Source organism: Kitasatospora sp. NPDC041988, assembly GCF_055588525.1.
Map to the genome: position 1 here is coordinate 1 of NZ_JBVJCO010000057.1, position 52,845 is coordinate 52,845.

Consider the following 52,845-nt stretch of genomic DNA (forward strand, 5'->3'; position numbering starts at 1 on the left):
ACCAGGGGGGAACAATCTCTTTCCCGGAAAAGCTGTTGTGATCCTTGGGGGGCCCCACACCCCCCTCCCCCCGCCACCCCCCCCCCCCCGGGGTCCCGGCGCGTTACCGTGAGGCACGTGCACAGTGAGCTGCCGGCTGCCCCCGGCACCACCCCGATGCCCGAGCACCGTGTCGCGATCAGCGAGCGCGGTTCCTTCTGCTTCGCGACCTGCAGCTGCGGATGGTTCTCTCCGGCCCGCCGCTCCCGCGACCTGACCAGACGAGAGGCCGCCGACCACCTCGTGGAGAACGGCGGCGGGTCGTAGCCGTCAGGGACGGCGTTCAGGGGAGCAGGCTCCGGGACAGCGTTCCGCGTTCCTGGACGGATCACGGGGACCGGCCGCGAGGACCGGCCTCAGGCCGCCAGGTCGGACTCCGGCGGCTGCTCGTCGGCCCGGACGGGGCCGCGACCGCCGCCGCGCCGCCGTCCGCCGCGCGGGCCGCTCTGCGGGGCCCGGATCAGCGGGGCGGCCGCGGTCCGGGCCAGCGCGTGGCAGAGCGGGACCAGGACGGCCATCGCGATCGGTGCCAGCAGCAGGACGACCGCGGTGGCGAGCGCGAAGCCGCCGATCACGTCGGTCGGGTAGTGGACGCCCATGTACATCCGGCAGAAGCCCTGCAGGAGGGCGAGCCCCCCGGCGATCCAGCCGAGCCGCCGGTTCACCAGGAACAGTGCGACCGCGATGCCCATCGACATCGTCGAGTGGTCACTGACGAAGGAGTGCGTGCCGGCCTTGCCCTCCACCAGCACGTCCAGCCCGGTGTGGTCGACGAACGGGCGCGGGCGGTCCACGATGGCGGCGATCGGCAGGTTGGCCAGCTCGGCGATGGCGACCGAGAGCGGCGCCCAGAGCAGGCCGGCGACGGCCACCGGGGCGTCCGGGCGGCGTCTGGCCTGCAGCCAGCCGACCAGGCCCAGCAGGCCCAGGCCGATCAGGATGCCGTACTCACCGATCCAGGAGACCAGGTGGTCCAGCCACTCCGGGGAGCGCTTGGCCAGGCCGTTGACGGCGTAGAGCAGGCCGAGGTCGGGGTTGGTCGTGTCGGCAAGCGGCGTCGACACGCCGCACCTCCTTCTGGTCCGCAGCACCTGGTCGTTCCGGCCGTGGCCCGCCCGTCCCTCCCGACCGGGAAGGTGACGCGGGGCCATCGGACACAACGTCATAACCGGGCCACAGCGTTCCACGGAAACACGCGGTTATGGAAACTTGACTCAGCGTCCACAGCGCACGCACACCCGGCGGCCCGGGGCGGATCAGCTCTTTGCAGGCGCTTGACCTGGACCTGTCGGGGCGGGGCCGGCCGCGACGGCCGCCCGGGTCGTCGGGCCGGCGGCGGGAACCCCCAGGGCGGAGAGAGCCGAGGGGGCGGGCGGGGTCGGAGTGGGGGTCGGTGCCGGGGTCTCCGGAGCGGTGGTGCCCGGGCGGCTCGGGGCGGTGATGCTGCCGTCGGCGTTGCGCCCCGGCAGCGCCTGGGCGCCGTCCGAGGTGACCCGGGTTGCGCCGATGTACTCCCGGGTGTCGATCTTGTCGTAACGGATCACCGCACCGGTGTGCGGCGCGTTGATCATGTACCCGCCGCCGACGTAGATGCCGACATGGTGGATGCTCCGCGGATCCGTCAGGTCCGTCGCCCAGAACACCAGGTCCCCCGGGCGGAGCTGGTCGCGCGAGGGGTGCTGCCCGGCGTACCACTGGTCGTTGGCCACCCGGGGGAGCGTGATGCCCACGCTGGCGTACGCGGCCTGGGTGAGCCCGGAACAGTCGAACCGCCCGTTCTGCGAAGGCAGCCCCTCGCCGCCCCACAGGTACGGGGTGCCGAGCTTGGTCTGCGCGAAGTAGATCGCGCCGGACGACTGCTGGGAGACCTCCACCGGCGCCGTCGGCGCCGTGAAGCTGCGGGCCATCGCCTGGATGTTCTTCACATAGCCCTGCGTCTCCTTGTACGGCGGCACCCCGTTGTACTTCGTCACCGCGTACGGGCCGGCGTTGTAGGCGGCCAGCAGGTTGGCCTGGCGGTCGCCCGGCACCTTGGAGACGTCCTTGGCGAGCGCGCAGTCGAACGTGGCCGCCGAGGCGATCGCGTCCATCGGGTCCCAGACGTCCTTCTTGCCGTCATTGTTGCCGTCCGTGCCGTATGTTCCCCAGGTCTCCGGCATGAACTGCGCCATTCCCTGCGCGCCCACGCCCGACCGGGCCCGCGGGTCGAAACCGCTTTCCTGGTACAGCTGCGCCGCGAGCATCGGCGGCGAGATCTCAGGACAGAGCGCACCCCACTGCTGGATCGGCGCCTGGTAGGCCGCCGGAACGGTGCCCGGGGAGAGCGCGGAGCGATTGGCCGACTGCTGTGGCGTACCACTCGCCGCATACGTCGCAACCGTGACCAGGCAGACGAAGCCGACCGCGACAACTCCCGCAGCGGCGGCGGCCGTACCGGCCTTCCGGAGTACCATCAGCACCATCCCGACGAATCGTCAGTCGAAGTGTCCCGGAAGGCGTTGCTCACCGCAATCATCAGAGATACAAAGAGTGAGCGCTATCCTTCGTACGGTGGACATCCTCGCGTACGTGTCCCATACCTCACGACCAATCCGCGAGAAGCAGCCAAGTCGACATCAGATCTGGCCAAGAATAGGTACCGACCCTTCGCGCGGGCGGGGTCTGGGCCCTTGAATTTGCCTGATCGGGCGGTGAGATGGAAATGAACCTGAGCAGCGTGAACAGCATCGCGATCGGCCACCTGGCCGAGGACCCTCCTAAGAAGCCGAATATCGACACCATCATCGGCGGGATCGCCCCGGACTGGGGCCCGTTCGCGAGTCTCGGGTCCGAGGCCCGGGTGATGGTCGAGGTCGTCATGGCCGTGGCGATCCTGGCCTGCCTCGGCATCGCCGTCTGGGGCGCGGCCAAGCAGCGCATCGGCGCCACCGCCATGCGCGACAGCTTCGGCGCCGAACAGGGCAAGGGGCTGATCATCGCCGGGCTGACCGGCGTGTTCATCATTGGATCACTCGGCACTCTGTTCACCATTGTGTACGGCATGGCCATCTGACGATCAGACAGCGTGGACGAGACAGGCGGTGAGCCCGCCCGGCCGTCCGGCCGTCACGATCCGCCGGAATCCCCGCCGGGAGTCCACCCACCACCCCGCCCTCCGCGCCCGCCCACGGGCGGAGGGGCCCCGGAGCCGCCCCGGCTCCCCGCACCAGGAGGGCCGCCGTGCCGTTGTCCGACGACCAGCCGCACACCCGTACGCGGCTGCCGGTCGGTGAACAGCCCTCCTCCCAGCCGAACGCCCGTCAGTCCAGGCCGCTGCGCACCATGCTGACCGTCCTGGTGGTCGTCACCCTGCTCGTGGTCGCGATCTCCATCGCCAACCGTGGCAAGGCCGATCCCGGCAGCTCCGCCGGCCGCTCCGCCGACGCCGCCCCCACCGCCGCCTCCGGCGCCGGACCCGCTCCCAGCGGCGACCAGCCCGTCAGCACCACCACCAACGGCATCGGCAGCGGCTTCCCGCACACAGACCAGGGCGCACAGTCGGCCGCGGCCAACTACGCGGTCGCCATCGGCTCCGCCGACATGTTCCGCACCGACAGCCGCCACACCATCGTCGTCACCATCACCGACCCGTCCGCCACGGCAACCCTCCAGAGCCGCCTGGACCAGGGGTTCGGCGGCGATACCGCCACCCGCTACGGCCTCGACGCCCAGGGGCACGCGCCCAAGGGCCTCACCTTCGTCAGCCGCACCGTCCCGGCCGGCACCAAGTCGGTCGGCTACAGCGACAGCGACGCCAAGGTCGAGGTCTGGTGCACCGGCCTCACCGGCCTCGCCGGCGAACGCTCCGTCCAGCCCGTCACGGAGAACTGGTTCACCCTCACCCTGACCCTCCACTGGACGGGTACCGACTGGAAGCTCACCGACTACGCAAGCCGGCAGGGCCCAGCCCCGATGCCGGGCGACCAACAGGCCGCCACCGCCGAGGAGATCACCGGCGCCGTCCAGCAGTTCGGGGGTTTCCGCTATGCCCGTTGATGCCGTTACGAGGAAGATGTCCCGGTTCGGTGGGGTGCTGGGGGTGCTGGTCACTCTTCAAGTCACCTCCCTGGCTCTGGCCTCGCGGGCACTGGCCGAACCCAGTCCGAGCCCCACGGCTTCGCCTAGCGGGAACGACTGCGATGTGCTGCCACTTCCCGGTAGCGGTGTCTACTGCGCCTCCAAGCCCGGCGGCAGTGGATCCATCCCCGGAGGCTCGACCGTCGGCGGTGTCACCGACCCGCTCGGGTCGTTGGCGAAGGGGTGTGCGCAGGCGGCGGCTTGGGTGGTGCGGAGCCTGTCGGGGGCGATCGACGGGACGACGCAGGTGGACTTCACCAATGCGTCGTTCCTGCAGCAGTACGCGGTGGTGTTCGCCGCGTCGACGATCATCACGCTGGTGCTCTGGCTGCTGGCGGTGACGAAGCGGGCGGTGCGCGGGGCGCCGTTGACGACGGCGATCTCGGAGGCGATCGGCTTCCTGTGGCTGACCGTGGTGGCGTCGGCGTTCACGCCGCTGATCCTGTACACCGTGGTGAGCGCGACGGACGGGCTGACCAAGGCGATCGCGGTGGGGACGAAGTCGGACACCGGGACGTATCTGGGCGGGTTCGCGGACACCCTGGAGAAGGGGTCGATGGGCGGCGGGCCGCTGATCCTGATCATCGTGTCGCTGGTGGCCGTGCTGGCGGCGGCGGTGCTCTGGGTGGAGCTGCTGATCCGGGCGGCGATGCTGTACGTGGGTGCGCTGCTGGGGACAGCGGTGTACGCGGGGCTGGTGGACAAGCAGCTGTGGAAGCACGTGCGCCGCTGGGCGGGGGTGATGCTGGCGGTGGACCTGGCGAAGCCGATCATCGTGATCATCCTCGGGCTGGCGGGCGCGGTGGCGACCGGTGCCGGCGCCGGTGACGACTTCGCCCGGGTGCTGTCGGGGCTGGCGATCCTGTTCCTGTCGATCTTCGCGAGCGCCTCCGTCTACCGTTTCGTGCCGGGCTTCGGCGACGAGATCATGACCATGCGCAACGCCCGGGCCAATGCGGTGTCGGCCGGTTCCGCGATGATCAACGGGACTGCGAACCTGGTGAAGCAGGGCATCAGCACGCACGGCGACCGCGGCCCGCAGGGCGCCGGCGGGGGTGGTGCGGGCGCGGGCGGTGGCTCGGTCGCGCCGGGTATCGCCGCCCATGCCGCGCGCACCCCGGCGCCGCCGCCGCAGGCCGCACCGCCGGCTTCGGTTCCGATCCGCGACAGCAATCCAGCGAAGGGAGGGTGACGGGTAAGTGAGCAGCGAACCACTCGGTCAGTACGGTGCCCAGTACGCCCAGCCGTACGTGCACCAGCGCCGCACCTACCTGATCGGCAAGGCCCGCCCGAACGCGCCGATCGGCCGCAACCGGGAGTCGGGCGAGATCGTCCTGATCATCTTCGGGGCGTTCCTCGGCATGCTCTGGGGTCTGATGATGCCGATCCTGCCGCTGCGGATCGCGGGCCTGGTCGGCCTGCCGATGCTGGCGATCGCGGCGGTCTACGTGCCCTACCGGCGCCGGACGTTCTACAAGTGGGTGGAGATCAACCGCACCTACCGCCGGACGGTCCGCAGCGGCCGGGCGGTGTGGAAGTCGGACGCGATGGATGCCGGCACCCGGCTGGACGGCCGCGAGGTCGAGGTCGGGCCGCCGCCGGGGGTCGGGCGGCTGCGCTGGCTGGCGGCGCCGTTCGGGCCGGACGAGGTCGGGGTGCTGATGCACCTGGAGCGGCGCACGGTGACGGCGGCGATCGAGATCGAGGGCCCGGGCGTGGGCCTGCGCGACTCGGAGGACCAGGAGGCCCTGGTCGACCGGTTCGGCACGCTGCTGAAGCACGTCGCCAACGGGGACGGGTTCGTGACCCGGCTGCAGATCCTCGCGCGGACGCTGCCGGCCGACCCGGACGCGCACGCCAAGGACGTGGAGCGGCGCGGCGACCACGACGCGCCGCGCTGGCTGCAGGACTCGTACGACCAGTTGCAGTCGATGGTGTCGACCTCCTCGGAGCAGCACCGCGCGTACCTGGTGGCCTGTATGCACTACACCCGTGACCTGGCGGCCGAGGCGCACGCGATGGGCCGGACGGCGACCGGGCGTAGGGCCCGGGACGACGAGGGCCTGGCCGCGGTGATGGCCCGTGAGCTGACCGACATCTGCGCGCGGCTGGCGGAGGCGGACATCCGGGTGCGCCAGCCGCTGGGCCAGGCGCGGCTCTCCTCGCTGCTGCACTCGATGTACGACCCGGACCACCCGATCGACCACATCCAGGCGATGTCCCGCCGCAACGCCTGGCCGGCGGAGCTGGACGCGACGCACCCGCAGTTCCTGCAGGCGAAGACCCGGGAGTCGGTGACCCGGGCGCCGTGGTGCCACGCCACCGCCTGGATCAAGGAGTGGCCGCTGACCCCGGTGGGGGTGAACTTCCTGGCTCCGCTGCTGGTGCACACCCCGGACGTGATCCGGACGGTCGCGGTGACGATGGACCTGGAGCCCACCGACGTCGCGATCGAGCGGATGCTCACCGAGAAGACCAACGACGAGGCGGAGGCCAGCCGCGCCGCCAAGATGAACCGCACGGTCGACCCGCGCGACCTGGCGCACACCGGCCGGGTCGACCAGCGCGGTGACGACCTGGCGTCCGGCGCGGCCGGGGTCAACCTGGTCGGCTACATCACGGTGTCCTCGCGCAGCCCGGAGGCGCTGGCCCGCGACAAGCGGACGATCCGTGCCTCGGCCGGCAAGAGCTACCTCAAGCTGGAGTGGTGCGACCGCGAGCACCACCGCGCGTTCGTCAACACCCTGCCGTTCGCCACCGGCATCCGCCGCTGATCCACCTGGAGGCCCCGTATGGCGATCGGCAACCTCACCGACGCGTTCACCAGCCTGATGTTCGGCAAGGTGGAGACCACGCGCCTGCCGGTGCGCACCTCCACCGGTCAGGCGCAGGCGGTCTACCTGCCCACCGCGGCCCCGGGGCTGGGTGATTCGGGTGTGATCATCGGCCGCGAGGTGTACAGCGGCAAGGGGTACGTCTACGACCCCTTCCAGCTGTACGGGCAGCAGCTGCCGGCCCCGCACTGGCTGGTGCTGGGCGAGTCCGGCAACGGCAAGTCGGCGCTGGAGAAGACGTATGTGCTGCGCCAGCTGCGGTTCCGTGACCGGCAGGTGGTGGTGCTCGACGCGCAGGGCGAGGACGGGGTCGGCGAGTGGAACCTGATCGCCAACGCCCTGGGCATAAAGTCGATCCGGCTCGACCCGATGGCGGCCCGGGACGGCGGGGTGAAGCTCAACCCGCTGGACCCGGCGATCACCCAGACCGGCCAGTTGTCGTTGTTGCGCACCATCATCGAGGTCGCGATGGGGCGCGGTCTGGAGGAGCGGGCCGGCTTCGCGCTGAAGGCGGCGCACGCCCATGTGATCGCGACCGTGAAGGATCGCCAGCCGGTCCTGGACGACATCATCAACACGCTGCGCAGTCCCGAGCTGTCCTCGGTGGACTCGCTGGGCGTGGCGGTGGACGAGGTGCAGTCCTGGGGCCTGGACGTGGCGCTGGTGCTGGACCGGCTGGTCGATGGTGACCTGCGCGGCATGTTCGACGGTTCGACCACGGACGGAATCGACCTGGACGCGCCGCTGATCGTCTTCGACCTGTCGCACATCGACCGCAACTCGATCGCGATGCCGATCCTGATGGCGATCGTCGGCGTCTGGCTGGAGCACACCTGGATCAGGCCGGACCGGAAGAAGCGGATCTTCCTGGTCGAGGAGGCCTGGCACATCATCAACAGCCCGTTCGTGGCCCAGCTGTTCCAGCGGCTGCTGAAGTTCGGGCGCCGGCTCGGTCTCTCCTTCGTGGCCGTGGTCCACCACCTGTCCGACGTGGTGGACGGCGCGGCGGCCAAGGAGGCCTCGGCGATCCTCAAGATGGCCTCCACCCGGACCATCTACATGCAGAAGGCCGAGGAGGCGAGAGCCACCGGCCGGGTGCTGGGTCTGCCCCGTTGGGCGGTGGAGATCATCCCCACACTTTCGCCGGGCATCGCGGTCTGGGACGTGAACGGCAACGTCCAGGTGGTGAAGCACATCATCACCGAGACCGAGCGCCCACTGGTCTACACCGACCGCGCGATGACCGAGGATGCGGTGGCCGAACGGGTCCGCGCGGAGCGGCAGTTGGCAGCCGAGCCGGGCGTCTGACCGGCGCCTCGCAGCAGGCCGGGGCGGTCCGGGGCGCTCCCGGGTCGCCGTCGGACCGGGTGGACCGGCCGGTTCGACAGGCCCCGTGCGGTCGGATGTCCGGCGACGATTCGTCAGTAGGTAACCCTGTCGTTACGTTCAGGGGCCTGACAGCTACGCGCGTTGACTCTAGGCTGCACTCGCGCAACGACACCGTCGCCCGCCCGGACCTGTCCACAGCTGGGCGCTCTCTCAAGGTGCAGGGGACCCCTCAGAATGTTCACCGTCAGATCCCGACGTGCGGTGCTGTCCGCGGTCGCCGCAGCCGGCCTCGTCGGCACGGTGGCCGTGCCGACCGCAGCCCAGGCCGCGGACACCAAGCGGCACAAGACCGTCAACCTCCAGCTGCTGGCGATCAACGACCTCCACGGCAACCTGGAGCCCCCGGCCGGCTCGTCCGGCACCATCAAGGAGATCGACCCGGCCACCGGGCAGGTCGTCTCCACGCCGGCCGGCGGAGTCGAGTACCTGGCCACCGCGCTGCGCCAGGCCCGGATCCCGGCCGACGACTCGATCACCGTCGCCGCCGGTGACATCGTCGGCGCCTCCCCGCTGACCTCGGCGCTCTTCCACGACGAGCCGACCATCGAGGCGATGGACAAGCTCGGCCTGGACGTCACGGCGGTCGGCAACCACGAGTTCGACGAGGGCGCCAAGGAGCTCATCCGCCTCCAGGAGGGCGGCTGCCACCCGGTGGACGGCTGCTACGAGGAAGGGCGCAAGTTCAAGGGCGCCAACTTCAACTACCTCGCCGCCAACGTCACCAACGAGAAGACCGGCAAGCCGATCCTGGCCCCGTACTGGGTGACCAAGTCGCAGGGCGTGAAGGTCGGCTTCATCGGCGCCACCCTGGAGGGCACGCCGAACATCGTGACCGCCGAGGGCGTCAAGGGCCTGAAGTTCGGCAACGAGGTCGCCACGATCAACAAGTACGCGGCCGAGCTGAAGAAGCAGGGCGTCAACTCGATCGTCGCGCTGATCCACGAGGGCGGCTACCCGGCCAGCAGCACGTACAACTACGACTGCGGCACCGCCGGCCAGGGCATCTCCGGCCCGATCGTCGACATCGCGAAGAACCTGGACCCGGCGATCGGCGCCATCGTCACCGGCCACACCCACAACGCGTACGCCTGCACCATCCCCGACCCGCAGGGCGTGCCGCGCTCGGTGACCAGCGCCGCCTCCTTCGGCCGGCTCTACACCGAGATCGACCTGAAGCTCGACAAGACCACCGGCACCATCGTCCGCCCGTCGGTCAAGGCCGAGAACCACGTCGTGCGCCAGAACGTCGCGAAGGCCCCGGACATGACGGAGCTGATCGCGCACTACTCCAAGCTGGCCGCGCCGATCGCCAACCGCCCGGTCGGCTACATCGCCTCGGACCTCAACGGCCGCGGCAGCAGCGACCTGGAGAAGCCGCTCGGTGACGTGATAGCCGACGCGCAGCTGGAGGGCCTCGCCCCCGCCGACAAGGGCGGCGCGCAGGTCGCGTTCATGAACCCCGGCGGCATCCGCTCCGACCTGGTCTACAAGGCGAGCGCCGCCGAGGGCGACGGCGTGGTGACCTACGGCGAGGCGTTCACCGTCCAGCCGTTCACCAACATGATGCAGGTCAAGACACTGACCGGCGCCCAGCTGATCCAGCTGCTCCAGCAGCAGGTGAGCGGCCCCAACGCCGCCGCGCCGAAGATCCTCCAGTCGTCCAAGGGGCTGACCTACACCCTGGACATGCGCAAGACCGGCGCCGACCGGGTGCTGGTGGACTCCGTCCGCCTCAACGGCGCGCCGATCGACCCGGCCGGCAAGTACCGGGCCGCGGCCAACGAGTTCCTGGCCGGCGGCGGCGACGGCTTCCCGGCCTTCGCGGCCGGCACCGACAAGCTGGTCGGCGCCTCGGACCTGGACGTCTTCACCGCCTACCTCGGCGCGCACAGCTCGGCGGCCTCGCCGCTGAAGGCGCCGGCGCAGGACCGGATCAAGATCCTCGGCCCGGGCAGCGACATCGACTGACCGAGAGCCGGAAGGGACGGGCGGGGCGCTGTCGGGGCGCCCCGCCCGTTCTGCTTCTCCGGCCCGGCTATGTGGGCGTGGGCCCTCCCGGCAGGCGGACGGTGGCGAGAGCACCGGGGCCGCCGTCCGGGGCCGGACCGAGAGAGACCTCGCCGCCGGACTCCCGCACACTCTGCGCGACGATCGACAACCCGAGGCCGGAGCCCGGGAGTTGCCGCGAGGACGGCGAACGCCAGAACCGGTCGAAGACGTACTGCAGTTCCTCCGGCGGGATGCCCGGGCCGTGGTCGCGGACGGTCAACACGCCCTGCTGGAGGCCGATGTCGATGGTGCCTGCGGGCGGGCTGTACTTGACCGCGTTGTCCAGCAGGTTGATCACCGCCCGTTCGAGAGCGGCGGCATCGCCCCGCACGAACCACGGCGCGACATCGGTCTCGAAGACCAGCCCGGGGCCGCGCAACTTCGCCCGGGCGACCGCCCGTTCGGCGATCTCGTGCAGGGCGACGACCGCCAGGCTGCGGACCGGCTTCGGCGAGTCCGGGCGGGAGAGCTGGAGCAGATCGCCGATCAGGAGGGTGAGTTCCTGCATCTGCGCCTTCATGTTGCCGAGCAGCTTGGTCTTGGTCGCGGGCGGCAGCGGGCGCCCGGTCTCGTCGCTGCGGATGAGGAGATCGACATTGGTGCGGAGGGAGGTCAGCGGCGTGCGGAGCTCGTGTCCGGCATCGGCGATCAGCCGGGTCTGGCGGTCACGGGAGTTGGCGAGCGCGGTGCTCATGGAGTTGAACGAGGCGGAGAGCCGGGCGATCTCGTCGCTGCCGTGCACGGGGATGGTGGTGCCGACCTCCTCGGTGCGGGCGATGTGCTCGACCACGTCGGTGAGTCGGTCGACGGGCTTGAGCGCGGACCGGGCGACCAGCCGGCCCGCGAGGCCGGCGAGGATGATGCCGCCGACGGCCACGCCGCCGAGGATGAGGGCGAGTTGGTTGAGGGAGTCCTCGACGATGGCCACCGGGTCGGCTACCAGGTAGCCGTACACCTTCCCCTCGTACGCGAAGGTGGACACGCGGACCCGGACATCCTCACCCGTGGTGAACGTCCCGTCGCGGTAGGCGTAGTGGCCGAGCCTGGCGGTCCCGTGCAGTGCCTTCAGGTCGGATGGTGTGAGGGTGATGGCGTGGGTGGCGCCGGTGGGCAGGCACGGTTGGCCGTCCGGCGAGATCACCTGGACGGACCACCGGGGAGCGCCGACCATGATCCGGCCACCGTTCCCCGGGGTGGTGGCCGCAGCTGCCGCGGTCGCGGCGGCGAGCGCGCCGCTCGGCGTCGGGGCGCACCAGTAGTAGTCCTGGAGTAGCCGTTGTGGCGGTTTCACTCCGGGCGGTCCGTCCTGGACCGGCGAGGGAGCGGCGGTCGCCAGATTGCGGTCCACCTGGTCGTACAGCCGCTGTTCCACGATGAACCAGCACGCCAGCGCCGACAGCGCGATGGCCACCGCGACCGCCGCGGCCGTCAGGAACGTGAGCCGGCTGCGCAGGGACTGGGCGCGGTACCAGTGGGCGAGGCGTTGGCGTCGGGGGACGCGGGGCGGGGTGAGGGGCGGCGGCGGTGGGGTGGTGGTGCCGCTCATGCGCCCTCCTCACTCCGCTCGGAGGCCGCTTCGCGAGACGCGCCCCTGCTCTTGGTTCGCTCGCTGCACTCGCTCACGCGGGGATGCCGGCGGCCGGGCGGAGGGCGTAGCCGACGCCGCGTACGGTCTGGATGAGCCGGGGCATGCCGCCCTGCTCGGTCTTGCGGCGCAGGTACATCACGTACACGTCCAGGGAGTTGGATGAGGGCTCGAAGTCGAAGCCCCAGACCGCCTTGAGGATCTGCTCGCGGGTGAGTACCTGGCGGGGGTGGGAGAGGAACATCTCCAGCAGCATGAACTCGGTGCGGGTGAGCTCGACCGGCTTGCCGGCGCGGGTGACCTCGCGGGTGGCGGTGTTCATCCGCAGGTCGGCGAAGGCGAGGACCTCGGTGTCGTCCTCGACGGCCGCGGCGCGGGCGGCGGCTTCGGTGGCGAGGGCGTTGCGCCGGAGCAGGGCGCGGACGCGGGCGAGCAGTTCGTCCAGTTCGAAGGGCTTGGCGAGGTAGTCGTCGGCGCCGACGTCGAGGCCGGTGACCCGGTCGCCGACGGCGTCGCGGGCGGTGAGCATCAGGACCGGGACGGTGTCGCCGCGCGAGCGCATCCGGCGGACGGCGGTGAGGCCGTCCATCCGGGGCATCATGATGTCCAGCAGGACGAGGTCGGGCTTGTCGCGTTCGACGGACTCCAGGGCCTCGTAGCCGTCCGTTGCGGTGGCGACCTCGTAGCCCTCGAAGGCGAGGCTGCTCTCCAGGGCGTCCCGGAGGGCGGGTTCGTCGTCGACCACGAGGAGCCGGGCGGAGGCCTGTCCGGGCTCGGCGGGGGTGCGGTCGTCGGCGGACGGGGTCATGGGCGGTTGCCCTTTCTCATCGTCGGAGAGCCTGCTGGCGGGGCGTGCGGGGGGACCTGCTGGGGACCTGCGGTGGGCGTGCGCGGCGGAACCTGCTCGGAGTAATTGTCCGTCTAGATGTTCTGGCCGGCCTGCAGCTTCGGCAGCACCTGCTTGATGTCGTCGATCGGGATGGCGAAGCCGAGTCCGACGCTGCCGGCGCTGCTGTTGCCGGCGGTGGAGCTGGAGCCGCTCGCCGAGTACATCGCCGAGTTGATGCCGATGACCTGGCCGCCGGCGTTGATCAGCGGGCCGCCGGAGTTGCCGGGGTTGAGGGCGGCGTCGGTCTGGAAGGCCTTGTAGGTGGCGGTCTCGCCGCCGCTCTGCGGGGTGCTGCCGCGCAGGCCGGGCAGGTTGGGGAAGCCGAAGCCGCCGTTGCCGCTGGTGGTGCCCTCGTCGACCTGGACGGTGACCTCGCGGTTCTGGGCGCTGATGATGCCCGAGGTGACGGTGCCGGTGAGGCCCTCCGGGTTGCCGATGGCGACGACCGGGTCGCCGACGGAGACGGTGGAGGAGTCGCCGAGGGTGGCGGGGGTGAGGTTCTCGGCGCCGCTCGCGGTGATCACGGCGACGTCGAGGGCCTTGTCGGTGCCGGTGACGGTGGCCTTGGCGGTGGAGCCGTCCTTGAAGGTGACGGTGACCTGGCCGCCGTCGGCCGCGCCGGAGACCACGTGGTAGTTGGTGAGGATCCGGCCGTCCTTGGTGAGGACCACGCCGGTGCCGGTGGAGGTGCCGTTCGCGGTCTTCACGGTGATCTGGACGACGCTCGGCGAGACGGCGGACGCGATGGCGGCGACGTCGGCGCTGCCGTCCGAGCGGGCGGAGACGGGGCTGGCGACGGTGGCGGTGCGGCCGGTGGAGCCGTGTTCCCCGGCGGCGATCACGCCGCCGGTCACCCCGCCGAGGACGGCGGCGGCCGCGGCGACGGCGGTGACCAGGGCGAGCCGGCTGCGGAGAAGGCCTCGCCGGCCCCGGCCGCCGTGTGCGGAGGGCCCGCCGCCCGTGGGCGGGACGGGGGGCATGGGCGGCCCCGCGGGCGGGGGAGGGGGCGGGGTCCCGACCGAGGGGGTCTCGGCGGCGGGGTACCCGAAGGCCTGGTGGCCGCCGGCCGACTGGTACCCGGAGGCCGGTTCGTACCCGCTGGTCGCGCTGTCGAGCACGGTTCCGGGGATGACCTGCCCCTGGGCGGGGCCCGGGTACGCCTGCGGGTGCCCGCTGCCGTACTCGTACGGGCCGTCGTACTGCTCGCGGTGGTGCTCGCTCCGGTGCTGCTGCCGATCGCTCATGCCGACCAACGTCCGCCCGGTGGATGAGGATCCGATGAGAGCGGGCTCAGAAGGCCCCGAGAAGCCCGTTGACTTCTCATAAAGCCTGGTCAGGCCGGGGTCGGCGCCCCGGTCGGGTCGCAGCCGCAGGAACGGCGGATGACCAGGCGCGACGGGAACTTGCGGACCCGTTCGGTGTCCGAGCCGGGCACCATCAGCGAGTCGTCCAGCACGAGGTCCACGGCGGCCCGGGCCATCGCGTCGCGGTCGGAGGCGACGGTGGTGAGCGGCGGGTCGGCGAGGGCGGCCTCGGGCACGTCGTCGAAGCCGGCGACCGCGAGGTCCTCCGGCACCCGCAGGCCGACCTCGCGGGCGGCCCGCAGCACGCCGATCGCCTGGTCGTCGGTGGAGCAGAAGATGGCCGGCGGGCGCTTCTCCGAGCGCAGCAGGCCGAGCGCGACCTCGTAGGCGCCGTAGCGGTGGAAGGGCGCGTCGATCAGGTACGGCTCGGTGGGCAGGCCGTGGGCGTCCATGGCGCGCTGCCAGCCCTCGACGTGGTCGATGACCGGGTCGCCGGGGGCGGGGGACTCGACCGGGCCGCCGAAGCAGGCCACGTACGGGTGCCCGTGCTCCTCCAGCAGGTGGCGGACGACGGCCTCGGCGCCGCCGACGTCGTCGGTGACCACGGCGACGTCGTCGATGGCCTCGGGGCGGCGGTGCAGCAGCACCACCTTGGCGCCCTCCATCGCGGCGAACTCCTCGGCGGCCCGCTGGGAGGGGCCCTGGCTGACCAGGATCAGGCCGGAGACCCGCATGCCGAGGAAGGCGCGGACGTAGTGCACCTCGCGGTCGTCCACGTAGTCGGAGTTGCCGATCAGTACGAGCTTGCCGCGCTCGGAGGCGGCGCGTTCGACGGCGTGCGCCATCTCGGCGAAGAACGGCTGGCGGGCGTCGGGGACGACCATGCCGATCAGGTTGGTGCGGCGGGAGGCCATTGCCTGGGCGACGCTGTTCGGCCGGTAGCCGAGCTGCTCGATCGCCGCGAGCACCTTCTCCTTGGTCGCGGGCGCGACCGGGCGCGGCCCGTTGTTGATGACGTAGCTGACGACCGCGGTCGAGGTCCCAGCCAGTCGGGCTACGTCGTCGCGCGTCACTTTGGCCACGGGTGGAGTCTACGCGTGTGGCGTCCGCCCGGGCAGTGTGAGCTCGGCTACCGGCCGATGTCCGCAGGACAGCCCGGGGCGAATGCGGACAGGCCGGGCGGCGGCACCCGCCCGGCCTGCGGTCCGGGCGTGTCTTGTGGATCAGGGCGGACCCGGCCTGATCCACAGGACACGCCCTATGCCTCCAGCGGGGCCGAGGCGCGCTGGGCGAGGTCGGGCCGCTCGCCCTTGTCCGGCTTCTCGGGCACGACGAAGCGGTAGCCGACGTTGCGCACGGTGCCGATCAGCTGTTCGTGCTCGACGCCGAGCTTGGCGCGCAGCCGGCGGACGTGGACGTCGACCGTCCGGGTGCCGCCGAAGTAGTCGTAGCCCCACACCTCCTGGAGCAGCTGCGCCCGGGTGAAGACCCGGCCGGGGTGCTGAGCGAGGTATTTGAGCAGCTCGAACTCCTTGAAGGTGAGGTCGAGCACCCGGCCCTTGAGCTTGGCGGAGTAGGTGGCCTCGTCGACCGAGAGGTCGCCGTTGCGGATCTCCATCGGGCTGTCGTCGGTGACCACCTGGAGCCGGCCGAGGGCGAGCCGCAGCCGGGCCTCGACCTCGGCGGGGCCGGCGGTGTCCAGCAGGACGTCGTCGATGCCCCATTCGGCGGTGACGGCGGTCAGACCGCCCTCGGTGACCACCAGGATCAGCGGACAGCCGATGCCGGTGGAGCGCAGCAGCTGGCAGAGGCTGCGGATCTGCGGCAGGTCGCGTCGGCCGTCGACCAGGATGACGTCGGCGCTGGGGGTGTCGACCAGTGCCGATCCCTCGGCCGGTGCCACCCGGACGTTGTGCAGCAGCAGGCCGAGGGCGGGCAGCACCTCCGCTGAGGGCTGCAGTGCGTTGGTGAGGAGGAGCAGAGAACTCATACCCGGTTAGTCCCCTTTCCGGGTCGTCGCGGTCGCGTTGCGGCTGCCGCCACAGCCGGATGGCGCTCGTGCAGGGTGGTGTCGCGCGCAGCGCGCCCCGGGAAGGAGGCGGCGGCGGGTGACGGGTGGGGGAGGAAGGAAGCCGGGTGCCCACCGGAGGACTCGCCGGCGCGCACGACGGAACGGCTTTCGCGCCAGAGGTCCCGCAACCCCTGGGACACCGTTTCTGCCCTGCTCATCCCGCGAACCTTCCGGTCTGTCCCGTGCCGGGCGGCGGCCCGGCGCCGGGTGTCCGTACACCCCTGCCGGGCCCGGGCACGTCGTTGTGCCGCGAATGGCGGGGCCGTTCCAGCGGCGCGCCGGGGGTGGACCGACGAATCGCAAGAACGTCCGTACTGGCGTCCTGAAAGCACAAAAGGATCCGGGGGCGACTCTGCCCGGATCCCTCAGGGCACGAGGATAGCCGACCGGCCCCCGCGCCGGGAGGGCCCGAAAGCGGCGGTTCGCCTATTCCGGGCGTGTCCGGGGTGAGCCTGGCCACAGCTCCGGCGGCCGCCTTCCCCCGCCGGGCCAGGGCGGTTGCCGGTCACGGCGGCGGACACGCCATCATGGGACGCACATCGGCGGCACCGTGCGCGTACACCTTTCGGGTGGTGTCCGGCCGCTCCGGTGGCGACCCGACCGGGGTATCCGGGCCGGGGCGAGGACGACGAGAGGGGTTGCCATGGGTGCGACCACGGAGCCGGCGGGCGCCGCCCGGGTGAGCGGGACGATCCGCTACTGGGCGGCGGCGAAGTCGGAGGCCGGGCTGGCCGAGGAGCCGTACGAGGCGGCGACCCTGGCGGAGGCGCTGGCCGCGGCCAGGCAGCGGCACGCCGACCGGCCGAAGCTCGTCCGGCTGCTCGGGCACTGCTCCTACCTGGTGGACGGCTCGCCGGTCGGCGGGCGCGACCACGCGACCGTGGCCCTCACCGAGGGCGGCACGGTCGAGGTGCTCCCGCCGTTCGCGGGAGGGTGAGCGGCGTGACGGATCCGAACCATGTGAACGGCGGCCCGGACGGTCGGCAGCAGCAGCCGTACCCGCAGGGGCAGCAGCCGTACCCGCAGCAGCAGTACCCGCAGCCCCCGTACGGGCAGCAGCAGGCGTACACACCCGAGCAGGCGTACGCGCCGGAGCCGTATGCGCAGCAGGGGCACGCGGCCCAGCCGTACGCCCCCGGCCAGGGTCACGCGCCGGGGCAGGAACAGTACGGTCAGCCGGGGCAGGAACAGCTCGGCCGGCAGCAGTATGGCGGGCCGCAGTACGAGCAGCATCAGCCGTACGGCCAGTCGCCGTACGGGCAGCCGCCCGTGGACGACGCCGCGACGGCGCTGCTGCCGCCCGTCCCGCCGATGGACGACGCGGCGGCCACCACGCTGCTGCCGCCGGTGGTGGTGTCGGGCGCGATGCCGACCGCAGCCCAGGCCCAGGCCCAGGCCCAGGCCCCTGCTCCGGCAGCCGCTCCCGCCCAGGCCTTCGACTCGCCGACCATGACGCTCAAGCGCCCGGTCGCCCCCGGCGCCCATGGCGCGCCGCACCACGCCGCGCCGTACGCCGCCGTGCCGGTGCAGCCGGCCCCGGCGGCCGCGCCCACCGGCCCCACCGGGGCGCCCGCGCGGGCGCCCCGGACGGGCTCGCCGATCATCGACCCGGGCCTGCAGCCCGCCCTGATCACCGCCGCCGTCGCCGCCCTGCTGGCCGGCGGAGCGGCGCTCGGGCAGGTCGCGCTGGCCCTGGTGGTCGCCGCGCTCCAGGCGCTGACGGCGGCCGGCTGGTTCCGCCTCAACGGCATGTGGCCGGCCCGCCAGGGCATCGCGCTGGCCGCGCTGGCCGGCCTCACGGCCGACGTGGCGGTGCTGCTGGCCGACTCGGACGGCGGCGCGGCGGCCGTCGCGGGCACGCTCGGAGGGTTCTTCCTGCTGGTCCTGGTCCTGCAGACGTTCCGGCCCTCGGACCCGAAGGAGCGGTTCTACGCGCTGACCGTGCTCGGTTCGGCCACCGTGGTGACGGTGCTCTGCACCACGCTGCTCGTGGCGGACTGGGTGCCGGCGGCGGTGGGCGCGGTCGCGCTGGCCACCGTGCTGGCGGCCGCGCCGCTGCCGGGTCCCAAGCAGCTGGGTCCGGTGCCGGTGGGGTCGGTGCTCGGCCTGGTCGCGGCCGTGGTGTTCGGCCTGGTCGTGGGCGCGCCGCCGGTGCTGGGCGCCCTCGCGGGCCTCGGCGCGCTGGTCGGCCGCCGGGTGGCCGGGTACGACTTCCCGTCCCGCTTCGTGCACATGACGGCGGGCGTGGCGCTGCCGCTGGCGGTGGCCTCGCCGCTGGTCTGGATCGCCACCCGTCTGCTGGCCGGCTGACCCCCGGCGCTCGCCGCCGCGACGCCCCGCCCCGGAACCATGCTCCGGGGCGGGGCGTCGTACGGTCGTGCGGGGAACGGCCCCGTGGGGCGTGCGGGACGAGAACGACGATCAGCAGGACGACAGCGACAGGCGACGACGGGGGAGAGCGATGCGCGGTTGGCTGAAGGCGACGATCGGCCTGGCGGTGCTCTGCGGCCTGCTGGTGGGTGCCGACCGGATCGCCGTAGGGGTGGCAGAGGACGAGGCCGCCGACCAGATGGTCAAGAGCGGCCGGATGAGCCAGCGCCCGGACGTGTCGATCGAGGGCTTCCCGTTCCTCACCCAGGTGCTGTCGATGAAGCTGGACGACGTCCGGATCTCGGCGGACGGGCTGACCGTGGGCGACGGGACCCACCAGGTGGCGCTGCGCTCCTTCAAGGCCAAACTGGCCGGGGTCGAGGTGAGCGACAGCATGACCAGCGCCACCGTGGACAGCGGCACCGGAACTGGCCTGATCTCGTACGCGGACCTGGCCCAGCTGCTGCCACCGGCGTCCCAGATGGTGCCGAACGCGGGCAAGCTCCCGTTGGGCTCCGGCACCCGGCTGAGCCTCTCCTACGGCGGCCCGGGCAAGATCAAGGCCTCGCTGGGCCCGCTCCCGATCGGCGAGGGCTCGGTGCACAGCCAGGGCAACACCGTCACGGCGGACGGCTTCAAGCTCAGCGGCATGGCCGGGATGCTGGCGGGCCTGGCCAACCAGCAGGTCGAGCCGGTGAGCTTCACCCTGGCCGCCCTGCCGGCCGGGCTCAAGCTGGCCTCGGTGTCGCCGCAGGAGGAGGGCCTCCAGCTGACCTTCGACGGCAATCACGTCAAGGTCATCGGCTGACCTCAGCCGGACATCCGGTCCGCTTCGTTCCGCTCCGCGAGACGCGCTGTCCAGCGCAGGCCGCGGAGCGGTGGCGTTCCTGCCCCTGTGCGGGCCTCCTGACGGCCCCTGGCCGGTTCCCGCCGTCCGGGGAATGGTCAAATCTCAGCATCCGAATCATTTGGTCTCAGGATTCGATACGCTAATGACAGCGGGCGTCCGGTGTCCCTAGCATCGTCGGCATGAAGCGACAGACGGACCTCACGAAGCGGCGGGCGGTAGACCTGTGCCGCGTGGCCGCCTGTCTGTGTCGAATGCGCTAACTCGGCTTCCTGGCAGGGCTGTTGAAGCCCGCCGCCGATTTCCCTGGTGACCTGGCCCGGCTTTTGGGGCCGGCCGTCGCCGCTGCCCACCGCAGACCACCGCCCGGCCGCACCGCGCACCCCCTCTCGTCCCAGTATTCGGACAAGAATTCGGACCGGCCGTCGCCGGGCGACCCGCAGCACCCCCCAGCAGCAGCACCTTCCGCAAACCGCCCCCGGATGGAGAACATCACCATGAGCCGCAGCGACGTCCTGGTCGACGCCGACTGGGTCCAGGCCCACCTGGACGACCCGAAGGTTGCCATCGTCGAGGTCGACGAGGACACCTCCGCCTACGAGAAGAACCACATCCGCAACGCCATCCGGATCGACTGGAAGAGCGACCTCCAGGACCCGGTCCGCCGCGACTTCATCGACCAGGCCGGCTTCGAGGCGCTGCTCAGCGCCAAGGGCATCGCCAACGACGACACCGTGGTGCTCTACGGCGGCAACAACAACTGGTTCGCCTCGTACGCCTACTGGTACTTCAAGCTGTACGGCCACGGTGACGTCCGCCTGCTGGACGGCGGCCGCAAGAAGTGGGAGCTGGACTCCCGCGACCTGGTCTCCGAGGTGCCGGCCCGCGCCGCGACCGAGTACAAGGCGCAGGCCGCCGACTCCTCGATCCGTGCCTTCCGCGACGACGTGGTCGCCGCCATCGGCAACCTGAACCTGGTCGACGTGCGCTCGCCCGACGAGTTCTCCGGCAAGCTGCTCGCCCCGGCCCACCTCCCGCAGGAGCAGTCGCAGCGCCCCGGCCACGTGCCGAGCGCCCGCAACATCCCGTGGGCCAAGAACGCCAACGACGACGGCACCTTCAAGAGCGACGACGAGCTCAAGGCCCTGTACGAGGCCGAGGGCATCGACCTGGCGAAGGACACCATCGCCTACTGCCGCATCGGCGAGCGCTCCGCGCTCACCTGGTTCGTGCTGCACGAGCTGCTCGGCCAGGAGAACGTCAAGAACTACGACGGTTCGTGGACCGAGTACGGCAGCCTGGTCGGCGTGCCGATCGAGCTCGGCAACTGAGCCACCGGCTCGAACCGTAAGTCAGAAGGGAAGACAAGACATGTGCGGTGCGAAGGCCGGCGGCCCGGACCTGGCAGGAGTTGACGTGGCGAACGAGACGATCATCCAGGGGTCCGTGACCCGAGACGGCGAGCCGGTCAACGGCTATGTCCGGCTGCTCGACGAGGGCGGCGAGTTCACGGCCGAGGTGCCCACCTCGGCGACCGGCCAGTTCCGGTTCTTCGCCCGCCCGGGCAAGTGGACCCTGCGCGCGCTGGTCCCGGGCCAGACCGTGGACCGCCAGGTGGTCGCCTCCCAGGGCAACCTGACCGAGGTCGCGATCGCGGTCTGATCCACCCCCGCGAACAGCACCGAGGGCCCCTGCCGAGCAGGGGCCCTCGGGCATACCGTGGAACCGTGCAGGGACGCCGGCGCCACCGCTACTACTTCGCCATGATGGCCGTCTGCCTCGGGATGTTCGTGCTGGCCTGGGGCGTGGTGCGGTTCTGGTCCGTGCCGGCCGCGATCGCCATGTGCGTGGTCGCGATGGTCATCCCCCCGGCCGCCGCGGTCTTCGCCAACAAGCGGGACCCGGAGGACGACTGGTGGAACGACCCGCGCTGGGACGACCCGAAGTGGGACGAGCCCGGCCACGACCGGGACCGCCCCGACCGCGAGCGGCCGCAAGGGCCTCAGTAGCCGCAGGGGCCTCAGTACACGAGCGCCTGCACGCCGTCGGCCATGATCTCGCTGACGAAGACCTGAGCGCCCGCGATTCGGACACCCTCGACGGTGTCCTTCTGCTCGATCCCGCGCCGCGCCGCGCACTGGGTGCAGAGGGTGACGGTGCCGGCCGCCAGGATCGACTCCAGCAGGTCCGGCAGCGGCGCCGCGTGCGGCAGCTCGAACTCCGCGGCGCGCCCGGGCAGCGCGAACCAGGACGACTCCCCGGTCAGCCAGAGCGAGACCTCGATCCCGCTGGCGACGGCGACCGCCGCCACCGTGAAGGCCTGCGAGCAGCGCTCGGGCGCGTCCGCCCCGGCGGTGACCTTGATGACGAGCTTCTTCGCGCTCTGCGATGCGTTCGACGACATGCCGACACCCTAGATCGCCGACGTGGTGGGGCTCACCGAGACCCGTCGACACCCGGCGGATAGAGTGAGCGCGAGCAAAATCCACCACACTGTCGCCGCCCTGGGAGCCCCCCGTGTCCGGTCTGGAAATCTTCTTCGACGGTCTGCTGGCCCTCATGGCCGTGCTGATCACCTGGTTCGCCATCTTCTCGGTGATGAAGCTGTACCAGGGCCAGCGCTGAGCCGGCTGCCGTACGGTTGAAGCAGTCCCATACCGACGACAGCGACCAGGAACATGATCGAGATCCCCTCTGACCTCCACAAGGACGTCGTCCCGCTCGCCTTCCTCCTCGGTACCTGGGAGGGCGCGGGCGTTTACGCCCCTCTGCCGGGTGAAGGGGGCCCGGGCACGGAGAAGTGCAACTTCGGCCAGGAGATCGTCATCCGGCACGACGGCCGGCCCTTCCTCGAGTTCCGCTCCCGCACCTGGGTGCTGAACGAGGAGGGCGAGAAGGTCCGTCCGCTGGAGAACGAGCACGCGTTCTGGCGCATCACCAGCAACCAGCACGGCACCAGCGGCGCCCGCGGGATCGAGATCTCCTCCGTCCGTGACGACGGCACCGTCGAGATCTGGTACGGCGAGCTGGCCGACGGCAAGCCGCAGATCGACGTCTCCACCGACGCGGTGGCCCGGATCGAGGGCTCGGCGCCGTACTCCGGCGGCAAGCGCCTGTACGGCTTCGTCAACGAGGAGCTGCTCTGGGTCGGCGAGAAGGCCGCGCCCGAGGTGCCGCTGCGCCCGTACATGTCGGCGCAGCTGAAGAAGGTGCTGAGCCCGGCGCAGCTGATCAAGGACATCAACGACCTGCCGGACGACGGCATCGCGTTCTTCCGCTGATCGCATCGGCTCATGGAGCTCATGGGTAGGGACCGGCCCCCGGCCGGTCCCTACACTTGCCTCAGGACCCCCGACCTTGGCAGGGACAGCACCGTGGCGGACACCGGCACCACCGACTGGCAGCTCTCCGGCGACTGGAAGGCCGACCTGCGCGAACGCGGCTACCGGCTGACACCCCAGCGCCAGCTCGTGCTGGAGGCGGTCGACGTCCTCGACCACGCGACCCCGGACGACATCCTCGGCCACGTCCGGCAGACCGCCAGCGGCATCAACATCTCCACCGTCTACCGGACCCTGGAGCTGCTGGAGGAGCTGGGCCTGGTTTCCCACGCGCACCTCGGCCACGGCGCCCCGACGTACCACCTGGCCGGCCGTCACCACCACCTGCACCTGGTCTGCCGGGACTGCGAGAAGGTCACCGAGACCGGCACCGAGATCGCCCGGCCGCTGATCGAGAGCCTGCGCGAGCAGCACGGCTTCGACACCGACCTCAAGCATTTCGCCATCTTCGGCCGCTGTGCCGACTGCACCGCCAAGCGTGCCGGGGACCAGTCGTAAGCTGGCCGGTATGAAGAGCCCGCTGCTTTTGCTGCCCGGTGCCGTCCCCGCCGAGGGAACCGATGAGGGCGTGGCCGCCCACTACGGCGACATCTTCCGCGAGCAACGCAACCTCGCGCAGGGCACCGGCTTCGTGGACCTCTCGCACCGCGGCGTGCTCACCGTCACCGGCGACGACCGGCTGGCCTGGCTGCACCTGCTGCTCACCCAGCACGTCAGCGCGCTGCCGCCGCAGCAGGCCACCGAGGCGCTGGTGCTCTCCCCGAACGGGCACGTCGAGCACGCGCTCTACCTGGTCGACGACGGCACCACCACCTGGGCGCACGTCGAGCCGGGCACCCTGAAGGCGCTGATCGGCTACCTGGAGAGCATGAAGTTCTTCTACCGGGTGGAGGTCGCCGACGCGACCGCCGACTACGCGGTGGTGCACCTGCCGGCCGGCTCCACCGCCTCGGCGGAGGGCGCGGCGGCGGTCCGCGAGCTGTCGTACGGGCGGGACCTCTTCCTGCCGCGCGCCGAGCTGGCGACACTGACCGAGGGCTACGGCCCGGCGGCCGGGATCTGGGCGTACGAGGCGCTGCGGATCGAGGGCCACCGGCCCCGGCTCGGCTTCGAGACCGACCACCGGACGATCCCGCACGAGGTGGACTGGCTGGCCACCGCCGTCCACCTGCAGAAGGGCTGCTACCGCGGGCAGGAGACGGTCGCCCGGGTGCACAACCTGGGCCGGCCGCCGCGCCGCCTGGTCTTCCTGCACCTGGACGGCACGGAGGAGGTGCTGCCCCCGCACGGGACGGAGGTGCGGCTCGCCTCGGACCCGGACGGCCGGGCGCTGGGCATCGTGACGTCCTCGGCACGCCATCACGAGCTGGGGCCGGTCGCGCTGGCCGTGGTCAAGCGGAACGTCCCGGTGGACGCGGTGCTGCTGGCCGGGACGGTGCCGGGGACGCAGGACGTGATCGTCCCGCAGTAGGTCTCAGACCTCGACGAGCACGGTGAACGGGCCGTCGTTCACCAGCGCCACCCGCATGTCCGCGCCGAACCGGCCGGTCTCCACCTTGGCGCCGAGCGCGCGCAACTGGGCGACCACCTCGTCCACCAGCGGCTCGGCGACGGGCCCGGGGGCGGCGGCGTTCCAGGTGGGGCGGCGGCCCTTGCGGGCGTCGCCGTAGAGGGTGAACTGGCTGATCACCAGCAGCGGGGCGGCCAGGTCGGAGCAGGACTGCTCGACTCCATCCCCGCGATTCCCCCGCTCGCCGCCGGGCGCTCCGGATCCGACGCCGACACTCGTCGTCCCGGCGTTCCCTCCTGCGTCGGTCGCTTGTCGCTGCTCGCTTTCGGCGTCGGCGCGCCCTTCGGCTCGGGGGGAGGGCGCCTCCAGCAGCCGCAGGGTCCAGAGCTTGCGGGCCAGCTGGGCGGCCTTGGCGGGGGTGTCGTCGTGCGTGACGCCGACCAGGACGCAGAGCCCGGGCCCCTCGATCGCGCCGACGGTCTCTCCGGCCACGGTCACCCGGGCCTCGGTCACTCGCTGCACCACTGCTCGCATGCGGCCATTGTGCCGGAGCGGGCCCAGCCTCCCGCGGGGCCCCCGGGCGGTCCGCGAGGAGGCCGTGAGGAGCCCGCGAGGAGACCGCGAGCCAGCCGTGAGTCAGCCGCGAGGAAGAGGTTTGCGAGGAGGCCGCGAGGAAGGCCCGTGAGGCGGGCCTCGGGCCGCGCGGAGCAGGAGCGAGGGGAGGCGCGCATGACCATGGCACGCGCCGGGTGGTGCGCGCCTGCGCTTCATCGGGCGCCGTTCTTCCTGCGGAAAGTCTTGGTCATATCAGCCACCCCCGTTCGCCAGGGGGCCGTTCGGGTGCACGGGCGGTGCACCGGCGGTGGGCGGGGTGGCACGCTGGGGAACCGTACGAGGGGTCCGGGGCGCCAGAGGTCCGCCGCGCCGGGCCCGGTTCGGCCGGGCGGTCGAGTCGATAGGTCAGGCGTTCTGGTGGTGTCGCCCCGGCGGGTGGCACCACCCGGGGGCGGGAACCTTCGGGGGCGCCCCGGGCGTGCCAACGGACGGGTACGCGCGGCGGGTGCGCGCGACGGCCCACCGGGGGACGGGCCGGACCTGCGGCAGGCGACGGGGTGCCGCGAGCGGGCGGGATCGGACGACGGCAGGTGGTTGGTTGATGGACGCGAGCAGCGCGGCGCAGGACCGGGCCGGGCGGATGCCCGAGGGCACGGAGCCGGCGGGGGACACCTCCCGCCCGGCGGCGGGCAAGGAGGGCGAGCCCGAGCTGGTCCGGCTGGGCCTGGCGCAGCTGCGGACCCTGCGCCGGGAGACCCTGGAACAGGAGGCCGACCTCTCCTATCTGCGGCGGCTGCTGCACGGGCGGATGGACATCCTCCGGGCCGAGCTGGACCGCCGGCCGGGCGCCGCCGTCCGGACGGCCGCGGGGGGCGAGATCCCGGTGGGCGGCGCCCTGCTGGACCGGCTGCCGGCCATCCTCACCGACGCGCCGTCCACGGTGCGGCGCTCCGCCCGGCACGTCACGCTGGGGCCGCCGCGCGGCCAGCAGTCCCAGCTGGAGGCGGACGAGCTGATGGGTGACGTCCAGCTGGCCGACCTGGCCGCCCGCCCGGAGGAGGAGCTGCTGGCCGCGCTGGAGAGGCTGCGGGCGCACGAGCGGGAGGTGTCCGGCCGGCGGCAGCGGCTGCTGCGGACGGCGGACGGCTGCAGCGCCGAGATCACCCGAAGGTACCGTGATGGGGAAGCGCGGGTCGAGGACCTGCTCACGGGCGGCCCGCTCTGACCGGGTGAGGGCGTCCGGGGGTGGGGTGGGCCCGGCTCGCCCCCGGCCCACCCTTGCCCCCGGAAGGCTTCCGCATGTCCCACTCCGCCGCTCTGCCCGTCCTCGCCGAGGTCATACGCTCGGGCTTCACCGAGGGCCGGCACCACGGTTCGCTGGTGCTGCTCGCCGCCGACGGCTCGGTCGAGTTCGCCCTGGGTGCCCCCGAAGCCCCGGTCTTCCCGCGGTCGTGCGCCAAGCCGTTCCAGGCGGTGGCCACACTGCGGGCGGGTCTGGCGATCGGGGGCGAGCTGCTGGCGCTGGCGGCGTCCAGCCATTCGGCAGAATCGTTTCACCGCGACGGCGTAAGGCGGATCCTGGCCGACGCCGGGCTGGACGAGTCCGCCCTGCAGACCCCGGCGGACCTGCCGCTGGACGAGACCGAGGCCGAGCTGCACCTGAAGTCCGGCGGCGAGCGCGCGCCGATCCTGATGGACTGCTCCGGCAAGCACGCCGGCTGGCTGGCCGCCTGCGTCGCCAACGGCTGGCCGACCGGGAGCTACCTCGACCCGGAGCACCCGATCCAGCTGCTCGCCCGCGAAGCCCTTCAGGAGGCCACCGGCGAGACGTCGGCACATGCCGGGGTCGACGGCTGCGGTGCGCCGCTGCTGGCCGTCAGCCTGACCGGCCTGGCCCGCGGCTACCGCGCGCTGGTGCTCGCCGAGGAGGGCACCCCGCAGCGCCGGGTGGCCGACGCGATGCGTGCCCACCCCGAGTACGTGGCCGGCACCCGCCGGGCCGACACCTGGCTGATGCGGGCGGTGCCGGGCGTGCTGTCCAAGATGGGCGCCGAGGCGGTTCAGGTGGTGGCGCTGCCGGACGGCCGGGCACTCGCCTTCAAGATCGACGACGGCGCCGAGCGGGCCCGCGGGCCGGTCCTGGCGGCCGCGCTGGGCCGGCTCGGGGTGGTGACGGCGGACGACACCCTTGAGCGGATCGGCGCGGCCCCGCTGCTCGGCGGCGGCGTGCCGGTGGGCGAGGTCCGGGCGGCGTTCTAGGGCGGCGTTCCAGGGCGGGGACTCCCGCGGCCGCCGCCGGGGTGCGGAGCGACCGGAGGCGGTGCACGGTGGACCGGGGGCCGTCGCAGAGAGGGAGTCCGCCATGAGTGAGCGAAGCGAGCGAGTCATCGAGAGGCGCGTGTGGGCGAATGCCCCCGCCGAGCGGAGCGAGGTGGACGCATGAGTGAGCACGTCTACCGGGTGACCGAGATCGTCGGGTCCTCGACCGAGTCCATCGACGCCGCCATCCGCAACGGGGTCGAGCGGGCGTCCCGGACGCTGCGCAACCTCGACTGGTTCGAGGTGACGCAGGTCCGGGGCCACCTGGAGGACGGCCGGATCAAGCACTACCAGGTCGGCCTGAAGATCGGCTTCCGGCTGGACGACGAGGGCTGAGCCGACGAGGGCCGAGCCGCCGAGGTCCTTGCCAATGAGGGCGGGCCGGTGAGGGGCGGGGCCGGCGAGGGCTGAGCCTCAGCCCCGCTCCGGCAGCACCAGCGGGACGCCCGTCCGTGGGTGCGGCAGCACCTCGACCGGGTGGCCGTACACCTCGCTGAGCAGCGGCGCGCGCAGCACCTCGGCCACCGGGCCGGCCGCCACCGTGGCACCGCCGGTCAGCAGCACCACCCGGTCCGCGTAGGCCGCCGCCAGCGAGAGGTCGTGCAGTACCACGACCACGCCGTCCCCGGCGGCCGCGCGGGCCCGGGCCACCCGCAGCACCAGCTCCTGGTGGCGCAGGTCGAGTGCGGCCGTGGGCTCGTCCAGGAGGAGCAGCGGGGTCCGTTGGGCCAGCACCCGGGCGAGCGCCACCCGGGCCCGTTCGCCGCCGGAGAGCGCGGTGAACGGGCGGTCGGCGAAGGCGGCGGACTCGGTGGCGGCCATCGCCTCGGCGACCACCGCCTTGTCCTCGGCGGCGGCCGCGGTGCCGGCCCAGGGGGCGCGGCCCATCCGGATCACCTCGCCCGCCGGGAACGGGAAGGACAGCGCGGCGGACTGCGGCAGCAGCGCCCGGTGCCGGGCGAGTTCGGCGGTGCTGTAGCCGCTCAGCGGGCGGCCGAGCAGCCGGACGTCACCCGTGGTCGGCGGGAGGTCCCCGGCCAGGACGGAGAGCAGGGTGGACTTGCCGGCGCCGTTCGGGCCGAGCAGCGCGACCACCTCGCCCGCCGTCACCCCGACCGCGGCGCCGGCCAGCAGTTCGCGCCCGCCGACGGTCAGCCGGACGGCGTCGGCGGTGAGCAACTCGACGCCGGGTGCGGGCCGTTCGGGTATCTCGTGGCGGGTGCGCAGCCTCATGCCCAGCCTCCCTGCTTGGTCCTGGTCCGGCGTAGCAGCCAGAAGAAGAACGGGCTGCCGATCAGCGCGGTGAGCACGCCGAGCGGCAGTTCGGCGGGCTCGGCAAGGGTGCGGGCGGCGAGGTCGCCGGCGACCAGGACGAGCGCGCCGCCGAGTGCGGAGCCGGGCAGCAGGAAGCGGTGGCCCGGGCCGACCGCCATCCGCAGCAGGTGCGGCACGACGAGGCCGACGAAGCCGATGATGCCGCTGACCGCGACGGCGGCGGCGGTGAGCAGCGCGACGACGGTGATCAGCACCAGCCGCATCCGTTCGACGTCCACCCCGAGGTGGCGGGCCGGGCGTTCGCCGAGCGCCAGCAGGTCCAGCTTCCGCGCGTACAGCGGGGCGACGGCCAGCCCGGCGGCGGCGAACGGCAGGACGGCGAGCACCTTTCCCCAGGAGGCCTGGGAGAGCGAGCCGAGCTGCCAGAAGGTGACCTGGCTGATCGCTGCCGAGTCGGCGGTGAAGAGGAAGAGGCCGATCAGGGCGCCGCAGAAGGAGTTCACGGCGACCCCGGTGAGGATCAGCGTGACCACCTCGGTGCGGCCGCCGGAGCGGGACATCGCGTAGACCGCGAAGACCGTCGACAGGCCGGTGGCGAAGGCGGCGACGGTCACCGTCCAGCTGCCGAGCGCGTCCAGGCCGAGGACGATGCAGCCCACCGCGCCGACCGCGCCGCCGGAGGAGACGCCGATCACGGCCGGCTCGGCCAGCGGGTTGCCGAAGACGCCCTGCATCAGCGCGCCGGCGCAGCCGAGCGAGCCGCCGACGAGCAGGGCGAGCACCACCCGGGGGAGGCGGACGTTCCAGAGCACCGATTCGGGGACGCGGTCCAGTCGGTGCCCGCCGAGGCCGAGCCGGTGGGCGAAGGAGGCGAGGATGTCGCCGAGCGGGATGCGGTAGGCGCCGATGCCGGCCGCGAGCAGGGCGCAGAGCACCAGGGCGGCGGCGAGCGCGGCGGTGACGAGGGCGGTCCGGCTCCGGATGGTGGGCAGCGGGACGCTCTTCTCCCGTACGGCGGTGCTCACTTGGCGGCCGCCGCCGGGTAGAGCTGTTCGGCGAGCTCGCGGAGCACCTGCGGGGTGCGCGGGCCGTAGCTGAGCAGTTGGCCGTCCTCGATCGAGACGATCCGGCGGTCCAGCCCGGCCGGGGTCTGGGCGACGCCGGGCAGCTTGAGCAGGCCGTCGACGCCGCCGACCGACTCCAGGCCCTTGCTCATCACCAGGATCGCGTCGGGGGCGGCCTTGACCAGGGCCTCGCTGGTGAGCGGGGTGAAGTCGCCGGTGAGCCCGGCGGCCTTGCCGGCGTCCTCGCCGCCGACCGCCTCGATCAGCGAGCCGGCGCCGGAGGCGGGGCCGCCGAGCAGGAAGACGGAGGCGCTGCCGCGCAGGTAGAGGAAGGCGACCTTGGGGTGGTGGTCGGTGGCGGGCAGCGCGGCCTTCGCCCCGGTGATCCGCTGCTCGGTGCGCTCCTTCAACTGCCGCCCGGCGTCCGGGACTCCGAGGGCGGCGGCGACGGTGTCGATCCGCGGGCCGACGTCGGCGAGCTGTTTGGCGTCGTCCAGGACGACCAGCGGGACGCCGGCCGCACGGATCTGCGCGACCGCCTCGGCCGGGCCAGTGGAGCGGTCGGCGAGGACGACGGTCGGGCGGAGCGAGAGCACGCCCTCGGCGGAGACGTCGTGGGCCTGGGTGATCACCGGCAGGGCGGCGGCCTGTCGGAAGGTGGTGGAGACGTCCCGGGCGACCACCTTGGGGCCGAGGCCGAGGCTGAAGACGATCTCGGCGAGGCTCCCGTTGAGCGGGACGATGCGGTCGGCGCTGGTGACGGTCACCTGGCGGCCGTCGGCGGAGGCGGCGGTGGCCGGCAGCCGGGGTGCGGCTTCGCCGGGCAGCGGTTCGACCGTGTCGGGGGCTTTCGAGGCGCTCCTCCCGGAGGCTGCGCCGGTGGTGCCGGAGGCCGGGCCGCAGGCGGTGGACGTGAGCAGCAGGCCGAGGGCGAGCAGCAGGAGGGCGGGCCCGCGGGCCGCCCGGTCTCGGATCGTACTGCTGCTCAACGTGTTTCCCTTCGACGGGAGTTGGCGCCGCCGACGGCCCGGTGGTCAGGGGCTGAGGCGGGACTCTTGACTCATATATTAGGTTAGCCTTACCTGAGTTTCGCAAGGGGGTCGGCGCTGCGCCGACCCCTTCCCCAGTCGTGCCGAGGAGTGATCCGCCGTGCCTCTGCCCAGACGGCTCCGTCGCCTGGCCGCCACCCTGGTGGCCGCCCTCGCCGCCCTCCTGGCCGTGGCGCTGCTGCCCGGCCGGGCCGCAGCGGCGGAGGGCGGAGTCTCCGGCGGGCGGCTGGACTGGGGGATCAAACAGTCCTTCCTGACGTACGTCACCGGCCCGATCGCCAAGGGGAGTTGGGGGCTGACCGGCGGCGCCGCCACGGTCGGCGGCAGCACCTTCCGGTTCCACTCGGCCGCCGGCACGTACGACCCGGCGACCGGCGCGCTGAGCGCCGCCTTCTCCGGCGGCGTCCGGTTCACCGGGCACCGGGAGAACGGCGCCGACGCCCTCGACCTCAGCATCGGCCGGCTCACCTTCCGGGCCGCCCCGGGCGGCGCGGCCGGGCTGTACGCGGACGTCAGCAGCAAGTCCAGGGAGACCGGTCAGGTCAGCAGCGCGAGCCAGGCCAAGCTGGCCGATCTCTCCCTGGCCGGCGTAGACCTGCGCGGCGCGGCCGGCACCCTGACACTCAGCGGCGTGCCCGCCACGCTCACCGACGCCGGGGCGAAGGCCTTCGGCAGCTTCTACACCGCCGGCACGGCACTGGATCCGGTCAGCCTCTCGGTCAACCTTCCTGCCGCGCGGGCGACGTCGGCGGCAGCCTCCCCGCCAGCCCCGCCGACCCCGCCCGCCGCGCCGACGGCCACGTCTTCGAGCGAGGCCCCGGCGACCCCGGCGGCCCCAGTGAAGGCCGAGTTCACCAACGGCGCGCTCGACTGGGGCGTCCGCCGGACCTTCCGCGACTACGTCACCGGCGCGATCGCCAAGGGCCGTTGGGAGCTCGGCGGTGGCGCGGCGGACGGCGGCGCGTTCTTCCGCTGGACCTCGGCCAAGGGCACGTACGACCCGGCGGCCGGCACCCTCACCGCCGCCTTCAGCGGCAACGTCCGCTTCACCGGCCTCCCGGGCGGCGGCGGCCTCGGCCTCGACCTCACCCTGGCCGACCCCGGCGTCACGGTGACCGGCGGCCAGGGCCGGCTGACCGCCGACGTCTCCGGCCGGACGCCGGACGGCACGGCACAGCAGCTGTCCGGCGTCGAGCTTGCCGCCTTCGACGCGGCGGGCCTGAAGACCGAGGGCGGCCTGCTGAAGGCCGTCGAGGTGCCGCTCAAGCTCACCGAGGCGGGCGCCAAGGCCTTCGGCAGCCTCTACCCGGCGGGCACCGAGATGGACCCGCTGAGCTTCGCCGTCGCCCTCGACCCGGCGGCGGCGCTGCCCCCGCTGCCGGACATCGGCAGCGCCGCGCCCACCACACCAGCCGCTCCGGGCCCGGCCGCCACCACGACACCCTCCACCGCGGCAACCGTCGCCGCGCCCTCCTCCTCGGACGGCGTCCCGGTGGGGGTGGTGGCCGGCGGGCTGCTGGTGGCCGCGCTGGCCGTGGCCGGCGGCGTGTTCGCCCGGCACCGGCGCCGGACCGCCCCCGCGGGCCCGGCCTCCGCCCCCGCCGATGCCGATGCCGACCCGGCCCACCCCGTCACCCCCGCCGACCCGGCCTGACGTCGGCCTCCTTCCCCTGCTCACCGAACGGAGTCCCACCATGTCCCGCAGCACCGTCCTGCCCGCAGGCCGCCGCAACCGCCCCCGGCTCGCCGCCCTCGCGGCCGCCACCGCAGGCCTCGGTCTGACCGCCGTCGGCGCCCCCGCGTTGGCCTTCGGTGCCGGCGGGCCCGGCAGCGTCACCTACGACACCGGCGCGTTGGACTGGGGGGTGAAGGCGAGCTTCCGCAGCTACGTCAACGGGCCGATCGGCCAGGGCGCCGTGGAGCTGACCGGAGGCGCCACCGCCAACGCCGACGGCAGCTTCCACTTCGGCCTGGCGAGCGCGAGCTACGACCTGACCACCCACGCGCTCAGCTCGGCCTTCACCGGCGGCGTCCGGTTCACCGCCCACCACGGCGCGCTGGACATCGCGCTGAGCGACCTGAAGCTCACCACCTCGGGGACGACCGGCACGCTCACCGCCGACACCGCGTCCAAGGAGTCGATGGGAGCCCCCGAGATCACCCGACGGGACGACGTGCCGCTGGTGACGTTCACCGTCGCGCGGGACACCACCAACGGCGTGCCGACGGCGGCCAGGCTCACCGAGCAGGGTGCCAAGGCGTTCGCGGGCTTCTACCAGGCGGGTGCGGACATGGACCCGCTGTCGCTGCTGCTGAAGCAGAGTCCGGCCACGCCGTCGCCGACCGCGTCGGCCTCGGCCTCGGCCACCGCGACGGTCACGCCGTCCGCGAGCCAGTCCCCGAGCCAGTCCCCGAGCGCGTCCGCCTCGCCGTCCGCGACGGCCTCGTCGAGCGCCACCGCCACCGCCACGGCCACCGCCTCGGCCACCGGGACGGCATCCGCCACCTCGACCCCGTCCGCGACCGGCACGCCCATTTCGAGCGGCACCCCGTCCGCCACCACCGCGCCGAGCGGCAACGGCGAACTCGCCATCGTCAACGGCACCCTGGACTGGTCGGTCAAGGAGAGCTTCCGCTCCTACCTGGCCAAGCCGATGACCGGCGGCAAGGTGGAGTTCGGCGGCGGCGCGGCCGACTACCGCTTCGGCGGGGGCACCGGCACGTACAACACCACGAGCCATACGGTGGCGGCCGGCTTCGACGGCTCGGTCCGCTTCCTCGGCCACCCGGACGCGGCCGGCGGCGGCTACCAGCTGGACACCACGCTCGCCAAGCTCGGCCTGAAGATCGACAAGGACGGCGCCTACCTGACCGCCGACGTCAACGCCAAGGCCCAGGACGGCACGACCACCTCGCTCGCCGCCGTCCGGCTCGCCAAGCTGGACCTCGCCAAGGCGAAGGTGACCCCGGTCGACGGGGTGGTGACGCTCTCCGGCCTGCCGGCCACCCTGACGGCCGAGGGCGTGCCCGCGTTCGGCAACTACCAGGCGGGCGAGGCACTCGACCCGGTCTCCGTCTCGCTGGCCTTCGGCCGTGGCGCCCGGCTGCCGGGCCCCGCACCGGTCGCCGCGGTGGCCGGCGCCGGGGGCACCGGCTCCGGCACGGCCGGCGGCGCCTCGCTGACCGCCACCGGCAGCACCGGCCTCGGCGGTGTGCTGGCGTCGACCGGCTCGTCCGCCCCGGTGGTGCCGCTGCTGGTCACCGCCGTCGGGCTGCTGCTGGCCGGTGGCGGCGCCACCGTGCTGGTCCGCCGCCGGAGCCCGCAGGTCTGATCCGGCAACCGCAACGGCCCGGCCCCGACGAGTGGTGGCTCGCCGGGGCCGGGCCGTTGGTTGAAGAAACGTTCAGGCGCTCAGCGGGTAGCGCGCATCGAGGTCGCGGAAGATCGCACCGTTGAGCTCGAAGGCCCGCTTGCACTCCTCGACCACCCGGCGGCGCCCGACCTCGTCCAGTGCCAGCCCGGCCGCGTCCAGCTTGGCCCGGTACTGCCTCTTGAAGGCGGCCGGGTTGTCGACCTCCTCGAAGACGTAGAACCGAACGCCGTCGCCCTTGCGCTCGAAGCCCCAGGTCTTCTCGGCGATCCCGCGGATGATCTGACCGCCCGACAGGTCGCCGAGGTAGCGGGTGTAGTGGTGCGCGACGTACCCGGCCGGCCACTCGGCCGCCAGCTCCTCCACCCGGGCCGCGTACGCGGCGGTGGCCGGCAGCGGCGTCAGCCCCGCGCGCCAGCCGGGGCCGCGCAGGTGTGCCAGGTCGCGCTCGATGGCGGCGGTCCGCAGCAGCGCCCGGTCGATGAACGGCCCGGCCACCGGGTGTTCCGCCAGCTCGCCGGCCCGGCCCTCCAGGGCCCGGTAGACGTACCAGAGCTGGCCCGTGAGGTCGGCGTACGCCTCGATCCCGAGGCGCCCGCCGAGCAGGTGGCTCATGAACGAGGACTGCTCCGCGGCCTCGTGCTCCTCGCTGCTGGCGGTACGGAGCACGGTGGAGAACGGGATGGGCTGCTCGGGCGTGGACATGCGGCCTCCAGGGATCGAAATCGGCCCGGCTCATTATGGTTAGCCTAGCCTAAGTTCGCGTGATGCCGACAGGGTGTCGGCAACCCCGGGCGCAACCCCGGGCGCAGGCCAGGACCACGCCCCAGCCCCGGCCCCGGACCCAGACCCGGCCCCGGACACGGCGAAGGCCGGGGCCCGCGGACGATTCCGCGTACCCCGGCCTCCGACTGCCTCGACCTACCTCGAACTGCCCTGGGCGAACGAGATCGGTACGACGGCTCAGTGACCGCCCTGCTCCGCCAGTCGCTTGATCGACGCGGTGACCTCGGCCTCGGCCTCGGCGCGGCCGACCCAGTTGGCACCCTCGACCGACTTGCCCGGCTCCAGGTCCTTGTAGACCTCGAAGAAGTGCTGGATCTCCAGGCGGTCGAACTCCGACACGTGGTGGATGTCCTGCAGGTGCTCCCAGCGCGGGTCCGTCGCCGGGACGCAGAGCAGCTTGTCGTCGCCGCCGGCCTCGTCCGTCATCTTGAACATGCCGATGACGCGGCACTTGATCAGGCAGCCGGGGAAGGTCGGCTCCTCGAGGATGACCAGGGCGTCCAGCGGGTCGCCGTCGTCCGCGAGGGTGCCCTCGACGTAGCCGTAGTCGGCGGGGTAGCGGGTCGAGGTGAACAGCATCCGGTCGAGACGAAGGCGACCGGTCTCGTGGTCGACCTCGTACTTGTTGCGAGAGCCCTTAGGGATTTCGATAAGGACGTCGAATTCCAACGGTTCCTCCAAGGTAGGGACTGACAGAATCCAAGTGTCTCCTACGGGAGTGAGTGCTCAGGAAAGGGGCCGGTCGGTGGGTGCAGGGGTCGGGGCGGGGCGCCGCCGCAGGGGGACGGCCGCGGGGCTGTTCGGGGCGGCACTACTGGTCGCCGGGGCGGTCCTGACCTCGGGCGGTGGTGCGTACGCGCAGCCGTCCCCGTCGCCGGGAGGGCAGAGCACCACCGGCCGCGGCGAGGGCGACGACCGGGACGGCAGACCCGGCGACAAGGGCGACAAGGGCGACAACGGGGGCAACGGCAACAACGGCAAGGGCAAGGGGCGCACCGGCGCCACCGAGACGCCCCGCCCGGCCGGAACCGGCGCCGGCAACGGACCGGTCGCCGACCCCACCACCGCCTCCGGTGCCCCCGCCTCGCCGGCCACCGCCCGCCCGGCCCCCGCCGCCGGGGCCGTGCTGGCCTCCGTCGAGGCCGGGCCGACCGCCGGGCTGCCCACGGGCCAGGGTCTCCAGCAGGCGCTCGCCACCGCGCTCGGGGACCGGAACCTCGGCACCGTCAGCTTCGCCGTCGCGGACACCGCCGGCGGCCGGCTCCTCTACGGCTCGGGGGAGAACACCCCCGCCACGCCCGCCTCCACCACCAAGCTGGCGACCACGATCGCCGCGCTCTCGCTGATCCCGGGCGACACCCGGCTGACCACCCGGGTCGTCAAGGGCACCGACCCCGGCGAGATCACCCTCGTGGGTGGTGGCGACCCCACCCTCACCGCGCTGCCCGCCGACCAGGTGCAGATCGCCGGCCTGCCCGCCGACGCCGACACCGCCCCCGCCTCGCTGGACGCACTGGCCCGGCAGACCGCCGCCGCCCTCAAGGCCACCGGCACCACCACGGTCAAGCTCGACTACGACCTCTCGCTGTACTCCGGCAGCCCGCAGCACAAGAACCACGACGGCTACAACATCGCGCTCGTCACCTCGCTGATGGTGGACGAGGGCAAGGTCGACCCGAAGAGCAGGGAGGACGCGCCCGCCCGCGTCGCCGACCCGGCAGGCGCGGCCGCCGAGGCCTTCGCGGCCGCGCTGAAGGCCCAGGGCGTCACCGTCGAGGGCAGGGCCAAGCCCGCCGCCGCCCCCGCGGCCGCCACCGCGCCCGTCCTCGGCCGGGTGGACTCGCCGACCGTCGCCCGCCTGGTCGAACGGCTGCTGACCACCTCCGACAACACCCTCGCCGAGGCGATCGCCCGTCAGGCCGCGCTCGCCGCGCACCAGCCGGCCAGCTTCGAGGGCGCCGCCACCGCCGTCACCCAGGAACTCGCCCGGCTCGGCGTGCCGATGACCGGGGTGTCCCTCAACGACGGCAGCGGACTGCACACGGGCAACGCGATCCCGCCGGCCGTCCTGGTCCAACTGCTCTCGCTGGCCGCCTCGGACCAGCGCCCGACGCTGCGTCCGGTGCTCACCGGCCTGCCCATCGCGGGCTTCACCGGCACCCTCGGCAAGCGCTTCGGCTCCGGCTCCGGCGCGGCCGAGGCGGCCGGCCTGGTCCACGCCAAGACCGGCACTCTCAACGGCGTCAACACCCTGGCCGGCACGGTGGTGGACGCCGAGGGCCGGCTGCTGTCCTTCGCCGTGATGACCAGGACCACCGCCTCCGCCGACACCGCCCGCGCCGCCATGGACCGCATCGTCGCCCGCCTCGCCGCCTGCGGCTGCCACTGACGGTCCGACAGGTGGCCGCCGGGCGCGATCCCGGCGGCCGGGCGCCGTTCGCGCGGTCCTCGTCCGGTGCCGCCCCGCAGGCCGTCGGTACCTGTGGCTCCCCCCGATGGGCGAGAGCACGTACGGTGAGGGCATGACGAGCGCGAGCGGCGGTGCTGACATGGTCGACTGGAATCTCGCGGTCGCAACCGCGACCAGGCTGGTGCGGCCCGGCCCGGAGGTGAGCCGCGCCGAGGCGGCGGCCGTCGTGGCCGAGCTGCGCAGGCACGCCCTGGAGGCCGAGGAGCACGTCCGGGCGTTCACCGGCATGCGGTCCAGCAGCCTCGTGGAGGCCGCCGCGACCCCGGTGCTGATCGTGGACCGCCCCGGCTGGGTGCGGGCCAACGTGGCGGGCTTCCGCACGATCGTCCAGCCGCTGGTGGAGAAGCTCCAGGCCCGCCGGGCGAGCGGCGCGGCCGCCGGCGTCCTCGGCACGGTGGGGGAGAAGGCCACCGGGATCGAGGTCGGCGCCCTGCTGGCCTTCCTCTCCACCAAGGTGCTCGGCCAGTACGAGACCTTCGCCCCGGCAGAGCCCTCGCTGGAGGCGCCGGACAGCCCGGCCGCGCTGTTCGACAAGCCCCGGCTGGGCCCCGACGGCCCCGGCCCGGGCCGGCTGCTGCTGGTGGCGCCGAACATCGTGCACGTCGAGCGGGAGCTGGACGTCGACCCGGCCGACTTCCGGCTCTGGGTCTGCCTGCACGAGGAGACCCACCGCACCCAGTTCACCGCCGTGCCGTGGCTGCGTGACCACATCCAGTCCGAGGTGCAGTCCTTCCTGTCCGAGACGGACGTCGACCCGGGGGCGCTGCTGGACCGGCTGCGCGACGCGGCCGGCTCGCTCGGCGGCGGCCTGCCGGGCCTCGGCGGCCGCGGCGAGGCCGGACAGGCCTCCACCGGCCTGCTGGAGATCGTCCAGTCGCCGGCCCAGCGCGAGATCCTGGGCCGGCTGACGGCAGTGATGTCGCTGCTGGAGGGCCACGCGGACGTGGTGATGGACGGCGTGGGCCCGGCGGTGGTGCCGAGCGTCGCGGAGATCCGGGAGAAGTTCCAGCAGCGCCGGGATCGCGGAGCCAACCGGCTGGACCTGGTGCTGCGCCGGCTGCTCGGCATGGACGCCAAGCTCCGCCAGTACCAGGACGGCGCGGTCTTCGTGCGCGGCGTGGTGGAGCGGGTCGGCATGGAGGGCTTCAACCGGGTCTGGACGTCGCCGAACACGCTGCCGACCAAGGACGAGATCCACGATCCGGCGGCCTGGGTGGCCCGAGTCGCAAGGTAGTTCGCCCGCTCGCCTCCGGGCCGCTCTCCCTCGTTCCTCGGGGCCTCCTCGCTCCTCCCTCTCGGCACCGGCGTGCCCCTTCGGCTCGGGGCGGTGGTTCGCGGGCTGCTCGGTCGGGGCGGGGCGGGGGCTGCGGCCTGAAAGGCGGTCGACGGCGGTCAAACCCGTTCGTACGAGTGGTCCAGTCGTGCAGATGGCGGGTGAAGATACGTTTCTCCATTCACCCGAACGTGGGACGGTGGTCGTACCGGTGGCGCGGGTGGCGTAGCGGGTGCCTCCTTTCTGCCACCATCTGTGAGCGCCCGGTAACACGGTGCTCACAGATGCGCGGTCCCCGCCGCGCCCACCGCCGTCCTGTCCCCCCTCCGCCAAGGAGCCGTCCGCCGTGGGACCACACCCCGCTGTCGCCGCGATACGCCTGGCCGTACGCCGCACGCTCACCGACCTCGCCGCAGAGGCCGGCACCACCTTCACCGCGCCCGTGCGCGAGCCCCGCGACCGCCCGAGCGGGGCGCCGCTGGTCGGCGCCGCCGTCGGGACCACCCTGATCGGCAACGCCCACCGCCACCCCTCCGGGCTGCCGCGCACCCCGGCCGCGCCCGGTTCGCCGCTCGTCCTGGTCGCCGTCAGCGGTGGCGCGGACTCCATGGCGCTGGCCATCGCGGCCGCCTTCGAAGCCCCCAAGATCGGTCTGCGGGTCGGCGCCGTCACCGTCGACCACGGTCTCCAGGCCGGCTCCGCCGACCGCGCCGCCCAGGTCGCCGAGCGGCTCCGCTCGCTCGGGCTCGACCCGGTCGAGGCGGTCCCGGTCCGGGTCGGTCACGCCGGCGGCCCCGAGGCCGCCGCCCGGGACGCCCGCTACGCAGCCCTGGACGAGGCCGCCGAGCGCCACGGAGCGGTCGCCGTCCTACTCGGCCACACCCGCGACGACCAGGCCGAGACGGTGCTGCTCGGCCTGGCCCGCGGCTCCGGCTCCCGCTCGCTGGCCGGGATGCCGGCCCAGAAGGGCCGCTACCGCCGCCCGCTGCTGGAGCTGGACCGGGCCGCCACCCGCCAGGCCTGCTCCGCCCAGGCGATCCCGGTCTGGGACGACCCGCACAACTGCGACCCCGCCTACACCCGCTCCCGGGTGCGCCACGAGGTGCTGCCGGTGCTGGAGAAGCACCTCGGCGGCGGCGTGGTCGAGGCGCTGGCCCGCACCGCCCGGCTGTTCCGGGACGACGCCGACGCGTTGGACCAGTGGGCCGCGCTGGCCGAGCGCGACCTCCGGACGGGCGAGGGCACGCTGGACGCCGCCAAGCTGGCCGAACTGCCACCCGCGGTACGCCGCCGGGTGCTGCGCCGGGCCGCGCTGCGGGCGGGCTGCCCGGCCGGGGACCTCTTCGCGCGCCACCTCGAAACGATCGACCTGCTGGTCACCGGATGGCGCGGCCAGGGACCGTTGCACCTACCCGGGGGCGTCGAAGCCACCCGCAGGTGTGGCACGCTGGTCTTTCGGCGGCAGGGCGACTGACGGGCAGGCATGCCCCCGGGGCGCCGGGCCGCCGGCCATCCAGACCCCGAACGTTTGAGGACGTATCCCCGGTGGACCAGAACGACATGGGCGCTGACCTCGCGAAGGTGCTCATCAGCAAGGACGAGATCGACGCCAAGCTCCTGGAGCTGGCCGAGCGCATCGACCGGGACTACGCAGGCAAGGACCTGCTGATCGTCGGCGTCCTCAAGGGGGCCGTGATGGTCATGGCGGACCTCGCCCGTGCCCTGCACTCGCAGGTCACCATGGACTGGATGGCGGTCTCCTCGTACGGGATGGGTACCAAGTCCTCCGGCGTGGTGCGGATCCTCAAGGACCTCGACACCGACATCGCCGGCCGGGACGTCCTGATCGTCGAGGACATCATCGACTCGGGCCTGACCCTGTCCTGGCTGCTCGGCAACCTGGGCTCGCGCGGCCCGGCCTCGCTGGAGGTCTGCACCCTGCTGCGCAAGCCGGACGCGGCCAAGGTCGAGATCGACGTCAAGTACGTCGGCTTCGACATCCCCAACGAGTTCGTGGTCGGTTACGGCCTCGACTACGCGGAGAAGCTGCGCAACCTCCCCTTCATCGGCACCCTCGCCCCGCACGTCTACGGCGGCTGAGAAAACGGTCCCGGGGCCCCGTTCGGGCTACGGGCGGGAACAGTACGCCGTTCCCGCCCGTTGGATCGGGGGAAATAGAAATACGTCGTGTCGCTGTGCTCCCGCCACCGGCGGGTCGGACTGCGGTACGGTCCAATAAAACCGCTCTTCACATGAGCAGAAACCGGATGCGCCGGCGGCCCTCGAGCCCCGCGGCGCCGCTGAGTGGCAGGAGGGACGGGGCGGCAACGCCCCGCATGGATGGACGTCAAGCGATACTTCCGTGCGCCGATCATGTGGATCGTGCTGGCCGTCCTCGCCGTCATCGTGCTGATGCAGGTCGTTTCTGACTCGAACGGCTACAAGACGGTGGACACCGGGCAGGTCGTCGCAGCGATCGATGCCAAGCAGGTCAAGTCGGCGCAGATCACCACCGGTGACTCGAACACGATCAAGATCCAGCTGAAGGACGGCGCCAAGCTGTCCGACGCCGGCACGGGCAAGCCCCCGTCCGGCAGCAAGTTCCAGGCCTCGTACATCGGCGACCAGGGTGTTGGGATCGCCGACAAGCTCCAGGCCCAGATCAACGACAACGACCAGAGCACACTCTCCGACGGCTACACCATCAGCCCGGAGAAGCAGAGCACCTTCGTCAGCCTCCTGCTGTCGATGCTGCCCATCGTGATCATCGTGCTGGTCTTCCTGTTCCTGATGAACCAGATGCAGGGCGGCGGCTCGCGCGTCATGCAGTTCGGCAAGTCCAAGGCCAAGCTGCTCACCAAGGACACCCCGAAGACCACCTTCTCGGATGTCGCCGGTGCGGACGAGGCGGTCGAGGAGCTCCACGAGATCAAGGAGTTCCTGCAGGAGCCGGCCAAGTTCCAGGCCGTCGGCGCCAAGATCCCCAAGGGTGTGCTGCTGTACGGCCCGCCCGGTACCGGTAAGACCCTGCTGGCGCGTGCCGTCGCGGGCGAGGCCGGGGTGCCGTTCTACTCGATCTCCGGTTCCGACTTCGTCGAGATGTTCGTGGGTGTCGGCGCCAGCCGCGTCCGCGACCTCTTCGAGCAGGCCAAGGCGAACGCCCCGGCGATCGTCTTCGTCGACGAGATCGACGCCGTCGGCCGGCACCGCGGTGCGGGCCTCGGCGGCGGCCACGACGAGCGCGAGCAGACCCTCAACCAGCTGCTGGTCGAGATGGACGGCTTCGACGTCAAGGGCGGCGTGATCCTGATCGCCGCGACCAACCGCCCCGACATCCTGGACCCGGCGCTGCTGCGCCCGGGCCGTTTCGACCGCCAGATCGCGGTCGAGCGCCCCGACCTCCAGGGCCGGCTGGACATCCTCAAGGTGCACCAGAAGGGCAAGCCGATCGCGCCCGACGTCGACCTCTCGGCCGTCGCCAAGCGCACCCCCGGCTTCACCGGCGCGGACCTGTCGAACGTCCTCAACGAGGCCGCTCTGCTGACCGCCCGTTCGGACAAGAAGCTGATCGACAACAACATCCTGGACGAGGCGATCGACCGCGTCGTGGCGGGTCCGCAGAAGCGCACGCGGATCATGTCCGACAAGGAGAAGAAGATCACCGCGTACCACGAGGGCGGTCACGCCCTGGTGGCGGCGGCGTGCCCCAACAGCGACCCGGTGCACAAGATCACGATCCTGTCCCGCGGCCGGGCCCTCGGCTACACCATGGTGCTGCCGGACGAGGACAAGTACTCCACCACCCGCAACGAGATGCTCGACCAGCTGGCCTACATGCTGGGCGGGCGCGCGGCGGAGGAGCTGGTCTTCCACGACCCGACCACCGGTGCCTCGAACGACATCGAGAAGGCCACCGCCACCGCGCGGGCCATGGTCACCCAGTACGGCATGACCGAGCGCCTCGGCGCGATCAAGTTCGGCTCGGACAACTCGGAGCCGTTCCTCGGTCGTGAGATGGGCCACCAGCGCGACTACTCGGAAGAGGTCGCCGGGCTGGTCGACGAAGAGGTCAAGAAGCTCATCGAGAACGCGCACAACGAGGCCTGGGAGATCCTGGTCGAGAACCGCGACGTGCTCGACAACCTGGTCCTGGAGCTCCTGGAGAAGGAGACCCTCAACAAGGAGCAGATCGCCGAGATCTTCTCGACCATCGTCAAGCGCCCGGCCCGGCCGGCCTGGACGGGCTCGTCCCGTCGGACGCCGTCCACCCGGCCGCCGGTGCAGTCGCCGAAGGAGCTGGCGCTCACCAACGGCGCCGCCGCCACCGACACCGCCCCGGTGGACGTGGTGAAGCTCCCGCCGCTGCCGGCGGAGCCGCCCACGGAGGGCTGATCCGGCGCCTGGACAGTACGGAATGGATGCCGCGTCACCGGGGTTTGTACCCTGGAGGCGCGGCATCCGTGCTGTTCAGCCAGTCGTTCCCACTAGTTAGCGAGGCCCGCATGATCGACCCGGTGACGCTCGACGGTCCGCCCGCCGTCGGGATCTTCGACCAGAAGCGGGCCGAGAACGCCATCCGCGAGCTGCTGCTCGCCGTGGGGGAGGACCCGGACCGCGAGGGGCTGCTGGAGACGCCGGCCCGGGTCGCCCGGGCATACAAGGAGATATTCGCGGGCCTCTGGCAGGAGCCCGAGGACGTCCTCACCACCACCTTCGACCTCGGCCACGACGAGATGGTGCTGGTCAAGGACATCGAGCTGACGTCCGTCTGCGAGCACCACCTGGTGCCGTTCCGGGGCGTGGCGCACGTGGGGTACATCCCGTCGGCCAGCGGGAAGATCACCGGCCTGTCCAAGCTGGCCCGGCTGGTGGACGTCTACGCCCGCCGCCCGCAGGTGCAGGAGCGGCTCACCAGCCAGGTCGCCGACGCGCTGATGCGGATCCTCGAACCGCGCGGGGCGATCGTCGTGGTCGAGTGCGAGCACATGTGCATGTCGATGCGCGGTATCCGCAAGCCCGGCGCCAAGACCATCACGTCCTGCGTGCGCGGCCAGCTCCGCGACCCGGCCACCCGGGCCGAGGCGATGAGCCTCATCATCGGGCGGTAGCGGTAGCGGTAGGGGCACAGCGGCAGTCGGAGAGGGCGCTCAGAGCGACCCCTGCTCGGCGTGCGGCGGGGCCGGGGTGCCCAGGGCGTTGCGGCGCTCGGGCATCCGCAGCTTCACCATCCGCCGCCAGCCGAACGCCAGGTCGTAGAGGTAGAGCGCGTGGACGCCGGCCGTCACCACGGCCAGCTGCCAGCGCGGCCAGCGGAGGATCTTCGCCATCCGGCCGGTCACCGCGAGGCCGACGTCCCGGTGGGTGCGGATCTCGCCGCGCGCGCTGGTCTCCAGGGTGTGCCGGATGTACGGGCCGTGGCCCTCGGCGGCCAGCCGGAGCAGCTCCTCGTGGCAGTAGGCGAGGTGGTTGTCCTCGTCGGCGGAGATCATCCGCATCGCCCGGCCGAGGTCCGGGTTGTCGCCGTACACCTTGACCAGCTGGCGCATCTGCTCGGCCGCGCGCTGCTCGGTGACCCGGCTGTGCACCAGGTAGGTGATGATCTCGCGCTCGGCGAGCGGGATGTCGCTGTTCAGCCGCTCGTGCGAGAGGCCGACGCCCTGGCGCTCCAGCAGCATGCAGTAGTCGGCCTCGGCGGGGACGTCCACTTTGGGCAGGCCGCGCTTGTTCAGCAGCTGGGTGAAGATCCGGCCGTGCTTGCGTTCGTCGGCGCCGTGCCGGGCGATCTTGGGGGCGAGGATCGGGTCCCGGGTGAGTGCGGTGATCCGCTCGTTCTCCCAGCCGCCCTGGTCCTCGCCACCGGCCGCGATGCTGCAGAACAACTGGTAGGCCTCGTCGTTCCGGTAGATCTCGTTGAAGAGCGATCGGGTGCTGAGCATGGGGCCTCCTGCTCGGATCCGGGCCGACACCGGCCGGTCGGTCGGGCGGTCGCGATACGTTCCCGCGGGGTGCCGGCCGGCCCGCCCGACCAGCCGGTAATCACCCGACCGGCGGCGGGGCGCCGGGCACCGGGCACCGGGCGGCGGTCAGGTCCAGGTGAGCCGGGCGCCCATCCACTCCAGGGCGGCGGGCAGCTCGCGGAGCCAGCTCTCGAAGTTGTGGCCCCCGTCGTCCAGGTAGAGCGACTCGACCTTGAACTGCGGGTTGGCCGCCGACACCTGCTGGGCCAGCTCGACGAACTTCACCGTCTCCGGGTAGTCGGCCTCCTTGCGGCTGCTGATCACCATCAGCGAGAGGTTCGGCGCGGGGAGGTTCTGCAGCCGCCAGTTGAGGTCGCTCTGGTCGGCCAGCCCCTTGTCTCCGCCGAAGAGGTTGCCGCCGGTGAACTGGTCCTCGGCCACCTTGAAGTCGCCGTGCATGCCGACCCCGTTGCCGAAGACCTCCGGGTAGCGCATCGCCAGCCGCATCGCGCAGCTGCCGCCGGTGGAGAAGCCGAGCACGCCCCAGGAGGAGGCGGAACGGCTGACCCGGTACGTGGCGCGCAGTGCCTCGGGCACGTCAGTGGCGAACCAGGACTCGGTGCGCGGCCCGCCGGGGACGTCCACGCACTCGGTGTTGCGCGGCGGGGCGACGGTCGGGCGGGTCATCACGATGATCGCGGGCGCCATCTTGCCGGCCTTGCGCAGCTCCCAGGCGGTCTGCGGGACGGGGAGCTCCTTCATCAGGTTCAGGCTGGTGCCGGGGAAGCCGGAGATGCCCAGCAGCACCGGGAAGCGCACCATGGCGAGCTTCGGGGCGAAGTACTCCGGCGGGAGGTAGACGAACATCTGGTCGGAGAGGCCGGTCTCCTTGCCGGTGACCCGGACGGACTCGATCTTGCCGACCTCCTCCGGCGGGCCCTTGGGCAGGTCGGTGACGGCCTCCATGCCGCCCTCGTTGCTGGGCTGGATCAGCGCGTCGGAGACCGGGGTGCCGCCGTGGTGGTTCTCGTTGCTGGTGAGCGTCAGCTTGGCGCCGCCGGGGTCGAGCAGATCGTCCCAGGAGGTGTAGAAGCCGAAGGAGTTGTTGACCGACAGCGCCAGCACGGCCAGCACCGAGACCTGAGTGACTGCCATCAGGCCGATCCGGCCGATCACCGGCAAGGGGCGTTGGCGGGCGAGCCGGGGCCAGAGCCAGAGCGTGGCGAGCAGGGCCGCCGCGCCGAGTGCGAGCAGCGAGTTCACCAGCGCGTCGCTGGTCAGTTCCATGCCGTCGGCCTTCCGCTGGGACACTGTCGGGCAGGCTTCATCGTCTGGCGGTCCGTCAGTTCCGGCCATCGCGGCTAGGCTGTCCGGACGTCGGGGCGGGCCGGGAGGCCGGGGGTGATCCCACGCAACCGGCGCCCTAGAATGCGGCGTCCACCGTACGTACCGCGTATGCGGGGGCTCGTCGCGCCACGCGGTGCCGGGCCCCGGCTCCCACCCCTCGGCTCAATCGCAGCGCACGTCGAACACCGGTTTACCTTCCGTTTCCGGATGTTTGGTGTGTGCATTGCCTGATGAAGGAAAAGGCATGAAGGTCCATCACAACTCCTCCCCCGGAGTGACAGGACTGCGCTCCGCAGCCTCTACGCTGAGCTTCCATGAGCGTTCCCGTGTCCGTTGAGCCGAGCCCCGAGCAGCCGCCCCGCCGCCGCGGCCTGCAGACGCTTCGTACCCAAGCGGCCGCCGTCCCGAGGGCCTGGCTCCCCGGTGCGGTCGGCTACGCCTGCCTGCTGATCGGACTGGTGGACATCGCCAGCGCGGTGTTCCCCAAGCTCCGGCACACCAAGGTGCACGACCTCACCGGGCAGCTGCCCGGCGGCACCACCACCCTGGCGGCGGCCGGCACGCTCATGGTCGGCCTGCTGCTGGTGCTGCTCGCCCACGCCCTGCGCCGGCGCAAGCGGCGGGCCTGGCGCGCGGTCTGCGTGCTGCTGCCGGTCGGCGCGGCGCTGCACATCCTGCGCTGGCACCAGATCGGCCCGGCGGTGGTCTCGCTGGTGCTGTTCGCGGTGATGCTGGTGCACCGGCGCGAGTTCTACGCCAAGGCCGACCCGCGCACCCGCTGGCGGGCCGTGGTCAACCTGGCCGTGATGGGCACCGTCAGCGTGCTGATCGGCCTGCTGATCGTGTCCACCCGGACCAAGTACGAGATCGGTCACCCGGGCCTGTTCCACCGCCTGGAGCACGTCGGGTACGGGCTGTTCGGCTTCGAAGGACCGGTCGACTACACCTCGGACAAGGTCTCCGACCTGGTCGCCTACCTGCTCGGCGGGATGGGCCTGATCACCGCCTTCACCACCGCGTACCTGGCGCTGCGGCCGGAGAAGCCCAAGCCGGAGCTGACCGCCGAGGACGAGGTGAAGGTCCGCGCGCTGCTCGACCGGCACGGCGAGCGGGACTCGCTCGGCTACTTCGCGCTGCGCCGCGACAAGAGCGTGCTGTTCTCGCCCACCGGCAAGGCGGCGATCTCGTACCGGGTGGTCTCCGGCGTGATGCTCGCCTCCGGCGACCCGGTCGGCGACGTCGAGGCCTGGCCGGGTGCGATCAAGGTCTTCATGGCCGAGGCCCGCGAGCACGCCTGGGTGCCGGCCGTGATGGGCTGCAGCGAGGTCGGTGGCGAGGTCTGGACCCGCGAGGCGGGGCTGGACGCGCTGGAGCTCGGCGACGAGGCGATCGTCGACACGAGTACCTTCTCGCTCTCCGGCCGGGCCATGCGCAACGTCCGGCAGATGGTCAAGCGGATCGAGCGCAACGGCTACTCCTGCCAGGTGCGCAAGGTCGCCGACCTCACCGCGGAGGAGAAGTACCGGATCGCCGACGCCGCCGCCCGCTGGCGCGGTACCGACACCGAGCGCGGCTTCTCGATGGCGCTGGGCCGCTTCGGCGACCCGGGCGACGACGACTGCGTGGTGGTCACCGCCCACAAGGCGCCGGAGGAGGGCGAGAGCGGCGACGACCTCAAGGCTGTGCTGCACTTCGTGCCGTGGGGGCCGGACGGCATCTCGCTGGAGCTGATGCGCCGTGACCGCGCCGCCGACCCGGGCCTGAACGAGCTGCTGATCGTGGCCGCGCTGCAGGCGGTGCCGGCGATGGGCATCCGCCGGGTCTCGCTCAACTTCGCGATGTTCCGTTCGGCGCTGGCCCGCGGTGAGCGGATCGGTGCCGGGCCGGTGCTGCGGGCCTGGCGCGGGCTGCTGGTCTTCCTCTCGCGCTGGTTCCAGATCGAGTCGCTGTACAAGTTCAACGCCAAGTTCCAGCCCGAGTGGGAGCCGCGCTTCCTGGTCTTCCCGAACACCCGCGACCTGCCCCGGATCGGCTTCGCCGCGATGCAGGCCGAGGCCTTCATCACGCTCGGGATGCCGCGCTTCGGCCGCAAGCCGCAGCGGCAGGGCCTGATGCCGGGGTCGCGCCCGGAGGTCACCGAAGCCGCCTGAGCCGCGCCGCACCACTGATCGGGCCCCCACCGGGAAACATCCGGTGGGGGCCCGGTTCGATAATGGGGAGCATGAGCGATTCGCTGTCCTTCTCCCTGCCGGCCGGACTTCCGCGGCTCGACCGCTGCGCCGTGATGGGTGTGGTCAACGTGACCCCCGACTCCTTCTCCGACGGTGGGATGTGGCACGACCCCGCCCGCGCCATCGCGCACGGCCTCGCGCTGCGGGCCCGCGGCGCGGACCTAGTGGACGTCGGCGGCGAGTCCACCCGACCCGGCTCGGAGCGGGTGCCCGAGGAGGAGGAGCTCGGCCGGGTGCTGCCGGTGGTCCGCGAACTGGCCGACGCCGGGGTGGTGGTCTCCGTCGACACCATGCGCGCCTCCGTCGCCGAGCAGGCCGTGGCGGCCGGCGCCCGGATCATCAACGACGTCTCCGGCGGCCTGGCCGACCCGGCGATGGCCCGGGTGGTGGCCGAGACCGGCGCCCCGTTCGTGGTGATGCACTGGCGCGGGCAGTCCGCCGACATGGACAAGCTGGCGGTCTACGGCGACGTGGTCGCCGACGTGGTCGGCGAGCTGACCGCCCGGGTGGACGCGCTCCTGGCGGCCGGCGTCAAGGAGGAGCAGCTGATCCTGGACCCGGGCCTGGGCTTCGCCAAGACCGCCGAGCACAACTGGGCGCTGCTCGGCCGGCTCGATGCGCTCACCGGGCTCGGCCGTCCCGTCCTCGTGGCCGCATCGCGCAAGCGGTTCCTGGGTACGCTGCTCGCCGACCCGGAAACCGGGGAGCTGCGCCCGGCCAGGGAGCGCGACGACGCGACCGCTGCGGTGTCGGTGCTGTCGGCCCGGGCCGGTGCCTGGGCGGTACGGGTGCACGACGTGTCCGGCACGGCGGATGCCGTCCGGGTGGTCGCGGCCTGGCAGCGCGCGGCCCGGTTGGGCCCCTCCTGCCCGACGGCGGGCAAGGAGGGCGGGTGAAACGGGAGGGTCTGTGGCAGGTGACGGCAGGGTGAGCGGCGAGACTGCGGGTCAACGAGCCGGAGAGGCGGACCGGGAGGCCGTACTGGAGGCCAACCGGGCGCTGTACGAGGCGCTGGAGAACGGCGATCTGGAGGCGGTCGAGGACGCCTGGCTGGGGGCCGCCGAGGCCGACGACAAGGGCGGCGTGGTGTGCGTGCACCCCGGCTGGCCGGTGCTGCGCGGGCGGGCCCAGGTGACCCGCTCGTACATGCTGATCATGGCGAACACGGAGTACATCCAGTTCATCCTGACCGATGTCGAGGCCGAGGTTCACGGCGATGTGGCTCTTGTCACGTGCACGGAGAACATCCTTTCCGGCGGGGAGGCCGAGGAGGAGGGCGAACTCGGGCCGCTGGTCGGGGGAAAGGTCGTCTCGACCAATCTCTTCCGCCGTACCTCGGCCGGCTGGAAGCTCTGGTCGCACCATGGGTCACCCGTGCTGACCAGCGGTGACGACGAGGACGAGGACTGATCCGGGGGCCGTCGGGAAAACGGAGCCCGACGGTCGTCCGGGAATTTCGGATCGGTCACCGAACGTTCACGTCAATCGCCATTCCGGCGTGCGTGGCGACGGTTCGTGCCGGGTAGGACGGTCAGGCGTTGTCCGCGCTCGCAGGTAGATTCGAAACGGAGTGGCGGGCGCGATGCCCGCCTTCGCCCTGCCTGCCCACGTTCCGTCCGGGGCAGGGCCCGTCCGACTGGGAGCAGTGATTCGTTTGCTGGACCGCGTCACCCTGCGGGGCCTGCGTGCCCGGGGCCACCACGGCGTCTTCGAGCGCGAGCGCGTCGAGGGCCAGACCTTCGTCGTGGACCTGGTGCTCTACCTGGACACCCGCCCCGCCGCGTCCGGCGACGACCTCACCCGCACGGCGCACTACGGGATCGTGGCCGAGGAGGTCACCGCGATCATCGCCGGCGAACCCGTCGACCTGATCGAGACCCTCGCCCAGCGCATCGCCGACCAATGCCTGAAGCACGAAGCGGTGGAGGAGGTCGAGGTCACCGTGCACAAGCCGGACGCCCCGATCACCGTGCCGTTCGACGACGTGACCGTGACCATTCACCGGGGCCGCGCATGAGCTCGACCGCGCACCCCGTTCCAGTTGCAGAGGGATTCCGATGACCACGAGCGACCCGACCGCCTCGCCGACCACATTCGACCTGGAGCGCCGGGTGGACTCGGCCGACTCCACGCTGCACAGCCAGCGCTGCGCCGTGATCGCCCTCGGCTCCAACCTGGGCAACCGCCTGGACACCCTCCAGGGCGCCGTCGACGCCCTCGCCGACACCCCCGGGCTCCGGATCAAGGCGGTCTCCGCCGTCTACGAGACGGAGGCCGTCGGCGGCCCCGAGGAGCAGCCCAACTACTACAACGCGGTGGTCGTGCTGCGCACCTCGCTGCCCCCGCGCGACCTGCTGGAGCGCGGCAACGCGATCGAGGACGCCTTCGGCCGGGTCCGCACCGCCCACTGGGGACCGCGCACCCTGGACGTCGACATCCTCGCCTACGAGGGCGTCACCAGCGACGACCCGCAGCTGCTGCTGCCGCACCCGCGCTCGCACGAGCGGGCGTTCGTGCTCGCCCCCTGGCTGGACGCCCAGCCGGAGGCCGAGGTGCCCGGGCACGGGCAGGTCGCCGCGCTGCTGCAGGCGCTCGGCGGCGCGGACGCGCAGGGCGTCCGGCGGCGCGAGGACATCCGGCTGACGCTGCCGGAGTAGGGCCTTCGCCCGCCCGGGCCCGGCCGGCCGCACGGGGGCGCCCCCGCCCGGGCGGCCGGGGAACTCGGGCGGGGCCCCGGCCGTACGACCAGGTGTCCGCCGCACACGCAGGTGCCCGCCTGGCCGGGCGGTACGGTGGCCTGGCGCCGTCGTACCCCAAGCCCGGGGGCGGCCGCCCGACTCCGGTACCCCGGGAAGGACCATGTCCGAGTGAAGCTGCTTCGCCTCCGCCTGCTGGTCGGCATCACCGCCACGACGACGGCGCTGTCCTGGGCCGGTGCCAAGCTGTGGGCCTCCCTGGACACCCTGCCCGCCGTGCCCGGCGCGGCGCCGGTGGTCCTGGCCGCGGTGGCGGTGATCCTGCTCGCCACGGCGATCTCGCTGCGGTCCCGGCTGAAGGCGGCACGCGAGCGGCAGCCCGGGGCGAAGGGGGTCGACCCGCTGGGCGCGGCCCGCGCGGTCGTCCTTGGGCAGGCGAGCGCACTGGTCTCCGCGGTGGTCACCGGCATCTACGCGGGCGCCGGGATCTACCTGCTCGGCGAGCTGGACGTGGCGGCCCGCAAGGACCAGGCCGTGACGGCCGGCCTCTCGGTGCTGGCCGGTGTCGCGGTGATCGCGGCGGCGCTCTGGCTCCAGCACGTCTGCAAGCTGCCCGAGAATCACGACGACCCGAGCGGGCCGGCGGCCACACACCGCTGAGCAGGCCCCTTTCCGTGATCAGGGGCGATGCCGTCGGTGATCTTGGGTGAAGAGCCGGGCACGTGCGGTAAAGGTTGTGCAGTGTCAAGAGCCAAAGCCGACCCTGGGCTGACACGGCCCCAATTCGCACGCTAGTTTCTTGGCATGTCTCGCGGACGCCACCGTCATTCCTCCGTCCTCGGCCGGGTCTTTCCCCCCACCGCCGCCGGCGTGCTCATCGTCGCCGCGGTGGCCGCGCTGCTTTTCAGTCAGGACACCACCCTGGTCCGCTCGTTGGGCGTGGCCGCGGTGCTCGCGGCGCTCGGGATCGCGGTGCTGCTGCGCCAGCGCGACCGGGCCGCCCGGGCCGCGGCCGAGGTCTCCGTCGCCCAGCGGCTGCGGGCCGAGGAGCGCTTCGAGGAGCAGCTCGCCGAGGCCGAGTACGCGGCGGAGGTCGCCGAGGAGCGGGCGACCCGGTTCGGGCGCCGGCTGACGGCGGAGAAGTCGCGGCTGGCCAAGGCCGAGACGGAGATCGCCCGCCTGCTGCGCGAGCGGGCCGTGACGGTCGCCGAGCAGGCGCTCAAGGAGGCCGAGGCGGCGCAGCGCGCGCTCGCCGCGAGCCGTCCCAAGTACCCGGCCAGCCCGGCCGCCTTCGTCCGTGCCGCGTCCGTGCTGCGGCAGCTGGAGCGGCGCGCGGCGGCGCAGCAGGAGCAGCGGGAGCGCGCGGCCGGCGCGGAGGTCGCGTTGCGCGCCCGCACGGCGCCCGCGGCTGTCTCCGCGCCCGCCCCTGCGCCCGTTTCGGTGCCCGTCTCCGCGCCCGCGCCGGTGGTGCCCGCGGTGCCGGCCCCGGTGGCTCCCGCGGTTCCCGCTCCGGCGGTCTCCAGGCCTGCGGTGGTCGCCCCCGCGGCTCCGGTGCGGCCGGTCCTGACGGCGACGGTCGGCCAGCTCGGGGGCGCCCAGACCGCGCCCGCGGTGCCGGCCGAGCGGCAGCGGCCGCGGCCGGCGCAGTCCGGGGCGGCACGCGGGCAGGGTTTCAGCTTCTTCGGCCGCAACTCCGCCGGTGCCGTCCGGGCGGTGGCCCCGGCTCCCGCTGTCGGCAGCGTCGCGGAGCTCGGCGAGCGCACGGACCTGGCCGATGTGGTCGGGGACGAGGCGGTGGCCGCCCAGGCCGAGGCCGCAGCGGAGGCGCAGGCCGGGGCTCAGGTGGCGGCCGGTGCCGGGGCGGAGCCAGCCCAGGCGGTCCAGGCGGTCCAGGGTCAGCCGAAGGTCGTCGACCTGACCCCCGATGACGAGACCGAGCTGCTCCAGCTCCCGGAGCTGCGCGCCTCGCGCTGAAGCCCCCACATTGCTGCGCTCGGGGGGGGGGGGGGGGGGGGGGGGGGTCCCGCGGAGAGGGGTGTTTTTCAGGGGGGTGGGGGGGTGTTTTGGGTCCCGGGAGTCGCCGGGGCCCAGATTTGTCTCTCATGCGC

General features: G+C 72.7%; 51 protein-coding genes. 35 read left to right on the forward strand and 16 right to left on the reverse strand.

The genetic code is table 11. The features are described 5' to 3' along the window. The first annotated feature begins 117 nt into the window (after nt 1-117). A complete protein-coding gene (locus ACZ6NC_RS36640) occupies nt 118-306 on the forward strand; it encodes a hypothetical protein (RefSeq protein ID WP_465738210.1) in 189 nt (62 codons plus the stop codon). Nucleotides 307-395: 89 nt separating this feature from the next. On the opposite strand, the gene ACZ6NC_RS36645 is transcribed toward ACZ6NC_RS36640, so the two are convergent. Both ACZ6NC_RS36645 and ACZ6NC_RS36650 read right to left on the reverse strand, forming a co-directional pair. Then, nucleotides 396-1,103 carry a phosphatase PAP2 family protein gene (locus ACZ6NC_RS36645; protein WP_465738211.1) on the reverse strand — a complete coding sequence of 236 codons (708 nt, stop codon included), beginning with the start codon at nt 1,101-1,103 and terminating at the stop codon, nt 396-398. Nucleotides 1,104-1,295: 192 nt separating this feature from the next. Beyond that, nucleotides 1,296-2,501, reverse strand: a complete 1,206-nt coding sequence (locus ACZ6NC_RS36650) for a C40 family peptidase (RefSeq protein WP_465738212.1) — start codon at nt 2,499-2,501, stop codon at nt 1,296-1,298. 239 nt (nt 2,502-2,740) lie between these two features. On the opposite strand from ACZ6NC_RS36650, the gene ACZ6NC_RS36655 reads away from it, so the two are divergent. From ACZ6NC_RS36655 to ACZ6NC_RS36680, 6 genes are all read left to right on the forward strand, one after another. Further along, entirely contained in the window at nt 2,741-3,091 is a 351-nt protein-coding gene (locus ACZ6NC_RS36655) for a hypothetical protein (protein ID WP_241002623.1), read from the forward strand. A 167-nt stretch (nt 3,092-3,258) separates the two neighbouring features. Beyond that, on the forward strand, nt 3,259-4,074 hold the full coding sequence (locus ACZ6NC_RS36660; RefSeq protein WP_465738213.1) for a DUF8175 domain-containg protein: 816 nt from the start codon (nt 3,259-3,261) through the stop codon (nt 4,072-4,074). A 286-nt stretch (nt 4,075-4,360) separates the two neighbouring features. Next, entirely contained in the window at nt 4,361-5,347 is a 987-nt protein-coding gene (locus ACZ6NC_RS36665) for a hypothetical protein (protein WP_465738214.1), read from the forward strand. Between the two features lie 7 nt (nt 5,348-5,354). After that, nucleotides 5,355-6,929, forward strand: coding sequence for an SCO6880 family protein (locus ACZ6NC_RS36670; protein ID WP_465738215.1), 1,575 nt, complete (start codon nt 5,355-5,357; stop codon nt 6,927-6,929). Between the two features lie 18 nt (nt 6,930-6,947). Then, nucleotides 6,948-8,297: an ATP-binding protein gene (locus ACZ6NC_RS36675; RefSeq protein WP_465738216.1), complete on the forward strand. Its 1,350-nt coding sequence runs from the start codon at nt 6,948-6,950 to the stop codon at nt 8,295-8,297. 255 nt (nt 8,298-8,552) lie between these two features. Further along, nucleotides 8,553-10,346 carry a bifunctional metallophosphatase/5'-nucleotidase gene (locus tag ACZ6NC_RS36680; RefSeq protein WP_465738217.1) on the forward strand — a complete coding sequence of 598 codons (1,794 nt, stop codon included), beginning with the start codon at nt 8,553-8,555 and terminating at the stop codon, nt 10,344-10,346. Between the two features lie 67 nt (nt 10,347-10,413). Here the strand turns inward: ACZ6NC_RS36680 and ACZ6NC_RS36685 are convergent, their stop codons facing one another. From ACZ6NC_RS36685 to ACZ6NC_RS36705, 5 genes are all read right to left on the reverse strand, one after another. Beyond that, on the reverse strand, nt 10,414-11,973 hold the full coding sequence (locus ACZ6NC_RS36685) for a sensor histidine kinase (RefSeq protein WP_465738218.1): 1,560 nt from the start codon (nt 11,971-11,973) through the stop codon (nt 10,414-10,416). A 73-nt stretch (nt 11,974-12,046) separates the two neighbouring features. After that, a complete protein-coding gene (locus ACZ6NC_RS36690) occupies nt 12,047-12,820 on the reverse strand; it encodes a response regulator transcription factor (protein WP_465738219.1) in 774 nt (257 codons plus the stop codon). A 113-nt stretch (nt 12,821-12,933) separates the two neighbouring features. Then, nucleotides 12,934-14,145 (reverse strand): S1C family serine protease, encoded by a 1,212-nt coding sequence (locus ACZ6NC_RS36695; RefSeq protein ID WP_465738220.1) that lies wholly within the window; start codon nt 14,143-14,145, stop codon nt 12,934-12,936. Nucleotides 14,146-14,234: 89 nt separating this feature from the next. Next, nucleotides 14,235-15,287 carry a LacI family DNA-binding transcriptional regulator gene (locus ACZ6NC_RS36700; RefSeq protein ID WP_465738221.1) on the reverse strand — a complete coding sequence of 351 codons (1,053 nt, stop codon included), beginning with the start codon at nt 15,285-15,287 and terminating at the stop codon, nt 14,235-14,237. Between the two features lie 176 nt (nt 15,288-15,463). Next, on the reverse strand, nt 15,464-16,195 hold the full coding sequence (locus tag ACZ6NC_RS36705; RefSeq protein ID WP_465553621.1) for a response regulator transcription factor: 732 nt from the start codon (nt 16,193-16,195) through the stop codon (nt 15,464-15,466). A 724-nt stretch (nt 16,196-16,919) separates the two neighbouring features. Between ACZ6NC_RS36705 and ACZ6NC_RS36710 the strand changes: the two genes are divergently transcribed. The 7 genes from ACZ6NC_RS36710 to ACZ6NC_RS36740 all read left to right on the forward strand — a co-directional run bounded on the left by ACZ6NC_RS36710 (nt 16,920) and on the right by ACZ6NC_RS36740 (nt 21,502). Next, a complete protein-coding gene (locus ACZ6NC_RS36710; RefSeq protein ID WP_465738222.1) occupies nt 16,920-17,213 on the forward strand; it encodes a MoaD/ThiS family protein in 294 nt (97 codons plus the stop codon). A gap of 5 nt (nt 17,214-17,218) precedes the next feature. Continuing rightward, on the forward strand, nt 17,219-18,586 hold the full coding sequence (locus ACZ6NC_RS36715) for a hypothetical protein (RefSeq protein ID WP_465738223.1): 1,368 nt from the start codon (nt 17,219-17,221) through the stop codon (nt 18,584-18,586). 151 nt (nt 18,587-18,737) lie between these two features. Continuing rightward, nucleotides 18,738-19,454, forward strand: coding sequence for an LmeA family phospholipid-binding protein (locus ACZ6NC_RS36720; protein WP_465738224.1), 717 nt, complete (start codon nt 18,738-18,740; stop codon nt 19,452-19,454). Nucleotides 19,455-19,675: 221 nt separating this feature from the next. After that, a complete protein-coding gene (locus ACZ6NC_RS36725; protein ID WP_350517234.1) occupies nt 19,676-19,756 on the forward strand; it encodes an Ms5788A family Cys-rich leader peptide in 81 nt (26 codons plus the stop codon). Nucleotides 19,757-19,990: 234 nt separating this feature from the next. Beyond that, nucleotides 19,991-20,824: a sulfurtransferase gene (locus ACZ6NC_RS36730; protein WP_148643401.1), complete on the forward strand. Its 834-nt coding sequence runs from the start codon at nt 19,991-19,993 to the stop codon at nt 20,822-20,824. Between the two features lie 40 nt (nt 20,825-20,864). Continuing rightward, nucleotides 20,865-21,155, forward strand: a complete 291-nt coding sequence (locus ACZ6NC_RS36735; protein ID WP_093861460.1) for a DUF1416 domain-containing protein — start codon at nt 20,865-20,867, stop codon at nt 21,153-21,155. A 65-nt stretch (nt 21,156-21,220) separates the two neighbouring features. Further along, on the forward strand, nt 21,221-21,502 hold the full coding sequence (locus ACZ6NC_RS36740) for a DUF3099 domain-containing protein (protein WP_465738225.1): 282 nt from the start codon (nt 21,221-21,223) through the stop codon (nt 21,500-21,502). An 11-nt stretch (nt 21,503-21,513) separates the two neighbouring features. Here the strand turns inward: ACZ6NC_RS36740 and ACZ6NC_RS36745 are convergent, their stop codons facing one another. Further along, a complete protein-coding gene (locus ACZ6NC_RS36745) occupies nt 21,514-21,897 on the reverse strand; it encodes a DsrE family protein (protein ID WP_465738226.1) in 384 nt (127 codons plus the stop codon). Between the two features lie 274 nt (nt 21,898-22,171). Here ACZ6NC_RS36745 and ACZ6NC_RS36750 point away from each other — a divergent pair, with 274 nt between their 5' ends. The 3 genes from ACZ6NC_RS36750 (at nt 22,172) to ygfZ (ending at nt 24,305) form a co-directional block, all read left to right on the forward strand. Next, complete coding sequence (locus ACZ6NC_RS36750; protein WP_465738227.1) at nt 22,172-22,774, forward strand: heme-binding beta-barrel domain-containing protein; 603 nt, start codon at nt 22,172-22,174, stop codon at nt 22,772-22,774. Nucleotides 22,775-22,867: 93 nt separating this feature from the next. Further along, nucleotides 22,868-23,332 (forward strand): Fur family transcriptional regulator, encoded by a 465-nt coding sequence (locus tag ACZ6NC_RS36755; RefSeq protein WP_396325409.1) that lies wholly within the window; start codon nt 22,868-22,870, stop codon nt 23,330-23,332. 10 nt (nt 23,333-23,342) lie between these two features. Beyond that, nucleotides 23,343-24,305, forward strand: coding sequence for a CAF17-like 4Fe-4S cluster assembly/insertion protein YgfZ (gene ygfZ / locus ACZ6NC_RS36760; RefSeq protein WP_465738228.1), 963 nt, complete (start codon nt 23,343-23,345; stop codon nt 24,303-24,305). 3 nt (nt 24,306-24,308) lie between these two features. On the opposite strand, the gene ACZ6NC_RS36765 is transcribed toward ygfZ, so the two are convergent. Beyond that, complete coding sequence (locus tag ACZ6NC_RS36765) at nt 24,309-24,878, reverse strand: D-aminoacyl-tRNA deacylase (protein WP_465738229.1); 570 nt, start codon at nt 24,876-24,878, stop codon at nt 24,309-24,311. A gap of 622 nt (nt 24,879-25,500) precedes the next feature. On the opposite strand from ACZ6NC_RS36765, the gene ACZ6NC_RS36770 reads away from it, so the two are divergent. The 3 genes from ACZ6NC_RS36770 (at nt 25,501) to ACZ6NC_RS36780 (ending at nt 27,554) form a co-directional block, all read left to right on the forward strand. Then, nucleotides 25,501-26,124 carry an RsiG family protein gene (locus ACZ6NC_RS36770; protein WP_465738230.1) on the forward strand — a complete coding sequence of 208 codons (624 nt, stop codon included), beginning with the start codon at nt 25,501-25,503 and terminating at the stop codon, nt 26,122-26,124. Between the two features lie 74 nt (nt 26,125-26,198). Beyond that, the gene (locus ACZ6NC_RS36775; RefSeq protein WP_465738231.1) at nt 26,199-27,158 is read left to right on the forward strand and encodes an asparaginase; all 960 of its coding nucleotides are present in this window, start codon (nt 26,199-26,201) and stop codon (nt 27,156-27,158) included. Between the two features lie 180 nt (nt 27,159-27,338). After that, nucleotides 27,339-27,554 carry a dodecin gene (locus ACZ6NC_RS36780; RefSeq protein WP_465738232.1) on the forward strand — a complete coding sequence of 72 codons (216 nt, stop codon included), beginning with the start codon at nt 27,339-27,341 and terminating at the stop codon, nt 27,552-27,554. Nucleotides 27,555-27,632: 78 nt separating this feature from the next. Here ACZ6NC_RS36780 and ACZ6NC_RS36785 read toward each other — a convergent pair whose 3' ends face one another. The 3 genes from ACZ6NC_RS36785 to ACZ6NC_RS36795 are packed head-to-tail and all read right to left on the reverse strand — an operon-like array spanning nt 27,633 to nt 30,546. Continuing rightward, nucleotides 27,633-28,451 (reverse strand): heme ABC transporter ATP-binding protein, encoded by an 819-nt coding sequence (locus ACZ6NC_RS36785; protein WP_465738233.1) that lies wholly within the window; start codon nt 28,449-28,451, stop codon nt 27,633-27,635. Then, nucleotides 28,448-29,518 carry a FecCD family ABC transporter permease gene (locus tag ACZ6NC_RS36790; protein WP_465738234.1) on the reverse strand — a complete coding sequence of 357 codons (1,071 nt, stop codon included), beginning with the start codon at nt 29,516-29,518 and terminating at the stop codon, nt 28,448-28,450. Before ACZ6NC_RS36790 ends, ACZ6NC_RS36785 begins: the two co-directional genes overlap by 4 nt. Further along, nucleotides 29,515-30,546: a heme/hemin ABC transporter substrate-binding protein gene (locus ACZ6NC_RS36795; protein WP_465738235.1), complete on the reverse strand. Its 1,032-nt coding sequence runs from the start codon at nt 30,544-30,546 to the stop codon at nt 29,515-29,517. The genes ACZ6NC_RS36790 and ACZ6NC_RS36795 overlap by 4 nt, the downstream gene beginning before the upstream one ends. 160 nt (nt 30,547-30,706) lie before the next feature. On the opposite strand from ACZ6NC_RS36795, the gene ACZ6NC_RS36800 reads away from it, so the two are divergent. Next, a complete protein-coding gene (locus ACZ6NC_RS36800; RefSeq protein ID WP_465738236.1) occupies nt 30,707-32,260 on the forward strand; it encodes an HtaA domain-containing protein in 1,554 nt (517 codons plus the stop codon). 40 nt (nt 32,261-32,300) lie between these two features. Beyond that, nucleotides 32,301-33,938 (forward strand): HtaA domain-containing protein, encoded by a 1,638-nt coding sequence (locus ACZ6NC_RS36805; protein ID WP_465738237.1) that lies wholly within the window; start codon nt 32,301-32,303, stop codon nt 33,936-33,938. Nucleotides 33,939-34,010: 72 nt separating this feature from the next. Here the strand turns inward: ACZ6NC_RS36805 and ACZ6NC_RS36810 are convergent, their stop codons facing one another. Together ACZ6NC_RS36810 and ACZ6NC_RS36815 are read right to left on the reverse strand one after the other, a co-directional pair. Then, complete coding sequence (locus tag ACZ6NC_RS36810) at nt 34,011-34,682, reverse strand: biliverdin-producing heme oxygenase (protein ID WP_465738238.1); 672 nt, start codon at nt 34,680-34,682, stop codon at nt 34,011-34,013. A gap of 258 nt (nt 34,683-34,940) precedes the next feature. Beyond that, on the reverse strand, nt 34,941-35,432 hold the full coding sequence (locus ACZ6NC_RS36815) for an inorganic diphosphatase (protein WP_148643392.1): 492 nt from the start codon (nt 35,430-35,432) through the stop codon (nt 34,941-34,943). A 76-nt stretch (nt 35,433-35,508) separates the two neighbouring features. On the opposite strand from ACZ6NC_RS36815, the gene dacB reads away from it, so the two are divergent. From dacB to folE, 6 genes are all read left to right on the forward strand, one after another. Beyond that, on the forward strand, nt 35,509-37,152 hold the full coding sequence (dacB, locus tag ACZ6NC_RS36820; RefSeq protein WP_465738239.1) for a D-alanyl-D-alanine carboxypeptidase/D-alanyl-D-alanine endopeptidase: 1,644 nt from the start codon (nt 35,509-35,511) through the stop codon (nt 37,150-37,152). Between the two features lie 133 nt (nt 37,153-37,285). Continuing rightward, nucleotides 37,286-38,467: a zinc-dependent metalloprotease gene (locus ACZ6NC_RS36825; RefSeq protein ID WP_465738240.1), complete on the forward strand. Its 1,182-nt coding sequence runs from the start codon at nt 37,286-37,288 to the stop codon at nt 38,465-38,467. A 385-nt stretch (nt 38,468-38,852) separates the two neighbouring features. Beyond that, complete coding sequence (gene tilS, locus ACZ6NC_RS36830; protein ID WP_465738241.1) at nt 38,853-39,980, forward strand: tRNA lysidine(34) synthetase TilS; 1,128 nt, start codon at nt 38,853-38,855, stop codon at nt 39,978-39,980. A 71-nt stretch (nt 39,981-40,051) separates the two neighbouring features. Next, nucleotides 40,052-40,606, forward strand: coding sequence for a hypoxanthine phosphoribosyltransferase (gene hpt, locus ACZ6NC_RS36835; RefSeq protein ID WP_030059589.1), 555 nt, complete (start codon nt 40,052-40,054; stop codon nt 40,604-40,606). 240 nt (nt 40,607-40,846) lie between these two features. Next, nucleotides 40,847-42,898, forward strand: coding sequence for an ATP-dependent zinc metalloprotease FtsH (gene ftsH / locus ACZ6NC_RS36840; RefSeq protein ID WP_465738242.1), 2,052 nt, complete (start codon nt 40,847-40,849; stop codon nt 42,896-42,898). A gap of 110 nt (nt 42,899-43,008) precedes the next feature. Next, on the forward strand, nt 43,009-43,614 hold the full coding sequence (gene folE / locus ACZ6NC_RS36845; RefSeq protein ID WP_465614340.1) for a GTP cyclohydrolase I FolE: 606 nt from the start codon (nt 43,009-43,011) through the stop codon (nt 43,612-43,614). Nucleotides 43,615-43,653: 39 nt separating this feature from the next. Here folE and ACZ6NC_RS36850 read toward each other — a convergent pair whose 3' ends face one another. Both ACZ6NC_RS36850 and ACZ6NC_RS36855 read right to left on the reverse strand, forming a co-directional pair. Next, nucleotides 43,654-44,442: a ferritin-like domain-containing protein gene (locus ACZ6NC_RS36850; RefSeq protein WP_465738243.1), complete on the reverse strand. Its 789-nt coding sequence runs from the start codon at nt 44,440-44,442 to the stop codon at nt 43,654-43,656. Nucleotides 44,443-44,589: 147 nt separating this feature from the next. Continuing rightward, the gene (locus ACZ6NC_RS36855; RefSeq protein ID WP_465738244.1) at nt 44,590-45,750 is read right to left on the reverse strand and encodes an alpha/beta hydrolase; all 1,161 of its coding nucleotides are present in this window, start codon (nt 45,748-45,750) and stop codon (nt 44,590-44,592) included. Between the two features lie 374 nt (nt 45,751-46,124). Between ACZ6NC_RS36855 and ACZ6NC_RS36860 the strand changes: the two genes are divergently transcribed. The 7 genes from ACZ6NC_RS36860 to ACZ6NC_RS36890 all read left to right on the forward strand — a co-directional run bounded on the left by ACZ6NC_RS36860 (nt 46,125) and on the right by ACZ6NC_RS36890 (nt 52,711). Next, complete coding sequence (locus ACZ6NC_RS36860; protein ID WP_465738245.1) at nt 46,125-47,960, forward strand: phosphatidylglycerol lysyltransferase domain-containing protein; 1,836 nt, start codon at nt 46,125-46,127, stop codon at nt 47,958-47,960. Nucleotides 47,961-48,031: 71 nt separating this feature from the next. After that, nucleotides 48,032-48,937, forward strand: a complete 906-nt coding sequence (gene folP, locus ACZ6NC_RS36865; RefSeq protein ID WP_465738246.1) for a dihydropteroate synthase — start codon at nt 48,032-48,034, stop codon at nt 48,935-48,937. Nucleotides 48,938-48,968: 31 nt separating this feature from the next. After that, on the forward strand, nt 48,969-49,451 hold the full coding sequence (locus ACZ6NC_RS36870; RefSeq protein WP_465738247.1) for a nuclear transport factor 2 family protein: 483 nt from the start codon (nt 48,969-48,971) through the stop codon (nt 49,449-49,451). 247 nt (nt 49,452-49,698) lie between these two features. After that, nucleotides 49,699-50,058, forward strand: coding sequence for a dihydroneopterin aldolase (folB, locus tag ACZ6NC_RS36875; protein WP_030059580.1), 360 nt, complete (start codon nt 49,699-49,701; stop codon nt 50,056-50,058). A 40-nt stretch (nt 50,059-50,098) separates the two neighbouring features. Then, the gene (folK, locus tag ACZ6NC_RS36880) at nt 50,099-50,698 is read left to right on the forward strand and encodes a 2-amino-4-hydroxy-6-hydroxymethyldihydropteridine diphosphokinase (RefSeq protein WP_465738248.1); all 600 of its coding nucleotides are present in this window, start codon (nt 50,099-50,101) and stop codon (nt 50,696-50,698) included. A 210-nt stretch (nt 50,699-50,908) separates the two neighbouring features. Then, nucleotides 50,909-51,397 carry a DUF3180 domain-containing protein gene (locus ACZ6NC_RS36885; protein ID WP_465738249.1) on the forward strand — a complete coding sequence of 163 codons (489 nt, stop codon included), beginning with the start codon at nt 50,909-50,911 and terminating at the stop codon, nt 51,395-51,397. Nucleotides 51,398-51,541: 144 nt separating this feature from the next. Further along, nucleotides 51,542-52,711, forward strand: a complete 1,170-nt coding sequence (locus tag ACZ6NC_RS36890) for a hypothetical protein (protein WP_465738250.1) — start codon at nt 51,542-51,544, stop codon at nt 52,709-52,711. The last annotated feature ends 134 nt before the right edge of the window (nt 52,712-52,845 follow it).

Coding starts and splice junctions, on each gene's coding strand:
- ACZ6NC_RS36650 (WP_465738212.1), bottom strand. CDS start 2,501: ATGGTGCTGATGGTACTCCGGAAGGCCGGTACGGCCGCCGCCGCTGCG.
- ACZ6NC_RS36655 (WP_241002623.1), top strand. CDS start 2,741: ATGAACCTGAGCAGCGTGAACAGCATCGCGATCGGCCACCTGGCCGAG.
- ACZ6NC_RS36675 (WP_465738216.1), top strand. CDS start 6,948: ATGGCGATCGGCAACCTCACCGACGCGTTCACCAGCCTGATGTTCGGC.
- ACZ6NC_RS36680 (WP_465738217.1), top strand. CDS start 8,553: ATGTTCACCGTCAGATCCCGACGTGCGGTGCTGTCCGCGGTCGCCGCA.
- ACZ6NC_RS36685 (WP_465738218.1), bottom strand. CDS start 11,973: ATGAGCGGCACCACCACCCCACCGCCGCCGCCCCTCACCCCGCCCCGC.
- ACZ6NC_RS36690 (WP_465738219.1), bottom strand. CDS start 12,820: ATGACCCCGTCCGCCGACGACCGCACCCCCGCCGAGCCCGGACAGGCC.
- ACZ6NC_RS36695 (WP_465738220.1), bottom strand. CDS start 14,145: ATGAGCGATCGGCAGCAGCACCGGAGCGAGCACCACCGCGAGCAGTAC.
- ACZ6NC_RS36705 (WP_465553621.1), bottom strand. CDS start 16,195: ATGAGTTCTCTGCTCCTCCTCACCAACGCACTGCAGCCCTCAGCGGAG.
- ACZ6NC_RS36710 (WP_465738222.1), top strand. CDS start 16,920: ATGGGTGCGACCACGGAGCCGGCGGGCGCCGCCCGGGTGAGCGGGACG.
- ACZ6NC_RS36720 (WP_465738224.1), top strand. CDS start 18,738: ATGCGCGGTTGGCTGAAGGCGACGATCGGCCTGGCGGTGCTCTGCGGC.
- ACZ6NC_RS36725 (WP_350517234.1), top strand. CDS start 19,676: ATGAAGCGACAGACGGACCTCACGAAGCGGCGGGCGGTAGACCTGTGC.
- ACZ6NC_RS36730 (WP_148643401.1), top strand. CDS start 19,991: ATGAGCCGCAGCGACGTCCTGGTCGACGCCGACTGGGTCCAGGCCCAC.
- ACZ6NC_RS36735 (WP_093861460.1), top strand. CDS start 20,865: ATGTGCGGTGCGAAGGCCGGCGGCCCGGACCTGGCAGGAGTTGACGTG.
- ACZ6NC_RS36745 (WP_465738226.1), bottom strand. CDS start 21,897: ATGTCGTCGAACGCATCGCAGAGCGCGAAGAAGCTCGTCATCAAGGTC.
- ACZ6NC_RS36750 (WP_465738227.1), top strand. CDS start 22,172: ATGATCGAGATCCCCTCTGACCTCCACAAGGACGTCGTCCCGCTCGCC.
- ygfZ (WP_465738228.1), top strand. CDS start 23,343: ATGAAGAGCCCGCTGCTTTTGCTGCCCGGTGCCGTCCCCGCCGAGGGA.
- ACZ6NC_RS36765 (WP_465738229.1), bottom strand. CDS start 24,878: ATGCGAGCAGTGGTGCAGCGAGTGACCGAGGCCCGGGTGACCGTGGCC.
- ACZ6NC_RS36770 (WP_465738230.1), top strand. CDS start 25,501: ATGGACGCGAGCAGCGCGGCGCAGGACCGGGCCGGGCGGATGCCCGAG.
- ACZ6NC_RS36775 (WP_465738231.1), top strand. CDS start 26,199: ATGTCCCACTCCGCCGCTCTGCCCGTCCTCGCCGAGGTCATACGCTCG.
- ACZ6NC_RS36780 (WP_465738232.1), top strand. CDS start 27,339: ATGAGTGAGCACGTCTACCGGGTGACCGAGATCGTCGGGTCCTCGACC.
- ACZ6NC_RS36785 (WP_465738233.1), bottom strand. CDS start 28,451: ATGAGGCTGCGCACCCGCCACGAGATACCCGAACGGCCCGCACCCGGC.
- ACZ6NC_RS36805 (WP_465738237.1), top strand. CDS start 32,301: ATGTCCCGCAGCACCGTCCTGCCCGCAGGCCGCCGCAACCGCCCCCGG.
- ACZ6NC_RS36810 (WP_465738238.1), bottom strand. CDS start 34,682: ATGTCCACGCCCGAGCAGCCCATCCCGTTCTCCACCGTGCTCCGTACC.
- ACZ6NC_RS36825 (WP_465738240.1), top strand. CDS start 37,286: ATGACGAGCGCGAGCGGCGGTGCTGACATGGTCGACTGGAATCTCGCG.
- ftsH (WP_465738242.1), top strand. CDS start 40,847: ATGGACGTCAAGCGATACTTCCGTGCGCCGATCATGTGGATCGTGCTG.
- folE (WP_465614340.1), top strand. CDS start 43,009: ATGATCGACCCGGTGACGCTCGACGGTCCGCCCGCCGTCGGGATCTTC.
- ACZ6NC_RS36850 (WP_465738243.1), bottom strand. CDS start 44,442: ATGCTCAGCACCCGATCGCTCTTCAACGAGATCTACCGGAACGACGAG.
- ACZ6NC_RS36855 (WP_465738244.1), bottom strand. CDS start 45,750: ATGGAACTGACCAGCGACGCGCTGGTGAACTCGCTGCTCGCACTCGGC.
- ACZ6NC_RS36860 (WP_465738245.1), top strand. CDS start 46,125: ATGAGCGTTCCCGTGTCCGTTGAGCCGAGCCCCGAGCAGCCGCCCCGC.
- folP (WP_465738246.1), top strand. CDS start 48,032: ATGAGCGATTCGCTGTCCTTCTCCCTGCCGGCCGGACTTCCGCGGCTC.
- folK (WP_465738248.1), top strand. CDS start 50,099: ATGACCACGAGCGACCCGACCGCCTCGCCGACCACATTCGACCTGGAG.
- ACZ6NC_RS36890 (WP_465738250.1), top strand. CDS start 51,542: ATGTCTCGCGGACGCCACCGTCATTCCTCCGTCCTCGGCCGGGTCTTT.